Origin of the sequence: unidentified bacterial endosymbiont, assembly GCF_918320885.1 — a bacterium.
Classification (GTDB): Bacteria; Pseudomonadota; Gammaproteobacteria; order Enterobacterales.
The window spans coordinates 633,508-691,178 of sequence record NZ_OU907312.1 but is presented as its reverse complement, the minus strand read 5'-3'; the positions used below and the strand labels follow the sequence as shown (position 1 = coordinate 691,178).

Sequence of the window (57,671 nt, the reverse complement as noted above, 5' to 3'; positions counted from 1 at the left end):
GTGGTGTGTTGGCGGGCTATCCCATTGTGGATCTCCAGGTGACTGTTTATGATGGCTCCTACCATGATGTGGACTCCTCAGAAATTGCCTTTAAAGTGGCGGCTTCCATGGCCTTTAAAGAGGGTTTTCTGAAAGCTAAGCCAGTACTGTTAGAGCCGATCATGCGTGTTGAGGTGGAAACCCCTGAAGATTATATGGGTGATGTCATTGGTGATCTCAATCGGCGGCGTGGCATCATCGAAGGGATGGAAGATACTGCGATGGCTAAAACCATTCGGGCGCAAGTGCCCCTATCTGAAATGTTTGGTTATGCCACAGATTTACGCTCACAAACCCAAGGAAGAGCCAGTTATTCTATGGAATTTTGCAAATATCATGAAGCGCCAACCCATGTGGCACAAGCGGTTATTGAATCGCGCAAGAGCAAATAATTTTTCTTAATTAAGGAAGCGAAACAGTGTCTAAAGAGAAATTTACACGGAGCAAGCCACACATTAACGTGGGCACCATCGGCCATGTGGACCATGGAAAAACCACATTGACGGCGGCGATTACGTCAGTATTGGCGAAGCATTACGGTGGGCAGGCGCGGGCCTTTGACCAAATCGATAACGCGCCGGAAGAGAAAGCGCGCGGGATCACCATCAATACCTCTCACGTCGAGTATGACACGCCAATCCGCCACTATGCGCATGTCGACTGCCCAGGTCACGCGGACTACATTAAAAACATGATCACCGGTGCCGCCCAGATGGATGGTGCTATTTTAGTGGTTGCTGCGACTGATGGCCCGATGCCACAGACTCGAGAGCATATCCTATTAGCGCGTCAGGTGGGTGTCCCTTACATTACCGTCTTCCTGAACAAGTGCGACATGGTGGATGACGAAGAGCTGCTGGAGTTGGTGGAACTAGAGATCCGCGAACTGCTCACGCAATATGATTTCCCCGGGGATGATACCCCAGTGATTCGCGGTTCAGCGCTGAAAGCGCTGGAAGGGGATCCCGAGTGGGAGAAGAAAATTGTTGAGTTAGCGGAGATCTTAGACAGCTATATTCCAGAGCCTAAGCGGGCGATTGATAAGCCCTTTTTATTGCCGATTGAAGATGTCTTCTCAATCTCTGGCCGTGGAACCGTGGTGACTGGCCGGGTTGAGCAAGGGATTGTCAAGGTGGGTGATGAAGTAGAGATCGTCGGGATCCGTGACACCACCAAGACGGTGGTGACCGGCGTTGAGATGTTCCGCAAGCTCTTAGATGAGGGGCGTGCGGGTGAAAACGTCGGCGTGCTGCTGCGAGGCACTAAGCGAGATGACATTGAGCGCGGTCAGGTTTTGGCCAAGCCTAAGAGCATCACCCCCCACACCAAGTTTGTCGCGGAAGTGTATGTATTGACGAAAGAAGAGGGCGGCCGCCATACCCCGTTTTTGAAGGGGTATCGTCCGCAGTTCTACTTCCGTACGACTGACGTGACGGGCATCGTTGAGCTGCCGGCTGAGGTGGAGATGGTGATGCCAGGAGACAAGTTGCAACTGACCGTCACCTTAATTGCTCCCATCGCCATGACGGAAGGGTTGAACTTCGCTATCCGTGAAGGTGGCCATACCGTCGGCGCCGGGATAGTCTCTAAAATCATTGAATAGATGCTATTAGTGTGCTTGACTGGTCATGCCTAATTGATTGTTAATGATTCAGCGCTACTGAATTGAATAAAGAGTGCTATGGAGATAATACAACCCAATAGTTTCAATAGACTGAAATGGGCCCTGGTTTTTTGTTTATTGGGTGCTGTGATTGTCGGCAACTATTACTATCGTGAAATGGCTTTAACGGTACGATCAGTGGCTGCGGTGGCGGTGGTGTCGCTGGCACTTTTGCTGGCACGGACCACCCAACAGGGTGGTGCTGCAACCGTTTTTATACGAGAAGCGCTGAATGAAGCCCGTCGGGTTATTTGGCCTACTCGACCTGTCACGCTGCAGATCACCCTAGTGGTGGCTATCATGACCCTGGTGGCAGCGCTGGTTTTATGGGGGATAGATACCCTATTGGTGATGTTTATCACCTTTATCACTGGCTTGAGGGTTTGAGATGGTAGAGACTCCTAAAAAACGTTGGTATGTCGTTCAAGCCTTTTCCGGTTTTGAAAACCGGGTCACCAAATCGCTGCAGGAGTATATCAAACTCAATGATGTGGCTAATTATTTTGGTGACATATTGGTTCCGACAGAAGAAGTAGTTGAAATACGTGCTGGGCAGCGTCGTAAAACCGATCGAAAATTTTTTCCCGGGTATATTTTGGTGCAGATGGTGATGAACGATACGACCTGGCACTTGGTACGGAGCGTTCCACGGGTAATGGGTTTTATCGGCGGCACCCCCGATCGTCCAGCCCCGATTAAAGATAAAGAGGCGGATGCTATTTTGAATCGCCTGCGGCAGATCAGTGACCATCCCCAGCCGAAAACGCTGTTTGAGCCTGGCGAGTTAGTGCGGGTCAATGATGGGCCTTTCGCCGATTTCAGCGGGGTTGTTGAGGAAGTGGACTACGAAAAAAATCGCTTAAAGGTGTCAGTCTCTATCTTTGGTCGTGCTACCCCGGTAGAGCTTGATTTCAGTCAAGTAGAGAAGAGTTGAATTCAGGGCGAGGATAGCTTCTTCGGCTGAGCCTACTTGTAAAGCCATCGCGATCGCCTTATAATTCTCTGCTTTTTTGTGACTTGGGGAGCCTTTAACGGCGTTTGCACCCACAACGAGGATATAACAGTCAATGGCCAGAAAAGTTCAGGCATACGTTAAATTGCAGGTAGCGGCGGGCGTGGCGACGCCAAGTCCCCCGGTAGGCCCAGCATTGGGTCAACAGGGGGTTAACATTATGGAATTTTGTAAAGCTTTTAATGCCCGCACCGAAAATTTAGAAAAGGGATTGCCTATCCCGGTAGTGATTACGGTTTATAGTGACCGCTCCTTCACTTTTATTACGAAAACACCACCAGCCTCCGTGTTGCTGAAAAAAGCCGCTAATATCAAATCAGGCTCCAGTAACCCTAATAAAGAGAAGGTTGGCACTGTAACGTCTGCTCAGGTCCGGGACATTGCTGAACTCAAGTCAGCGGATATGACGGGCGCTACTGTGGAAAAAATGATGAGCGCCATTGAGGGCACTGCCCGTTCAATGGGGTTAAGGGTAGAGGGATAGATCATGGCCAAACTCAGTAAGCGGTTACGGCTGATTCGCGACAAAGTAGACCCTCTAAAGCGGTATGACATTAAAGAAGGATTAACCCTGCTAAAATCGGTAGCCTTGGCTAAATTTGTTGAGAGCGTTGATGTGGCGGTTAATTTAGGAATTGATGCACGAAAATCCGATCAAAACGTCCGCGGGGCGGTCTTGCTGCCGAATGGTACAGGACGCACAGTCCGGGTGGCGGTGTTTACGCAAGGCGCCAATGCCGAGGCGGCAAAGCTTGCAGGTGCTGATCTGGTTGGCATGGAGGAGTTGGCAGAGCAGATCAAACAGGGCAAACTCGATTTCGATGTCGTGATTGCCTCTCCAGATGCCATGCGCATCGTCGGTCAGTTGGGTCAAATCCTTGGCCCGCGGGGTTTGATGCCTAATCCGAAGGTAGGCACCGTCACTTCTAACATCAGTGAAGCAGTCCAGCAGGCCAAAGCAGGACAAGTTCGTTACCGGAACGATAAAAGTGGTATCATCCACTCTACCATTGGTAAAGCTGACTTTACGGTAGAGCAGCTGCAAGAAAATCTCGAAGTACTACTGGCTGCGCTGAAAAAAATAAAGCCCACCACCTCAAACGGGGTTTACCTTAAAAAGGTAGCGATTTCAACCACTATGGGGGCTGGGATTACCATTGATCAAACCACGTTAAGTCATAGTGTGCGCTGATTGGCTCAGTGAAAGCTTTTTCTAGGTTTCATAAAGGCGTTGAAACCTAGGCGGGTTGAAGCTTGTTGAATAACAAGCTTTCGTCCAAGACCGTAGGGGCGTGTTAACGGTTGTTATCGTTAGTTCAGGCTTAATAATCCTACGTAGACGGTGACAGGGCTCTGTTGTCTGGATCTTGCGCTCCGTATAGTTGAGTATTGATTGAAAACAGATCATTTCATTAAGGGGTTTTACCCGTGCATCCAGGAGCAAATTGGCCATGGCACTAAACCTGCAAGGCAAACAGGACATTGTACGCAGAGTCAATGAGCTTGCCCACAGCGCGCGATCAGCTGTGATTGCTGATCCCAGCGGTATTGGGGTTGATAAGATGACGACGTTGCGACAAGAGAGTCGGCAAGCCAGTGTTTCGCTCTCTGTGGTACGCAATACGTTACTACAGCGTGCCCTTAAAGGCACCGCCTATGAGTGTTTGCAACCGACCTTGGTTGGTCCGACGTTGATAGCTTTTTCCAATGATCACCCTGGTGCGGCTGCGCGCTTGTTGAAGGTGTTTGCCAAAGAGAACACCCTTTTTAAGATTAAAGCAGCAGCCTTTGAAGGGAATTTTATTCCAGCAGAGCAGATTGATCGATTGGCGTTGTTACCAACTTATGAAGAAGCACTAGCACGTCTGATGGCGACAATGCGTGAGGCAGCGGCTGGTAAGTTGGTTCGCACCTTGGCAGCGCTGCGGAATCAGCTACAAGCAGCCGCTTGAGAGTCCGTAGACTGTTATCATTTGATAAGCTGATTGGTCACCATTATTTTTATTGTTAGGAATACAGTATTATGTCTATTACTAAAGAGCAGATCCTGGACACCGTAGCCACGATGTCCGTGATGGATGTGGTTGAGTTAATCACCTTGATGGAAGAGCGTTTTGGGGTTTCAGCCGCTGCAGCGGTGGTCTCTGGAGGTCTAGCTGAGGCGCAGGCAGTTGAGGAACAAACGGAGTTTGATGTCATTTTGACAGCGGTTGGTAATAACAAAGTGCCCGTGATCAAGGTAGTCCGCAGCGAGCTGGGTCTCGGGCTGAAGGAGGCCAAAGATGTCGTTGAATCGGCACCGGCTACTCTGAAAGAAGCACTCTCTAAAGAGCAAGCGGAAGCTTTGAAAAAAGCACTTGAAGAAGTGGGGGCAACGGTTGAAATTAAATAAGCTACTCCCTGCTTCCATCGCTTAATTTTACCCAATGCTGGGCTGGTAACGTTTAGTTGCCGGCCTTTTTGTGTTACCGATGGTTATCGATGGCAACTGGTCGGTCACCGATCGGCATTGCGTTAGCGGTAGCGTCAACCTACTAGTGAACGCACCCAGTCTCACAACGCGTGTGCGAGTCATTGATCAGTTCTGTTGAGGGGCCCTATGGTTTACTCTTATACCGAAAAAAAACGCATTCGTAAAAATTTTGGCAAGCGACCGCAAGTATTAGAGGTTCCTTACCTACTTTCAATACAGCTGAACTCTTTCAAGCAGTTTATTGAGCGCGATCTGCAGGGGCAACAGGGTTTAGAAGCCGCGTTCCGCTCTGTATTTCCTATCCGTAGTTATAGCGGTAGTGCTGAATTGCAATATGTGGGCTACCGTCTGGGTGAGCCGCTGTTTGATGTTAAAGAGTGTCAAATACGTGGGGTGACCTTTTCTGCTTCACTGCGTGTTAAGCTGCGACTAGTGCTTTTTGAAAAAGAGGCTCCTGAGGGAACAGTCAAAGATATCAAAGAGCAAGAAGTGTATATGGGTGAAATCCCGCTGATGACCGACAACGGGACTTTTATCATCAATGGGACAGAACGCGTGGTTGTCTCCCAATTACACCGAAGCCCAGGGGTCTTTTTTGACAGCGATAAAGGTAAAACCCACTCTTCAGGCAAGGTATTATACAACGCCAGAGTTATTCCCTATCGGGGATCGTGGCTAGATTTTGAATTTGATCCGAAAGATAATCTTTTTGTCAGGATCGATCGCCGCCGTAAACTGCCAGCAACGATTATTTTAAGGGCTTTATCCTATACGACTGAACAGATTTTGGATCAATTTTTTGACAAAATTCTGTTTGAGATCACGGGTGACCAGATAGAGATGCACTTGGTCCCAGAGCGCTTACGCAGTGAGATTGCCTCTTTTAATATCGAATACAACGATAAACTGTATGTCGAAAAGGGACGACGTATCACCGTTCGCCATATTCGCCAGTTAGAACAAGATGGTGTGTCGCGACTGACTGTGCCAGTGGAGTACCTATTGGGTAGAATTATGGCGAAAGACTATCTGGATAGTCGCCATGGGGAGCTGTTATGTAGCGCCAACAGTGAACTGACACTGGAGTTATTGGCGAAATTAACTCAGGCGGGGCATCAGCAGATTGAAACCCTGTTTACCAATGATCTTGATCAAGGCGCTTACCTTGCGGAGACGTTGCGCATTGATCCGACGACTGATCGGTTAAGTGCTTTGGTAGAAATCTATCGGATGATGCGTCCAGGAGAGCCTCCTACCCGAGATGCCGCAGAAAATCTATTTGAAAATCTATTTTTCTCAGCTGATCGTTATGATCTCTCGACTGTTGGTCGTATGAAGTTTAACCGCTCCTTAGGACGTGACACGATTGAAGGCCCTGGGGTGTTAAGCCATCAAGATATCATTGAGGTCATGAAGAAGTTGATTGAGATTCGTAATGGACGAGGGGAGATCGACGACATTGACCATCTGGGTAACCGACGGATCCGATCAGTGGGCGAGATGACGGAAAATCAGTTCCGTATTGGCCTGGTGCGGGTTGAGCGGGCGGTCAAAGAGCGGTTATCTCTGGGGGATTTAGAGACCCTCATGCCACAAGATATGATTAATGCAAAGCCCGTTTCAGCGGCGATAAAAGAATTTTTTGGCTCTAGTCAATTATCGCAATTTATGGATCAAAATAACCCCCTGTCCGAAATTACCCACAAGCGTCGTATCTCAGCCTTGGGTCCAGGCGGGTTAACTCGGGAACGTGCTGGCTTTGAGGTGCGAGATGTCCACACGACCCACTATGGTCGGGTCTGTCCTATTGAGACCCCTGAAGGACCCAATATTGGGCTCATCAACTCACTGTCGGTGTATGCTAAGACCAATGAGTATGGCTTTCTTGAGACCCCCTACCGTCGTGTATCCCAGGGTGTGGTCACCGATGAGATCCATTACTTATCGGCGATAGAGGAGGGCAACTATGTGATTGCCCAAGCAAATGCCAACTTAGATGACAGCAATCACTTTATTGATGAGTTAATCACCTGCCGTCACCGGAGTGAGTCCGGTCTATTTACCCACTCCCAGGTTGATTATATGGATGTCTCTACGCAACAAATTGTTTCTGTTGCAGCGGCCTTGATTCCCTTTCTCGAACATGATGATGCAAACCGTGCCTTAATGGGTGCCAACATGCAGCGGCAAGCAGTCCCCACTTTACGGACCGATAAACCATTGGTCGGGACGGGTATGGAACGTGTGGTCGCTGTGGATTCTGGGGTGACTGTTGTGGCCAAGCGTGGGGGCTGTGTACAGTATGCTGATGCCTCACGGATTGTGATTCGCGTTAATGAAGTGGAGATGGAGAGTGGTGAAGCGGGCATTGATATCTATAACTTAACCAAATATACCCGCTCGAACCACAATACTTGTATTAATCAAAAACCCTGTGTCATCCTAGGTGAATGGGTAGAGCGTGGCAATGTGTTGGCAGATGGCCCCTGTACTGATTTAGGAGAGTTGGCGTTAGGGCAAAATATGCGAGTCGCCTTCATGCCCTGGAATGGTTATAACTTTGAGGACTCCATTCTGATTTCTGAACGAGTGGTGCAACAAGATCGTTTCACCACCATTCATATTCAGGAGCTGGCCTGTATTGCGCGTGATACCAAATTAGGCTCAGAAGAGATCACCGCGGATATTCCTAATATTGGGGAGTCGGCGCTCTCTAAATTAGATGAGTCGGGTATTGTCTATATCGGTGCCGAAGTCACCGGTGGCGACATCTTGGTGGGTAAAGTCACACCGAAAAGTGAAACCCAACTCACCCCGGAAGAGAAGTTATTACGCGCTATCTTTGGTGAAAAAGCTTTTGATGTCAAAGACTCCTCTTTACGCGTGCCTAATGGGGTAACGGGTACCATCATCGATGTACAAATTTTCACCCGTGATGGTATTGAAAAAGATAAACGTGCCTTGGAAATTGAGGGCATGCAGCTACGTGAAGTGAAAAAGGATCTGACTGAGGCGCTCAATATTTTAGAAGCTGGACTATTTTCACGAATGCGTGATCTGCTGATCAGCGGCGGGATGGTTGCAGAAAAACTGGACAACTTGCAACCTAAGCAATGGCTCACCTTAGTCTTAGCGGATGAAGCGCAACAACGGCAACTAGAGCAGCTAGCGGCCCAATATGACGAACTGACCGCAGACTTTGAAAAAAAATTAGAGAGTAAACGCCGCAAGATCACCCAAAGTGATGATCTAGCCCCGGGCGTCTTAAAGGTCGTTAAAGTTTATTTGGCCGTTAAACGGCAAATTCAACCGGGTGATAAAATGGCAGGTCGCCATGGTAACAAGGGGGTTATCTCGAAAATTTGTCCAGTAGAAGATATGCCTTATGACCATCGAGGTGAGCCAGTCGATATTGTACTGAATCCCTTGGGGGTTCCTTCACGGATGAATCTTGGTCAAATTTTGGAAACCCATTTGGGGCTAGCGGCCAAGGGCCTGGGTAATAAAATTGATCAAATGCTCCGCGAACAACAAACTGCCGCCATTTTACGTGAATTTATGCAACGTATTTATGACTTAGGTGATGTGCAGGGTAAAGTGGATCTGAGCCGCTTCAGTGACACTGAAATCAGGCAGTTAGCAGAGAATTTGCGTCATGGGATGCCGTTAGCGACGCCGGTATTTGACGGTGCCAGTGAGCAGGAAATTAAGCAGCTATTGACACTAGCAGAGTTGCCCACCTCAGGCCAAATCACCTTGTATGATGGTTTGAGTGGAGAGCAATTTGAACGCCCGGTGACTGTGGGTTATATGTATATGTTGAAATTAAACCATTTAGTGGATGATAAAATGCATGCCCGTTCTACTGGCTCGTATAGCCTAGTCACCCAGCAGCCTCTAGGGGGTAAAGCACAGTTCGGCGGCCAACGTTTCGGTGAAATGGAGGTCTGGGCTCTGGAAGCTTATGGAGCCGCTTATACGCTGCAAGAGATGTTGACGGTAAAATCCGATGATGTGAATGGTCGTACCAAAATGTATAAAAGTATTGTCAATGGCAATCACCAAATGGATCCAGGCATGCCAGAGTCCTTTAATGTACTCCTAAAGGAGATTCGTTCACTAGGCATTAATATTGAGCTTGAAAGCGACTAAATTGTATTGAACAGTTAGCATAAAGTTATCTAGAGATCACCGATTACCTAGGGGAGCTCGTACTGCTTTAACGCCGACAGGGGCCAACACGTGAAAGACCTACTGAATTTTTTAAAAACTCATAATAAATTCGAAGAATTTGATGCCATTAAAATTGCGTTAGCTTCACCGGAGATGATCCGTTCTTGGTCGTATGGCGAAGTTAAAAAGCCAGAAACCATCAACTATCGTACCTTTAAACCGGAACGTGATGGCCTGTTTTGTGCTCGTATTTTTGGACCCATCAAGGATTATGAGTGTTTATGTGGTAAATATAAACGCTTAAAGCACCGTGGGGTGATTTGTGAAAAGTGTGGGGTTGAGGTCACCCAAACTAAGGTGCGGCGTGACCGTATGGGGCATATTGAGTTAGCCTCACCGGTGGCGCATATTTGGTTCCTCAAATCATTGCCGTCACGGATTGGTTTGCTTTTAGACATGCTGTTGCGCGACATTGAACGGGTGCTCTATTTTGAATCCTATGTCGTCGTCGAGAGTGGGATGACCAGCCTAGAGCGTGGTAAAATTCTTACTGAAGAGCAGTATTTAGACGCGCTTGAGGAATTTGGTGACGAATTTGAAGCCAAGATGGGAGCGGAAGCGATTCAAGCACTGCTCAAAACCCTCGACTTAAAAGCAGAGTGTGCCAAGTTACGTGAAGAGTTGAGTGAAACCAACTTTGAAACCAAGCGTAAAAAGATCACCAAGCGTTTAAAATTGCTCGAAGCTTTTATTCTGTCGGGTAATAAGCCAGAGTGGATGATTTTCAATGTCCTGCCGATCTTGCCCCCCGATCTACGCCCGCTGGTACCGCTCGATGGTGGTCGTTTTGCCACCTCTGATTTGAATGATCTCTATCGCCGGGTCATTAATCGGAATAACCGTTTGAAACGTCTGCTCGACTTAGCCGCACCCGACATCATCGTCCGTAATGAAAAACGGATGTTGCAAGAGGCGGTTGATGCCTTATTGGATAATGGTCGCCGTGGTCGCGTGATTACCGGCTCCAACAAGCGGCCACTCAAATCGCTGGCCGATATGATCAAAGGGAAACAGGGGCGTTTCCGCCAAAATCTGCTGGGGAAACGGGTCGACTACTCTGGGCGGTCGGTGATCACCGTTGGGCCTTATCTGCGGCTACATCAGTGTGGTTTACCTAAAAAAATGGCATTAGAGCTTTTCAAACCCTTTATTTACGGTAAATTGGAAGCCTGTGAACTGGCCACCACGATTAAAGCCGCTAAGAAAATGGTTGATCGAGAGGATGCTGTTGTCTGGGATATTTTAGATGAGGTGATCCGCGAACATCCGGTACTGTTAAATCGAGCGCCTACCTTGCATCGACTGGGTATTCAAGCGTTTGAGCCGGTTCTGATTGAAGGGAAAGCCATTCAGTTGCATCCGTTAGTCTGCGCCGCCTATAACGCCGACTTCGACGGTGATCAGATGGCTGTGCATGTTCCGTTAACGCTAGAAGCGCAGCTGGAAGCACGGGCCTTAATGATGTCAACCAACAATATTCTATCGCCGGCCAGTGGAGAGCCCATTATTGTGCCCTCACAAGATGTGGTCTTAGGTCTTTATTATATGACCCGGACTAAGATTAACGCCCTCGGTGAGGGAATGTGGCTAACGGGCCCTGAAGAGGCGGAGAAAGCCTATCGCACCGGTGCTGCTGAGTTGCATGCTCAAGTGAAGGTTCGTATCACCGAGTATCAGCCAAACAGCCAAGGAACCCTAGAGCCCAAGACCACCTTAGTCGACACGACCATAGGCCGCGCAATTTTATGGATGGTGGTTCCACACGGGTTACCTTTTTCTCTGATTAACCAACAGCAGGGGAAAAAGGCGATTTCAAAATTACTCAATACCTGTTACCGCACATTGGGAATGAAGCCAACCGTAATCTTGGCCGATCAGATCATGTATACCGGATTTACCTATGCGGCACGCTCGGGCTGTTCAGTCGGTATTGATGATATCGTGATTCCAGATAATAAGGCGAGCATTATCAGCGTAGCGGAAAGTGAAGTCGCAGAAATTCAGGAGCAGTTCCAATCAGGGTTAGTCACTGCCGGTGAGCGTTACAATAAGGTGATTGATATCTGGGCTGCGGCCAATGAGCGAGTCGCCAAAGCGATGATGGAAAACCTCTCTACGGAAATGGTGCTGAATCGTCATCAAGAACTAGAGCAACAGGCCTCGTTTAATAGTGTCTTTATGATGGCTGATTCAGGTGCTCGGGGATCGGCACCACAGATCCGCCAGCTGGCGGGGATGCGGGGACTGATGGCCAAGCCAGATGGCTCGATTATTGAGACACCAATCACCGCCAACTTCCGGGAAGGGTTAAACGTCTTACAATATTTCATCTCAACGCATGGTGCGCGTAAAGGGTTGGCAGATACCGCTCTGAAAACCGCCAATTCCGGTTATCTAACCCGCCGCTTGGTAGACGTTGCCCAGGACTTGGTGGTGATTGAAGAGGACTGTGGCACGCAAGAGGGGATGGTGATGGCCCCGCTGATTGAAGGGGGTGATGTTAAAGAGCCCTTACGCGAGCGGGTACTCGGCCGGGTCACTGCTGAAGATCTACTGCAACCGCACAGTGCTGATATCCTGGTGCCCCGTAATACTTTACTGGACGAGCACTGGTGTGATCAGTTAGAAGCGCATTCAGTTGATCACATTAAAGTCCGCTCTGTCGTGACTTGTGAGACCGATTTTGGGATCTGTACCAAATGTTATGGCCGTGATTTGGCACGAGGACATTTGATTAACCTAGGAGAAGCGATCGGCGTCATCGCAGCGCAGTCGATTGGGGAGCCCGGTACACAGTTAACCATGCGGACCTTTCACATCGGCGGTGCTGCCTCGCGGGCCGCCGCTGAATCGGCCATTCAAGTCAAAAATCGTGGGACCCTGAAGTTAGAGAAAGCAAAATTTGTTTTGAATAGTGAAAACAATTTAGTAATCACTTCACGCCATGCAGAGGTGGTACTACTCGATAGCCTGGGGCGTACTAAAGAGAAGCATAAAATTCCTTATGGTGCCGTCATGACCCATCAGGATGGTCACGAAGTAGAAGCTGGTGAGATTGTCGCCAATTGGGATCCGCACACCATGCCGGTGATCTCTGAAGTCCGGGGGTTTGTGAAATTTGTCGATATGGTTGAGGGACAGACCATCACCCGGCAAACGGATGAATTGACTGGACTCTCTTCCATTGTGGTCTTAGAAGGGAGTGAACGCACCAGCGCCGCTAGAGATCAACGCCAAGCGTTGAAACTGGTTGATGAGGCGGGCAATGATGTGCTGATCCCGGGAACTGATGTTCCAGCTCAATACTTCTTGCCGAGTAAGACTATTATTCAGTTAGAAGACGGGGCTGTGGTCAATGTTGGCGACACTTTAGCCCGGATCCCCCAAGAATCAGGCGGTACGCGTGACATTACCGGTGGGCTGCCACGAGTGGCTGATCTATTTGAAGCACGACGTCCGAAAGAGCCCGCTATTTTGGCAGAAATCAGTGGGGTCGTCTCTTTTGGTAAAGAGACGAAAGGGAAACGCCGGCTACAAATTTTGCCGGTAGAGGGTGGCGAACCTTATGAAGAGATGATCCCTAAGTGGCGTCACCTGAATGTCTTTGAGGGGGAGCAGGTTGAGCGAGGTGATGTGATATCGGATGGTCCGGAAGCGGCACAAGATATTTTGCGTTTGCGGGGTGTTCGTGCAGTGACCCGTTACATCGTGAATGAAGTACAGGAGGTGTATCGTCTACAGGGTGTGAAGATTAACGATAAGCACATTGAAGTGATTGTACGCCAAATGCTGCGTAAGGCGACGATTGCCACCTCGGGCGACTCCAATTTCTTAGAAGGAGAACAGATCGAAGTGGCGCGGGTTAAGATCGCTTGCCGTGCTTTAGAAGCAGAAGATAAAGTTCCGCCAACCTATACGCGTGAGCTACTGGGGATCACCAAGGCATCGTTAGCCACAGAGTCCCTGATCTCTGCAGCCTCTTTCCAAGAGACCACACGGGTGTTAACAGAGACTGCGGTGAGCGGCAAGCGTGATGAGCTGCGTGGCTTAAAAGAGAATGTGATTGTCGGTCGATTGATCCCAGCAGGAACGGGTTATGCACATCATCAGGCCAGAATACGCCGCAAGGGAGCCGCTCAGGAGGAGCAGAAACCGGTGGTTAGCCACGAGATGGCTTCAGCTAATCTTGCAGAGCTGTTAAGTAGTCGAGACCATGAGGCCTAGTTTACTGGGATAGTCCGTTCATCACTGCTTAGCGACGACCACCTGTCGGGTTTGTTCGCTGAGCAGTGATCTTTAGCGAAAATGGGGTCGTGTGGCCGTTTTAAGCAGCGGCTGTCAGATCACGGTTGCCGGCAGTGCTATTGTTGGAGCGGTAGGATAACCCGTATGGTCAGTCCGTTACGGCTATTCCGGCTAAGGTGCAAACGACCATGATGGTGATCGACAATCTTTTTGACAATAGCGAGACCTAAACCATGGCCTCCAGCAAGCTTGTTGCTAATCGCTCTCTCGACACCCCGAATCCAGGGCTGAAATAGCTGAGAGTGTTGATCAGGCTCAATCCCTGGCCCATCGTCGTCTATTTGGAACCAGGCACTCTCCAGTGATCTCCCACTGCTGATCCGCACCCAACCTTGGCCGTAGTGGCGTGCATTCACCAATAAATTGGTTAATACCCGTTTGATAGCGATCCGCTGCATGGCTACCCAGAGCGTTCCCGCACATAAATCTTGCTCAAGCACGGTCTGCTGATCACGATTCAGGAGGATGATCTCCTCTTGAATCAAGGCATTGAGATCGGTAGAGGTTAGCCTCTCTGTGGCGCAACCAGTGGGAGAAAACTGCTGGCAAATGAGGCTTTGACAGGTCGCAATATCTTGGTGAATGGCTCTCAGCAGCGCTTGATCTTGGGTCTGTAGTAGATCAGTGGCTAGGCGAATCCGGGCTAACAGGGTCTGTAGATCATGGAGGATCTCTACTGCCGAGAGATCCTCAGATTGGTCTGCTGGTTTCATCAGAAGCGTTTCCATGACGCTGGTTAAGGTAGGAGATGATCAACAGTGCTGACTGCTTTTAACGGAGTGACCATCAGGAACAAAGACATAACCCAATCCCCAGACCGTCTGAATATAACGTGGATTGGCTGGATCTTCTTCCAGTACGCGGCGTAGGCGAGAGATCTGCACATCAATTGAGCGCTCCGTTGCACTATACTCGCGACCGCGGGCTAAATTCATTAATTTATCACGTGAAAACGGTTGGCGAGGGTGACTACCTAGCACTTTAAGCACTGAAAATTCACCACTGGTCAAGGGGATTGGAAGATCATCTTTAAACATCTCTCGGGTTCCTAAATTGAGCTTGAAGCGACCAAAGGTGAGGAGTGCCTCCTCCTGTGCTGGTGCACCTGGCGCTTCATGGGATTGCCGTCGTAACACTGCACGGATGCGGGCTAACAGTTCACGGGAATTGAAGGGCTTCGCTAGATAGTCATCAGCACCCATTTCTAGTCCAATGATTCGATCGACCTCATTGCCTTTTGCAGTCAATATAATGATCGGTATGAGATTATTTTGATTACGTAGACGACGACAGATAGAGAGCCCATCCTCACTCGGCAATATTAAATCAAGGATGATTAATTGAAAAGATTCACGAGTCAGCAACCGATCCATCTGCTCCGCATTGGCCACACCACGTACCTGGAAGCCCTGTTCACTGAGATAACGCTCTATCAGGGCTCGTAGACACATATCATCATCGACAATTAAAACTTTGTGGTGCTCGTGCATGCTCCTTTGACTCCCAAACGCTCACTGCGTATGTTCATTGTGAAAACTTAGATACCTGGTCGCGATCATTCCTGAAAAACAACACCAGGACTTTACTATTTAGGGGGTTGGTAATCGATAGCTAGGATACGGTAGGTTATTTTGCCCTTTGGGGTAAAGAGGGTTATGAGATCGTTAACATATTTACCTAGGAGGGCTCGGGCTACAGGGGCATTGATAGAGATCCAGTTCTGGCTCAAATCAAATTCATCAGCGCCCACTAAGCGGTAGCACGGCTGGTCTCCTTGCTGATCCAGCAGCGTCACCCAGGCACCAAAAAATACCCGTCCAGCTTGTTGCGGGTGGGGATCAACAATTCGTAGCAACGTCAAGCGCTTGCGCAAAAAAGCGATGCGTCGATCCAGTTCGCGTAACGCTTTTTTACCATAGAGATATTCCGCATTTTCTGAGCGGTCGCCTAAGGCAGCCGCTTCGGCAACCAGCTGTGTAGCGTTTGGACGAGCCACCGTCCATAAATAGTCCAACTCCTCTTTTAATCGGAGCCAACCTGCCCGAGTGATATACTGTGTCCCTGCCATTCCACAACACCTGATATGTGATTCTAGTCCTGATTGTTTTAAAGCCGCCATAAAAGTCATCACAGTCCACAGCTACTTTATCAGGATTTTAATAAAGTCGTTCATCGCACTGTGGTTGCTTGAGAGATGAGGGTATCTAATAACATGAACCACTCATGAAGTCTATGGATGGTTGCCCTCGTGTGAGCGGCTTTCTTTAAGGTTTTATCCTTTATTAGGGATCTGCCCCAAGCACCCCGGCGGGAGATTTTTTAGCAATAATTAGTTACATAAGGCTGCAGCGGTTGATTGTATATGATAATGTTTCTCACTATCATTTGCCTTCTATAGGGCCAGCGATCGATAATAGGCGGGTATTATCTGATCGACTACCAGGGAGTAGCCTATGGAGAATGAACCGGTATGACTGTGAGTGAATTGGAACCACACAAGCATTATCGTATAGGGGCTTTTGCCGACACCATGAGCCCAGCCTATCGACATAGATTGCTCTCTATGGGGATACGTCCAGGTGCTTGGTTTCGGGTTGTGCGGATTGCTCCTTTGGGGGATCCGGTACAACTTGAAATCGGGCGACTGAATGTGATGTTACGCAAGAAGGATTTGGAACAACTGACGGTTGGCGTGCCAGTCGATGCCGTTGCCTAACGCTAGACGCCAGTTGACGGCTGCACTGCTGGGCAATCCCAACTGTGGGAAGAGCACTTTATTTAACCGGCTCACTGGTTTAAACCAGCGGGTGGGGAACTGGGCTGGGGTCACGGTAGAGCGTCAGGAGGGGCAGTTTTGTACAGCGCGGTATCAAATAACGCTGGTCGACCTGCCGGGGATCTATTCGTTAACCACCCCCTGCCCACAGGCAGCATTAGATGAGCAAATAGCCTGCCGTTATCTCTGTTCAGGGGAGGCTGATCTCATCATCAATGTGCTAGATGCGACTGATCTAGCGCGTAATCTGTACTTAACCGTGCAACTGTTAGAGCGAGGGGTTCCCTGCCTGGTCGTGCTGAATCGGTTTGATAGCGCTTTGGCTTGTGGGATGACACTGGAGGTTCAGCAGCTGTCAGAGCGGTTAGCACTCCCCGTCATTCCGATGGTGGCCACTCGCGGAGAGGGATTGCAACAACTCTATCAAGCGATTGATGATCACAGCGGGCACGTGACTACCTGGCCGGTCATTTACCCAGACGCCATTGAACAGCAACTGCCGTCTATTATCCAGCAGCTGCCGTCGCCGCTATCGACCCCTCAGGCACGTTGGTTAGCGTTACAACTGCTTGAAGGTGATCGATCCAGTGAACCCAGCGAGCAGCTGGCTTTACGACTGAATGACGCACAGCGAGCCGTACAGCAGGCGCTGGGCGAGGAGGCTGCCCTACTGATTGCCGATGCGCGGTACTGCGCGATCGCCACCCTCTGTGCTGGGATGGAGCCCTCCCCAGAGAGCGCTCATCAGCTCATGCACCGGCTAGACACTATCTTCTTGAACCGATGGTTAGGGATCCCACTATTTCTGGGGGTTCTGTACGCGATGTTTTTCTTATCGATTCGGCTTGGCGATGCCCTGCAACCGCTATTTGAACGGAGTGCAGCCCTCCTATTGAGTCAGGGCACTCAGTGGCTGGGAGGCTGTCTAGGATTACCCCAGGGTTTAATCCACCTGCTGGCGCAGGGTATCGGGGGCGGCATCAACACTTTGATGCCCTTGATTCCCCCCATCGGTTTGCTGTTTCTCTGTTTGGGGTTGTTGGAGGATTCTGGCTACCTCGCCCGGGCCGCATTTGTGATGGACCGCTTCATGCAGGCGCTGGGATTACCAGGAAAAGCTTTCGCACCGCTGATTATTGGCTTTGGTTGTAATGTGCCGTCGATTATGGGAACCCGCACCCTGAATGGAGAACGGGAGCGGCTACTCACCATTCTCATTGCCCCCTTTATGACCTGCAGTGCTCGCTTGGCGATTTTTGTCGTGTTTTCTGCCACTTTTTTTGGACGCTCTGGGGTCTTTCCACTGTTTGCTTTATACCTACTAGGGATTGGCGTTGCCGTGGGGACCGGATTGCTCTTGAAGCGGACGCTGCTGCAGGGCGCCAGTGCTCCTTTTGTGATGGAGCTGCCTCCCTACCAGCGTCCTTCACTCCGTGTGGTTGGCGTGCAAATTTGGCATCGCTTAACAGGGTTTATCTGGCGTGCAGGAAAACTCATTATTCTGGTGAATCTGCTGATTGGTGGCTTACAAACCCGCACGATAACCGGTGCGTTGGTGAGTCCTGAGCAGCCGGTTTCAGCGCTGGAGAGCGTGGGCCAACGGCTCACCCCATTATTGAAACCCCTTGGCCTTCAGGAGGAGAATTGGCCAGCGACTGTAGGGTTGCTCACTGGGGCGATTGCCAAAGAGGTGGTCTTGGGGACTTTAGACACGCTCTACGCGGCAGAAGAGCGGCTCTATGAACCGCTGGATGTGGCGCAGTTTAAGCCGCGCTTGGAACTTCAACAGGCACTGCGAGAGACGGGTCAGCGGTTACTCACCCTCTTTAAGCTTGACGGGTGGGTGAATTCTCGGGGAGCAACCGAGGAGACCAGCGGTGATCAGGGCATGAGCCCGCTATCCCGCACGATCCTCGCCCGCAAATTTGCAACGCCGGCCGCTGCCTATAGCTATTTGATCTTTGTCTTGCTGTATATTCCCTGTGTCTCTACCCTGGGCGCTATTGGGCGTGAAAGTGGGTGGCGGTGGATGTGGTTTTCATTTTTTTGGGGGGTGAATGTCGCCTATTCGTTGGCGACGCTCTACTATCAAAGCGTCACTTTTAGTCAACATCCGCTGCAGAGTAGTTATACGATGGCGGGTATCTTGGTATTTAATGCCTTACTGTTTGCGCTCTTAACGCGTTGGCCCCCTCGGCAGAGGGTTGGTTCGTTATTTCAGCGGCCTGCTGAGCTGCGGCTTACAGAGGAGGGGGGTCGGTGATCAGCTTATTACAGCTTCGTGACGCTGTGGCACTGGCTGGGGTGGTAGAGCTACAAGCGCTGAGTCGCCAGTTAAACGTCTCTGCTAATTTACTCACGGCGCTGTTAGAACGGTTGATTGCTTTGGGAAAAGTAGAAAAGGTACCCGAGCCGACTGTCAAGCGAGGCTGCTTCGGTTGTGTGGTCGGCTGTAGCTCAGCCAGGGTTTGTCAGCGTCGCTGCTACTACCGTTATGTTGCTTGAGTGGCGTGGTGTTTGCGGGGGTTATCAGTCGTAGCATTGGCCATGGATTCTGGATCTACTTCTAAAAGTTAGCTGGGCAGGGTGATAAAAGCGTGTTGTTTGCGGGAGCATCCGTTACGCTACCAAGATGCGCTGGCCTCTCTATCGATTCACGCCAACCGGCTGCTGTCGGTTATGTCAGCAATCAGTGTGGTCGGCAGCCCAAGGGATTTGTAGTGTTTGTTGGCCCACCGACTGGCTGCCGAATCTCCTAGCCCAGGCCTGCTGTCGTTGTTGTGGGCTGCCAACCGCCCTCCCTCAAGCGTTGTGTGGTCGTTGCCTACAAAAACCACCCCCTTGGGATACTTTACTCGCCGTGGCGCCGTATGGACCACCGGTGAGTCGCTTGATCAACCAGTTTAAATTTCAGCGGCGCTTTGAGCTAGCCCCCACCTTGGCGCGGTTGCTGCTATTACGGTGGTTAGCCCAACGGCGCTGGTTAGGGCTGGAAAAACCCGATCTCCTACTGCCGGTGCCGTTGCATTGGTGGCGCCACTGGCGACGAGGCTTTAACCAATCCGCACTGTTAGCGGCCAATCTCGCCCACTGGTTAGGGGTCGCGTGGGATGCCACGCTATTGCAGCGGGTGCAGGCGACGGTACCACAACAGCAACTGCCTGCCGTGGCACGGCGGCGCAACCTGCGCCGTGCCTTTGCGCTAGCGCCAGGTGCTGAGGTGCGGCTGGCGGGCACTCGGGTGGTCTTGATCGATGATGTGGTCACCACCGGCAGCACCGTGGCGGCCTTGAGCCAGCTGCTGCGTCGGGCGGGGGTGGCTGAAATCCACATTTGGACGCTAGGTCGAACCCAGAGCTTATAGTAGACTAGCGAAATCAGCGCAGCCTGGTTGCGTGTTTAGCTGAGAGAAGACTTATCATGATACAAATTACTGAAGCCGCCCAGGCCCATTTTCGACAACTGCTAGCGGAGCAGCCGCTGGGGACTCAGATCCGCGTCTATGTGAGCTATCCCGGCACCGTGCAAGCGGAGTGTGGGGTCTCCTACTGCCCACCGGAGGCGGTGACCGCAGAGGATCAATCGCTCCCCTTTGAGGGCTTTGTGGCTTATATTGAGTCACCGATGCTCCCCTTTTTGCAACAGGCGGTGATTGATTTTGTCACCGAATCTTTGGGATCACAGTTAACCATTAAAGCCCCGAATGCCAAACTGGCCAAGGTGGCCGCAGATGCGCCGCTGTTCGATCGAGTTGACTATTTTTTACAAGCGACAGTGAACCCACAATTAGCTGGCCATGGCGGGCGAGTGACGCTGGTGGAGATCACCGAAGCAGGCGGCGTGGTGCTGCAATTTGGCGGTGGCTGTAATGGCTGTGCCATGGTGGATGTCACCCTAAAAGAGGGAATTGAGAAGGAGCTGTTGGCGCATTTCCCCGAATTAACCGGCGTTCAAGATGTCACCGAGCATCAAGCCGGCGAGCACTCCTATTATTGAAGGTACAGATGAGTCAGCAACAGAGGGAGCCGTGATGGCAAAATTAATGAAAAAACCATTGGTAGCGATCTTCAGCATCAGTTTACTCCTGGTGAGCGGCGTAGTTTACTCTGCTCATCACCCAGTTAAACCATCGTCGGATAAGTTGAGTCAGGTTAATAAAATTCGAGAAGACGCTAAGCAAGGTGACCCAGGGGCTCAATATATTCTGGGTGCTATGTATAGGGATGGGAATGGAATAGCACGGGATAATTCAAGCGCTGTCAAGTGGTTCTATCAGGCGGCTGTGCAGGGTCACTCTTCTGCTCAAAATGATCTTGGATTGATGTACCAACGAGGCTTAGGAGTATCACAAAATTATAAGGTGGCTGTAGGGTGGTACTATAAAGCGGCTAAGCAAGGGAATGTAGCAGGACAAAATAACCTGGGAACCATGTATGTCAATGCTCACGGTGTACCACTAGATTATAAGATCGCCCTGGAGTGGTTTCATTCAGCGGCTAAGCAAGGCGCTGCTGAAGCCCAATATAATCTGGCTCTGATGCATCAAAACGGTTTAGGGGTAGCGCAGGATCATTCGGCTGCTGTCGAGTGGTACTATAAGTCCGCGGTGCAAGGACACTGTGGTGCCCAAAATAATCTGGGTTTGATGTATAAAAATGGCCAAGGAGCCTTACAAAATCACCAGGTAGCCCTGGAGTGGTTTCGTAAAGCAGCTCAGCAGGGTAATGCTTGTTCCGAATATAACCTTGGGATCATGTATGACAATGGCTTAGGGGTCTTACAGGATGGGTGGGTTGCTGTGGAGTGGTACCGACGAGCAGCCCAGCAAGGCAACTCTATGGCCAAACAGCGCCTGCAGCAGCTCGGGTACTACTAGCTACTGAGAACGTAGAGAGCGGGGATCGAACGTCAAGCGGTGCGGCTGCTCTATTAGGGCTAGCGCTAGAGGAATGTACATCCGGAAAGGTAGCCTGTATCGCCCCTGCCCGCCGCAAAAGCCACCCCCTCTCCAGGGATATTTCCCCACGTCACCAACGCTGGATTCACGCAATAAGTGCAACACGGCAGCCGGTATAAGCTTCCAAGGGAGTTAGACCCAAAAGCACTTTTCTGGGAGTCATATTAAGGCGTAATTCCATATCTCTAATCTCCTGTTTGCTCAGAGGCCCCATACACATTTTTTTAGGCCAGCATCGACGGATTAAACCATTAGTATTTTCATTGGTACCCCGCTGATAACTAGCATAAGGACGCGCTGGAGTGGTACAGCAAGGCTGCCAATCAAGGTTTTCCGATGGCACAAAATAACCTGGGTGATATGTACTATTATTGAGAGTGCCGATGAATCAGCAGCAGAGGGAGCCGTGATGGCGAAATTAATGAAAAAAACGTTGCTAGCGATCTTCAGCATCAGTTTACTCCTGGTGAGCGGCGTAGTTTACTTTGCTCATCACCCGGTTAAACCCTTGCCCAATGACTTGAGTCACCTGAAGCAAATTCGAGCAGCAGCTGAGCAAGGTGATCCTGAGGCACAATATAACCTGGGGGTGAGGTACGAAGTGGGGCAAGGAGTCTCACAGAATCATAAGGCCGCGCTGGAGTGGTACAGTAAGGCTGCCAATCAAGGATATCCAGCGGCACAAAATAACCTGGGCGTGATGTACTATCAGGGTCTAGGGGTACCACAAAATCATAAGGCCGCGCTGGAGTGGTACAGTAAGGCTGCCAATCAAGGTTATCCAAAGGCACAATATAACCTGGGCGTGATGTACCATCAGGGTCTAGGGGTATCACAAAATCATAAGGCCGCGCTGGAGTGGTACAGTAAGGCTGCCAATCAAGATTATCCGATGGCACAAAATAACCTGGGCCATATGTACCGTCTGGGTCTAGGGGTACCACAGGACGCTAAGATCGCCGAGGAGTGGTATCGACAAGCAGCTGAGCAAGGTGAGCCAGTGGCACAATGTAACCTGGGCGCGATGTACTATCAGGGTCTAGGAGTATCACAAAATCATAAGGCTGCGCTGGAGTGGTACAGTAAGGCTGCCAATCAAGGTTATCCGAAGGCACAATGTAGCTTGGGCTATATGTACGATCAGGGTCTAGGGGTATCACAAAATCATAAGGCCGCGCTGGAGTGGTTCATCAAGGCTGCCAATCAAGGTTATCCGATGGCACAATATAACCTGGGTGTGATGTACGAGCGGGGTCTAGGGGTAGAGGACGCTAAGACCGCCGTGAAGTGGTATCGACAAGCAGCTGAGCAAGGTCATCCAGTGGCACAAAATAACCTGGGCAATATGTACGAGCAGGGTCTAGGGGTATCAAAGGACGCTAAGACCGCCGTGAAGTGGTATCGACAAGCAGCTGAGCAAGGTTATCCAGGGGCACAATATAACCTGGGCATGATGTACGAGCAGGGTCTAGGGGTATCAGAGGACGCTAAGACCGCCGAGGAGTGGTATCGACAAGCAGCTGAGCAAGGTGATCCAGCGGCACAATGTAAACTGGGGGTGATGTACAAGCGGGGTCTAGGGGTACCACAGGACGCTAAGACCGCCGTGAAGTGGTATCGACAAGCAGCTGAGCAAGGTTGTCCAGAGGCACAAAATAACCTGGGCGTGATGTACAAGCGGGGTCTAGGGGTACCACAGGACGCTAAGACCGCCGTGGAGTGGTATCGACAAGCAGCTGAGCAAGGTTATCCGGCGGCACAATATAACCTGGGCTATATGTACGAGCGGGGTTTAGGGGTATCAGAGGACGCTAAGACCGCCGTGGAGTGGTATCGACAAGCAGCTGAGCAAGGTTGTCCAGAGGCACAAAATAACCTGGGCGTGATGTACAAGCGGGGTCTAGGGGTACCACAGGACGCTAAGATCGCCGTGGAGTGGTATCGACAAGCAGCTGAGCAAGGTTGTCCAGAGGCACAAAATAACCTGGGCCTGATGTACGAGCGGGGCCTAGGGGTACCACAGGACGCTAAGACCGCCGTGGAGTGGTATCGACAAGCAGCTGAGCAAGGTGATCCAGCGGCACAATGTAAACTGGGGGTGATGTACGAGCGGGGTCTAGGGGTACCACAGGACGCTAAGACCGCCGTGGAGTGGTATCGACAAGCAGCTGAGCAAGGTTGTCCAGAGGCACAAAATAACCTGGGCGTGATGTACAAGCGGGGTCTAGGGGTACCACAGGACGCTAAGACCGCCGTGGAGTGGTATCGACAAGCAGCTGAGCAAGGTTATCCAGCGGCACAATTTAACCTGGGCGTGGTGTACGAGCGGGGTCTAGGGGTATCAGAGGATGCTAAGACCGCCGTGTAGTGGTATCGACAAGCAGCGCAGCAAGGCGACTCTATGGCCAAACAGCGCCTTCAGCAGCTTGGGCACCACGAGCAGTGACACCGTAGAGAGCGAGCGTCGAATTCCCAAGCGGTGCGCCTGTTGCTCTATCAGTGCTAGCACTGTAGTGCCTGCCCGCCGCAAAAACTACCCTCTTATCCAGGGGAAACTCGTTACCAACCAACACTGAGGTAGAGATCATGATGTTGATTACCGAACTCCCACGACAGCAGCTCTGTGATTTTATTGTCGAGGCCAAACGGGCTACCTACGCAGCGACAGAGTCTGCCGCTCGTGTCGCCTCCAAAAGCCCGCAGTCAAACAATTATCTTTTCGAAAGGGATCCCTTTCGCTATGAGGATCAGTACTGTGGAGAGATTATCGATGTGGGCATGGAAACCGTCTGGTACCAAGCGATCCCCGTGTGGGGCATGGTCTATCGAGGGGGCGTTCATGAGGCGTATACTCACCTCAAGCAACCGCTGTTCTCATTCCTAAAAGAGGTGCTGAGGCGGCCGATCGCGCATTTCCCAACGCGCGGCCCAGAGGAGTACAAGCGAGGGAACCTGCTCTATAGCAATCGTCCCGAGGGTGATATTAGCACCTTCCAGGGTAGTGAAACCGTGCTGATGGATGGAGAGCCCGCCTGCTACCGTCGCTATGTCGGGGGGCTTATCCTCGGCCAGCACAATCCTGACATGCGTCTTCTGTGATCCTAGGAGGGCTGATAAATCATGAAGATGATTTATTAAAGACTATCAGGGTGATTAGCCCAGTCACTGACTCCTATTGCCAGAAACGGTAACCGCTAAATTTGTTCTACTATCAGGATAGAATTGGATGTTAAAAGGTTCTGTCCCAGATAGATAATTATCATTCATAGCGGTCATCTGCTGCGGCAATGTTTCTCCTTTTACCTGAGCCCGCTCATTTTTTTCTATTCTTTCCTTCCGATTTTGCAGAACCTGCCTCAGTTCACAACTCATCATCTCAGTTGCTGGAATCTTTGTATTTATTCCAGTTGTAATGCTTGATTTTTGTGATGCTGTCGTCTTGGCTGACGATGACTTCACGGGTAATCGATGTTTTAAAACTGAATGAATGTCTTGTGGTAACAGCAAGCGTTGACTAAACTCTTCACTCAATTGCTCCATTTCAGCTATTGCTTGATCGAGTGATTGTTGTAGTTGTAATCCAGTGCCTAGTGATTCCTGAGGCGAGGGAGCGTCCTTCAATTTAGAACACCATGAACAGCTATCACCAGAAGTAGTACATTTAGGTTGACCTTTCATAATGGTATAATCTTGATCGACTATAGAGTGTTCTCCCCGAGTGGTTATTGAGTCTTCCTTTGGTTTATCTGACCTAAAGACTAATGATTTCTGAGCTGACATATTAACGTAATCATGATCTTCTGATGATTGCTGAGGCGAGTGATTATCATTTGATTTAAAATGTAACAAATAGCCATTAGCGGGAGCTGGCACATTAACGTAGTCATGATCCTTTATAAACTGCTCAATCCAGGTTTTTTTGGGTACTGCTGCTGGTTCAGCTACTGTAAGGAATGATGATTCCTGAGGCGGTTGATGATTATTCTGGCTACCCCTCGACCATAACAGGCTTAAGTGGCGCATGTCGTCAATTTGGCTAGCCAGCAGTGACTCTGCTGCTGATCTGTTTGGTTGCTTTTGGGCTGACTTTTCATTTTTTTTCATTACTTTAAAGTTAAAACAGTTCAACATAATAATCTTTGTCTCATTTTTAGAATAAAAATTATCATAAAGATAACATTTTTTATCCTTTTATGAAATATAAAAACGATCCACTCAGGAGATTTTTTGGTAGTGGCTTACCATGATTGTTGGTGGAATGCACTTAGAAATATTCTAGCAGTGATTCAGCCTAGGTCTAACTGGCTTAGACAGCTTGCAAAAACGACTAAGCAATTCATTCACCAATGATTGAGAGTCACTACCCGCTCCCCCTGTGAGGGGCCGGGGCAATGCCCCCTAGCCCGCTGCCGTAGTCTCAAAAAACCAGGTCATCAAAAGCCAGGATCACGCCCGCTTGCTGAGCACAGGCTTCGCTCAGCACCGCCCCTAGCGAGCGGCCGGACCGAACACAGATCCACTGCTGCGCTTGATAACTAAAGTGGTAGCCGGTGCACCGTGTTGCCAGCCAGAGCTGCTGCAGGGCGCTCTGCCGATTGAGGATGATTTTACTCTGATCGTTCAATAGCAAGGTCAATACACTGCCGTCGTTTTCATAGTCTATGCTGTGTTGAGGGGCGGCGTGTTGACTGAAATCCTCTAGGATCTGTTCAATCTGCGCCATCACTTGGTCCGCTAGGTGATGGAATTTCGTCTCATTCATCGTTGAAAAACCCCTCTGAGTGTCTGGTTACCCTGCAGGGCAGTGCCCGATACAAGGACCGCATGGTCGATTAATGAGGCATCTTGACGAGAGAGTAGGGGTTATGCAAGCGAGTAGTGTACAATCTTAATAAGCGTCATCGTAAGGTTTTATAGCATGCCTGATAAGCCGATCTTTCCTAAACCTCACTGGATTTCAAACGCTGTGAGCCGATTAGCGCTTAAACATTACTTCAGGGTATTGCTGGTGTTACCGCTGTTTGGCTGCGGCGTCAAAGGTCCACTCATCCTCCCGCACTCGGCGTTAACGGCGCCTAGCCAGCAGCAGCTCACTATCAGCTGTCCAGTCACTAGCCCCGCTTGATCGCCTATGAGTATGCTGTTCAGTAGCCGCCCTGCTTTGAAGAAAAAAGGCCTCCACTTTTGCAAAATGCAGAGCCTGGGGAATGACTTTATGGTGCTGGATGCAGTGACCCAAAAAGTATTCTTCTCCGAAGAGCAGATACGCAAGCTGGCCGATCGCCACTATGGGGTAGGTTTTGATCAACTATTGCTGGTTGAACCCCCCTATGATCCCGATCTAGACTTTCATTATCGAATGTTCAATGCCAATGGCCAAGAGATCGCGCAGTGCGGCAATGGTGCTTGCGCACTAGCCTATTTTGTGCGACTCAAAGGGCTGACTAATCGCCGCACAATTCGGATCAGTACGCACAGCGGCCAGCTCTTGCTGACGGTGCTGGCAGATGATCGTATTCAACTAACGCTGGGCGAGCCCTGCTTTGAACCCGCACAAATCCCTTTTAAGGCGGCTCAGCGTGAAAAACAGTATTGTCTACAGCTGTCACAGAAAACAGTGTCCTGTGGGGTGGTTTCGATGGGGAACCCCCACTGTGTATTAGCCGTTCAGGATTGTCGTAGTGCACCGGTGCTGCTCTTGGGAGCACAAATCACCACCCATGAGCGCTTTGCACAGCAGACCAACGTTGGTTTTATGCAGATCGTGACCCCCCAGCAGATCTGCTTACGGGTTTATGAGCGTGGGGTCGGTGAAACGCAAGCCTGCGGCAGTGGTGCTTGTGCTGCAGTAGCCTGTGGGATTGATCAGGGGCTATTGTCCTCCCGAGTGCTGGTTGATCTCCCTGGAGGAACCCTGCAGGTTCAGTGGCTAGGTCCTGGGCATCCGCTGTCGATGATCAGCGTGGCGAGCCTCGTTTATGAGGGGTGGTTGCCGTGGTGAATCCAGTGCGTTATCTCCCTAAAGAGACCGCAAAGACTACGCTTGAGATCAGCACAGATTCAGCAGAGGGTCTTGAGCCATCGATAGCCCGGTTCCTGAATTATTTAAAGGTTGAGCGTCGTTTAAGTCCGCACACCCAACAGAGTTATAGCCGTCATTTGGCCGTGCTGGCTAGCCAGATGCCGATCTGCGGTTTGGTCACCTGGACACAGCTAGATGAGGCCTGGGTGCGGCAGTTGGCCGTCAAGGGCAAATTAGCTGGACTGAGTGCTGCCAGTTTACGGCAGCGATTTTCGGCGCTCCGCAGTTTTTTCAACTACCTGCTACAGCGTGAGGGGATGAAGGTTAACCCCGTTAAACGGTTGACCTTACCACGGAAGGCCCGGCTATTGCCTAAGGGTATAGAGGTCGATGAAGTGCAAAAACTGCTGAACCTGGAGGCCAGTGATCTGCTCTCGGTACGGGATCGGGCGTTGATGGAGCTACTCTATACGGCGGGATTACGCCTGGCAGAGGCCGTGGGGTTAACGATCCACTGCCTTAACCTGGAGAGCGGTGATGTCCGCGTGGTTGGCAAGGGCGGGAAAATGCGTCAATTGCCATTGGGCAGCGTGGCCATCGAGTGGTTACAGCGGTGGTTGCAGTGGCGTGCCACGCTGCCTCGACAAGGGGATGCCCTGTTTGTCACAGCGCAGGGGCGGCCTCTGTCAGCACGGGCCGTACAGAAGCGCTTAGCCCAGTGGGGACGATCGCAGCAGCTGAGCAGTCCATTGCACCCCCACCGATTGCGCCATGGCTTTGCTACCCATCTGCTAGGGGCCAGCGGTGATTTGCGAGCGGTACAAGAGTTATTAGGGCATGCCAGCCTGTCGAGCACGCAGATCTATACACATCTAAACTTCCAGCAGCTGGCTTCGGTCTACGACGCCAGCCATCCACGAGCCCAACGGCGCAAGCCTTCACTGGATCGTTCCTAGCACTATCAGGTTGCTTTAGCTCGCACCTTTAGGCTGCTATACTCCGTGGCAATGAAGATCACCGTAGGTGGGGCACCGTGATAGAGGGATCGGCGTTACTCGAAGGTTTGAATGAAAAGCAGCGGCTGGCGGTTTCAGCGCTCCGTGGCAATTTGCTAGTGCTGGCAGGTGCTGGCACCGGAAAAACCCGGGTATTAGTGCATCGCATCGCTTGGTTATTAGCGGTAGAGCGCTGTTTTCCTTCGACTATTTTAGCGGTGACTTTTTCTAATCAAGCTGCTGGACAGATCCGCCAACGGATCGACCAGCTCCTGCAGCGGTCACACCATGAGGTGTGGATCGGCACCTTTCATGGCATGGCGCACCGCTTGCTGCGGATCCACACGCTAGAGGCGGGATTACCGCTAGATTTTCAAATTATCGATGCAGACGATCAATTGCAGCTGCTGCGACGCTTGATTCGTTTACGGAATTTAGATGAGAAGCAGTGGCCAGCCCGCCAAGCTGCTGGATATATCAACGCCAAAAAAGAGGCAGGATTGCGACCACGGCACGTTGTGGTGTGTGATTCTAGTACAGAGAGCACCTGGCTCGCTATTTATCAGAGCTACCAAGAGGCCTGTGATCGAGCGGGTCTAGTCGATTTTGCTGAATTGTTATTGCGCGCACATGAGTTGTGGCTAGATAAGCCGCTAGTGTTGGAGCAGTACCGTAGACGCTTCACCAATATCCTGGTAGACGAGTTTCAAGACACCAATAGCCAGCAATATGCCTGGATCCGCTGTTTAGCGGGTGAGAGCGCTAAAGTGGTGATTGTTGGCGATGATGATCAATCTATCTATGGATGGCGCGGGGCGCAGGTGGAGAATCTCCAGCAGTTCTGTCAGGACTTCTCAGCAGTCACTACGGTACGCCTAGAGCAAAATTACCGCTCGAGCGGCCATATTTTGCAGGCTGCCAATGCCTTAATCACGCATAACAGCGGCCGGCTTGGCAAAAATCTGTGGACAGAGAGTCCGTTAGGGGCTCAAATTACTTTGCATAGTGCCACTGATGAGCTGGCTGAAGCACGCTTTGTGGTGGATCAGCTGCGGTGCTGGCAGAGACAGGGTCGTCCCTTCAGTGACTGTGCCATTCTGTATCGGAATAATGCACAATCTCGGGTATTGGAAGAGGCGCTGTTACGCGCCAATATCCCCTACCGTATTTACGGCGGCCTGCGCTTTTTCGAGCGCCAAGAGATCAAAGATGCTTTGGCCTATTTGCGGTTAATCGTGAACCGCCAGGATGATGTCGCTTTTGAACGGGTGATTAATACACCCACCCGCGGCATTGGCGAGCGTACACTACTGTTAATCCGCCAAGCAGCACGGGCGCACGCGACGCCTCTGTGGCCTGCCGCTTTACAGTTGTTACAACAACAGGGATTAACTGGACGAGCAGCCGCGGCAGTACAACGCTTTCTAGAGCTGATTGAAGCCCTGGCACGTGATAGTCTGGATTTACCCCTACACCAACAGACCGATCAGGTGATTCGCCACTCGGGGCTGTGGCAATTCTATGAACAGACTCAAGGGGAGCTGGGGCAGACACGTCTAGACAATTTGCGAGAGCTGGTGACCGCGACCCGCCAATTTAAACTGGATGAGCAGGATCCACAACAGAGCCCGCTGCAGGCCTTTCTCAGCCATGTGGTGTTAGAGGCTGGGGAGCGCGGTAGCGGCCCTGATCAACCGGCGGTGCAGTTAATGACCTTGCATAGCGCTAAGGGTCTGGAGTTTCCCCAGATCTTTATGGTCGGTCTGGAAGAGGGGCTCTTTCCGAGCAGTCAATCCTTAAGGCAGGGTGAACGTTTGGAGGAGGAGCGGCGCTTGGCTTATGTCGGGATCACCCGCGCCATGAATCAACTCTTCATCAGCTATGCCGCCGTTCGTCGTCTGTATGGCCTCTCTACGGAACAGCAGCCATCGCGCTTCCTGTCTGAACTGCCCCAGCACTGTTTGGAGAGGCTGCCAGCTGACAGGGTAGGATATGGCTGCTATACCACCCCACGGGGGCGGGTAGATCCGAGCGAACCACGCCTAGACCGCACGGCAGCCCAGCGGCCAGCGCCACCACCCAGCGCCGCCAGTGATTGGGCGTCAGCTAGGCCGGCTGCAGAGGGTGCGGGGATTTTCACCCTGGGGCAACGGGTCTCACATCCGAAGTTCGGCCTCGGCAAGGTGGTGGCACTCGAAGGGAGTGAACCGCATCGCCGTGTGCAGGTCTCGTTTGATACTCAGGGAACCAAGTGGTTGGTGATCGCTTATGCTAGATTGGATAGGCTTCCTTAAATATGACGACTGCTAGTGATAGCGTCAACCCCTAGAGGATAATAACATGCTCAGCGCCTTTACACTGGATAAGCGCCGTCTGGTGCGGCTGGAATTGGATGAGCAGGTCAATCTGAGCACCGCTGTATGGATCGATCTAGTAGAGCCGGAGGAGCATGATCGCGAGATTATTAAACAGCAGCTAGGTCAACTGCTGGCTACACAACCAGAGCTAGATGATATTGAAGCCAGTGCCCGCTGCTTTGAAGACAGCAATGGTCTGCATATTCACTCATTCTTCTACTACCAGGATGCGGTTGATCGCTCCGGCAATGCGACCGTAGCGTTTACCATTCATGATGAACGGCTCTACACGCTACGTGAGCGGGAGTTGCCGGCATTTCGCTTATACCGGATGCGGGCTCGTAGGCAGACGTTGGTGAACGGGAATGCCTATGAGCTATTACTGGATCTCTTTGAAACTAAAATTGAACAGCTAGCGGATGAAATTGAAACGGTCTATAGCGGACTGGAGTCCTTAAGTCGGGTTATTTTGGGGGGTAAACAGGGGGAACTCTTTGATACGGCCCTGTCTACTTTGGCAGAGCAGGAAGATATTGGCTGGAAAGTGCGGTTGTGTCTGATGGATACCCAGCGAGCACTGAATTTCTTGTTACGTAAAACCAGAATGCATGATAATCAATCCGTGCAAGCGCGAGAAATATTGCAAGATATTGACTCATTGCTCCCGCACAATGAAGCGCTATTCCAGAAAGTGAATTTCCTATTACAAGCCGCCATGGGTTTTATTAATATTGAACAGAACCGTATTATCAAGATTTTCTCGGTCGTGTCGGTGATTTTTCTACCACCCACCTTGGTCGCTTCCAGTTATGGTATGAATTTTATCCATATGCCGGAGTTGCAATTGGTGTGGGGCTACCCCATGTCTTTGGGAATGATGCTACTGGCCGGCGTAGTGCCCTATCTCTATTTCAAACGTAAAGGGTGGTTGTAAGTGAGCCCCTGAGCCCTGCCAAAAGTGAGTGTATGGCAGAGCAAGGGGTGTATAGAAATAGTGTGAGAATCAGTTACTCGTGAGCTGAAGGCCTACTGCCGCACTTTTTGAGGCGCTAGCGGATGTTTGGCGATATGGAGATCTTTAGTATAAAACCGATTCATGGTGTTACGGTCGCTCAAACCAACGACATAGGGTTTTACCAAACGCATCACGGCGGGATGGAGCAGTGGGATCAGCGGCACATCTTCTGCTAGTTGTGCTTCTGCCTTGTGATACAGGGCAGAACGCTCAGCAGCGTAGAGACTATCCAGAGCTTTATCAAGCAAGTTATCGAAAGTTGGGCTGTTATAACCTGTTTCATTCCGGCAACTATAGGAAAGATAGTCACCCAGTAACCCATAGGGCTCCCCAGAATCATCAGAAACACTACGGTATGCCGCCTGGTAATTGCCTGTACTTGTTGTATCTAAAAAAGTCTTCCATTCCTGATTGAGTAAAGTCACCTTAACACCTAAATGGGCATCCCATAGCGTACGGACTATAAGTCCCAGCTGTTTATTAAATTCAGTCGTGTTATAGAGTAAGGTAAAACACAACGGATGGTGGGGTCCAAACCCGGCGTCTTGCAGTAGTTTTTTAGCCATTTGCAGGCGCTGTTCAAAACTCCAGGAGATCCAATCCGGCTGGTAGGCTTTTAACCCACCTAACCCATCGGGAACCACATTATAAGCTAGATATTTTTCCGGCATTAACAACTGCTGCATAATGAATTTTCGATCTAAGGCCAGATTTAAGGCTTGACGTACCCGCACATCATTAAAGGGGGGATTTTTTGTATTAAATAGGTAACCCCTCACAGCAGGCGTCGGAAATAGTCGATACTCCTCAGGAAACTCAGGTTGTAACTTTTGGAGCTGTTTTGTGGGAATTTTAGCGTGGGTGATATCAATAGCACCGCTTCGATAACCAGCTAATTCAGCCTCTTCATTGCGTGGTAGATAGGTGACTTGATCGATGACGGTCTGGTTGTTGTCCCAGTAGTTGGGATTGCGGCTGAGCACCACTTTTTCATTCACCACCTGCTCTTTGGGACAGTAGGCGCCATTGCCTACCCAGTTTTTCACTTGGGTCCACTCATCCCCATGCCGCTCGATAGTCGATTGATGTACCGGTAGCAAGCTACTATCGACGAGCAGTTGCTTTAAAAATCCTAACGGTTGCGATAGCGTGATATGCAGTGTCAGCGGCCCAAGGGCTTTCACGCCCAAGGCCTCCGGCGGTAATTTTCCGGCCAAGATCTCGTCGATATTAGCCACTTTCATGCTCCGTAAGCTATCGGCACTGGGAGAGGCAGTTTTAGGATCGGCCAGCCGCCGCCAGCTATAAACAAAGTCACGAGCATCCAGGGGATCACCGTTGGACCACTTTACCCCGGGACGCATATGAAAGCTCCAGGTTTTTTTATTGGAGCTGTAAGCGTAGAGTGCCATCCCAGGAACTACTTCGCCATGGCGATCAAAAATAAATAGCCCCTCCAGGAGGTCATCTATGATATTCGCTTCGGGTACACTTGAGGTTTTATGGGGATCGAGCGATTTGGGATCAGCACCATTGTTGATCACCAAGTGCTGTACGGCGGCTAAGGGTGGTTTAGCTGGTTTAACGGGTAATCCGTAGGCTCGTAAAATCGCGTGAAACCAACCCATTCCTAACACTCCTATTAGTATAAAACGCAACCATTGCTGTCTGTTTTGACTCATGGAATCACCTGTCCAGGCGTTGTTAACTATTATCAACGTTCATCCTAATAATAACTCAACAAGCTATTTGATAGCTAATCCTGTTTAATTTTTTAGGGAGCAGTCATCACTGGCTTAAAAACTGAATACTGAGGATTTTTTGGTATTTTGTTAATTAAAAAATATTATCTTTATTAAAATTAACTAATCTGTTAATTTATTTTAATAAATTATCCAATTAGTCTTGGTTGTATTAGGGTATTCACCCTCACGGTCAGCTCTTCAAAGCTCCGCTGCTAGACAATACCCATCAGCGTTAATGTTATTTTTTAGTAGTTGATCATCGCATGAGCGTATTGTGCCCAGAGTGGCGAATAGCGTCCTAGGAGATAGGCTATCTGATAAAAAGTGACTTGATGGGCAACCTGCATGGGATAATGGTGGATCTGAGGTGGTTGAACCCAAGCCAACGACTGTTGCTCTTGAGCTTCTGGCTTCTGATAGCCATTACGACATCAATAGCACGGCACTAACAGCTGCTGCTGTTGGCAACGCTCGGTAGCAAAGGTTAATGGAATCAGGCTATCAGGCGAGACAGTGATCCCTAACGCTTCTGGTAGCTTACGGACTAAGGCGGTGGTTGGGGTTTCGCCGGCAGCCATTTTACCTCCGGGCAGCTCCCAGGCAGTAGTCTCGCGTTGTCCTGGCTGTGGTTGTGATAACACAATCGAAAATAGCCTCAGTACTATTTCAATCTTTCAATAACTTATCAATTGATTTTACTTTCATAGCCATAGATCAGCTTTTCTTAACAAGGGTTAGGTTACCTTGTTTTACATGATGCCCATTTACACAGACTAGTTTACAGCGCTTATAAGTTGGATGCACACTTGGGTTCACCCCATGCAATATTCCCAGAAAAGTTTTTCACTCTTGGTTGCTGGAGGAATGATAACTCTTTTTGAACAGTTCGATATTTTTTTTTAGCTCATTCAAATCACTCGATAAACCTCTCTCCATCTCCTCCTTTCCATGGCTCTTGGACTTAGCGATATTCTTCCACTTAATCCCGATTCTTCTTATTTCTGCGATTCTAAACATATCAAGTTCTTTAGTTATCTTCTTGGCTCTAGCGGGATCTTCAGTGTTACTAGCGGCCTCCTGAGTTCTACCAGCTATTGGTTCAGCTTTAGCAGTCTCCTCAGGGTTACTAGCTACTGGCTCGGTTCTAGCAGGCTCCTCAGTTCTACTAGCTACGGGTTCAGCTCTAGCAGGCATCTCAGTTCTACTAGCTACCTGTTTAGCTTTAGCCTTCTCTTCTGATCTAAGCACTTTATTATCGCTTAGAACGGCATACTTTAAAGCCATCAGCTGCTCACGCTGCACCCGTGCCAACCGTTGTCCCCTTGCTGAATGTAGCCTGGGGACCTGCTGCGGATCCAATTGTTGCGATAAGGGGAGGGAAAAGTGGTAACGCAATACCGCCCTGATCTGCTGTTTAGCCTGGCCGTCTGGATCGGTCTGCCGATAGTAGGCTAAGGTCAAGAGCGGGATCGGCGTGTAATCAATCCCCCAGCACCACTGCTGTGGATTCTGGTATCGTTGTCGCGCGCTACCCCACAACACTGCATCACCGAAATAGTGGGCATAGCGTACGGAAGCGCCAATAGCGGGTAAGGCGGGGAGATAGCTCCGTAAGATCACATCATAACCGTTGGCCGCACGCTGCTGATACTCTTGCAAATCACGCACTGTTCGCCAGCCATTAGCTGAGAGATAGCCATTGATGGCTAGTGTTAACGACTGCCACTGTGTCTCAGCCCCCAAGCCTAAACGACGTTGCTGTCGTGAGGTCTCTTGATCATAAAATAGATTACACCCCACCCCCCAATGGGTCTTTGGAAAATAGCGCCATCCCACGCCTAGACTCAATAGATTGCGCTGTTGCTGACGCTGCCAGGCCCCTTGTAGCAATAGTAGCTGCTTAGGCTTTTGCACTAAGGGCCAGACTCCTTCAATGAGTACCGCCTCATTAGGCGCCCCGACTGCTAAATAAAAGTCAGGAGAGGCCTGAACAGTCGCTGAAGACTCATCATGGCTTGTCAAGCCATGATCCACCGCCCCAGCCGCGATGATGATCGGAGCAGTGATGAGCAACCAACCGGAGAGGGCAATGTGTAATAAATAGGTCATAGGGCTATTGATTTAATAAACAGAAAAGGTTGATCGTTTGAAATTTAATCAATAAAAAAGACCAGCGTGATCTGTAAAATGATTACTTTTTTAATATTATTATCAATAAAATCAATCCTGTCTACTATTAATGAATAATGTTAGATTGATTGTTATTTATAAAAAAACTAATATTAAATTTAAAAAACAATAAGATCATAATCAATATAAAAGTGTTTATTTAAATCGGCCCGGATCAAATAAGGGAACAACAGAGTGTTTTTTCCAACGGTTAACAAAATAGAAGATAGTCCAAAATTTTTTTATTAACCTGTTTGCTATCACTTTTTATATCGTTTTAGACCTATTGAGGATCAGGATATCCTGGGATGATCGGCCTTCTTTTAAGGAAACAAGCCCACGAAGGATATCCGCTACAGAATTTATTTTCCGAATATTGACGGCGTTGCAATCGCTACCCTAGGATGGCTGGAGGGGTTAAAAAACGGCAGGTGATGGGATGGCCAGGCATTTATGCAGTAGAGGCTTGATGAGTCTGTGGTTATTGGGGGGATCACTGGGAGGAGGGCCGCCGGCAGCGGCGCAGACCGCTACGCTCAGCAGTGAGCAGGCCCCTATGCGGTCGTTCAGACTACTGCCCTACGACGCCAACTATTTTTTAGTGACCCAGACCCACCCTATCAACAGAGCAGTGCTACATTATGCACGGTGCTATGCCAATGATTTGAAGCCAGCAGAAGCTAAATTTCAACTCAGTGTAGCCTTCTCGATGTGGGATAACATCCTGGGGAATCAGAGCTGGTTAGGGTTCTCTTACACCCAGCGTGTTTGGTGGCAGTTGTTGAGTCCTGTGATCTCCTCGCCATTCCGTGAAACCAATTATGAGCCGCAACTGTTTATCGCTTGGCGAACACCGCTGTCCCGGTGGGGCTAGCAGTTCAATCAGCTTGAGCTGGGATTTAACCATCAATCTAATGGCTGCGCCTACCGCACCTCCCGTAGTTGGAATCGTCTTTATGCCCGTTTTTTGGCACAACAAGGCCAATGGCACCTTGATCTAAAGTCCTGGATCCGTTTAAAAGAGGGGGAAGGGGATGATAATCCCGATATTACACGCTACTTAAGTTACTACCAGCTGCAAATGGCTTATCATTTTAATAACCGAAGTCGGATCTATCTAAAGCATTATTACCATTGGTCTACCGGCTATGGAGGCTATGAGTTAGGGGGGCACTATCCACTCACTCCAGGGCTACATCTGTACTTACAGTGGTTTAATGGTTACGGTGAAAGTTTAATTGATTATAATTTCCGCCAATCGCGCCTAGGCATCGGTTTGATCTTAGATTTGATTCCACCCTCCGGTTAGTGATGAGCAGGCGGGAGGGGACAGGTCCCATTAGCCAAAAAATCTAGAGAGAGGTTGGTGTGTCCGCAGCATCCGCAAACAGAGATTCAGTCGATCACGCCAGCAAGAGTTTGCGAATTTTACGCCAAGTGTTTGGCTATCAGCAGTTTCGTAGTGGGCAATTGGAAATTATCGAAGCGGTGCTCAGTGGGCGAGACAGCTTGGTGGTACTGCCCACCGGTGGGGGTAAGTCACTCTGCTACCAAATCCCAGCGTTGGCGCTTGAGGGGTGCACCTTAGTGATCTCACCACTGATCGCCCTGATGAAGGATCAAGTTGATCAGCTGCTGCTGAATGGCGTCAGTGCTGCTTATTTGCACGCCGCTCAGCCAGTAGCTGTACAACGCAGCCACTGGCGCGAACTACAGGCTGGCCATCTCAAACTGCTGTATATCTCGCCAGAACGGCTACTATCGGACCATTTTTTCGAACGCTTACCAGAGTCACTGAGCTTCATGGCCATCGATGAAGCCCACTGCGTTTCGCAGTGGGGCCATGATTTTCGTCCAGAGTACCAAGCGATTGGACGTGTCAAGCAGCGGTTTCCAAACCTTCCTTTGATGGCCCTCACCGCCACGGCGGATGAATCCACCAGACGGGATATCACCCATCATCTCTGTTTACAGCGCCCAGTGTGCTATATCGGCAGCTTTGACCGTCCTAATATTGATTACACGGTCCAGGAGAAGTTTAGGCCTTTGGAACAGCTGTGGCGCTTTATCCAGCAGCAACAGGGCAATAGTGGCATCATCTATTGTCGGAGTCGTGCCAAGGTAGAGGAGCTGACAGTGCGCTTACAGCAGCGCGGTGCCAGCGTTGCTGCCTACCATGCTGGGTTGGAGAGTCTCCAACGGCAACAAACACAGGAGGCCTATCAACGGGATGATCTACAAATCATCGTGGCCACTATCGCCTTTGGAATGGGGATTAACAAACCCAATATCCGTTTCGTTGTACACCATGATCTCCCCTGGACTATTGAAGCCTACTATCAGGAGACTGGCCGGGCCGGCCGTGATGGCCTGCCAGCACAAGCACTACTGCTCTATGATCCAGCCGATAGGGCCTGGTTAAAGAGTGTACTGGCCGATAAGCCAGCCTCTCCCGCCACCAGGGTGGAGTCCCATAAATTGAATGCCATGGGGGCCTTTGCCGAAGCTCAAACCTGTCGCCGTTTAGTCTTATTGAATTATTTTGGGGAACCCCGGCAGACGCCCTGTGGCCATTGTGATATCTGCCGTGATCCGCCGCAGCGTTATGATGGGCTATTGGATGCGCAAAAAGCGCTCTCTTGTGTCTATCGAGTGGGCCAGCGTTTTGGGATTGGCTATGTGGTAGAGATCTTACGAGGGGTTAACCAAGCACGGATCCGCGATCAGGGGCATCATCAGCTGACGGTTTATGGGTTAGGTCGAGAGCAGAGCGCCGCTTACTGGACCAGCATCTTGCGCCAATTAATTCATTTAGGATTGTTAGTACAGAACGTCGCACACTATTCGGCACTCCAACTGACTGAAGCCGCTAGGCCGGTATTACAGGGCAAAACTGTGTTGATGTTAGCGGTGCCACGGACCGATCTACTCCACTCTGGGAGTGCTGGAGGTCGTCAGCGTGCGGGCAGCCAGACAGTCGATCCGCTATTCCTACAACTCCGTCAGTTACGCAAAAGCATTGCCACAGAGGAGAACCTTCCGCCTTATGCGGTCTTTAATGACGCCACCTTGCAAGAGATGGCCCTGCAGCGTCCGAGTAGTGAGCAAGCCTTACTGGCTATTAGCGGCATTGGTCAGCGCAAATTGGCCCGTTTTGGCCAACGTTTTCTACACCTCATAGCCACGCAATCACCAGGATGATCTCCCGGCTAGGCCATTATCCCAGGCGTCATAGCGCTCGGCGGAGTATTCATTGTGGAAATTGTTGCGCTAACCAGCGCATCAACCAGCTGAGTAACAGGGTGATGAAGAGATAAATGGCTCCTGTCAGGGTTAAAATGGTTAGCGTATCGTACGTTTGATAATTTAATTGTTGTGCTTGACCCATCAAATCCATCAAGGTGATGGTACTGGCCAGTGAGCTGCTTTTAAAAATCAGTATCACCTCATTGCTGTAGGAGGGCAGCGCCCGTTTGAGGGCTAGCGGCAGTAGGGTGACTAGTGTCTGGGAGCGATTCATCCCGAGTGCCCGACAGGCTTGACGGTAACCCTTCGGCAGCGACTGCCAAGTGTGATAGAGCAACTGGGTAGAGTAGGCGGCACTGTTGAGTGCTAAGGCGCTCATCGCACAAAACCAGGGGGAGAGCAGCAGCCCACTCAGCGCGCCACCCCACAGTGCTGCCAAGGCTCCTGAGCCATAGTAGATCAGAAAAATTTGTATTAACAGTGGCGTACCGGTCAACAGCAGAAGATACAGTTGGATAAAACGGTGTAGCAGCGGCAGGCGCAGCACCAGTAGCGTGGTCAACAGCAGGGTTAAGGCTAAACCGCTGATCAAAGCCACTGCAGTTAATAGTAAGCTCAGCGAGGCCCCCTGTAGCAGGGCTGGTAAATACCCCAGCATTAGCCTGGACTCCGTTCAAAGTGGCTGGCCATTTGCCTTAACCTTGATAACATCAGCTGGCTGATCCCCGTCATGACTAAATAGATCAGGGCAGCTAGCAGGAAATAGGTTAATTTTTTACCGGTCGCCAGGGCAGCAATGTGCGTTTGCCGCATTAAATCATTGATCTCAATGAACGAGACTAAAGCAGTGTCTTTGATAAGGACTAGCCACTGATTTCCCAATCCCGGCAAGGCGTAGCGCCAGGCTTGTGGTAACACGATGCGCCAAAAAACAGCCCACGGTGTCAAGCCCAGGGCAGTAGCCGCTTCAGTTTGGCCTTTAGCGACTGCTTCCAAGGCCCCGTGTAGGGTCTCTGTAGCAGTGGCCGCAAAAATCAAGGCTAAGGCGACGACACCACAGCCAAAACTACTCAAATTAATATAGCGCTGGGTCAATAGGTGCAGCAGCTGGGTGGGCACAAAATAGATCAACAGCAGCACGAGTAATTCTGGTAGACCTTGTAGTAGCAGGGTAAAACCATGCGCTACTCTCCGTAGTAGGGCACAGCGCCCGCGGCGTAGGGCAGTTAATCCCAACGCCAGTAGCAGGCCCAGTAGTAGCGCGCTACCGGCTAGTTGCAGCGTGATTTTGCTGGCTATCAGCAGGGGCACTAAAAAGCCGGTCGTGGGGAGCATTATTCAAACCACTGGCGATGAATCGTCTGCAGCTGACCCTGTTGTTCCAGGGTTGTCAAAGCCTGGTTCAACTGTGCTAACAGAGCGGTATCCTCTTGGCGTACGGCAATCGCGATGCCCTGGCCAAAGTAACGGGGATCACGCACCAAAGGTCCTAACTGGGCTAACTGCGGTTGCTGTTTTAGCCAGCAGTGAGCGACGGCGCTATCGGCAAAGACCGCCTGGATCCGCCCATTGTGCAGATCGAGTAGTGCGTTTTGATAACTATCATAAGTCACCACTGATAGAGAGGGGTACGTTGCCAGCAGATAGTTTTGATGGGTTGAACCCCGTTGAACACCCACCCGCTGCTGTTGGAGCTCGGTCAGCGTCTTGAACCGACCGGTGAGCGTAATAAAGGTGGCGCTGTTGTAATAATAGGGTTGCGTAAAGGCTACCTGTTGGGCACGTACGGGTGTCCGGTCCATTGCCGAAATAATAGCGTCGCTACGGTGGAACTTTAGATTCAGGATCAAACTCTCAAACGCTTGGTGGTGAAAGCTACAGGGTCGATTCAGGAGCCTACAGATGGCGTTGGCCACGTCGATTTCAAAACCGCTGATCTGATTGTTGCCGTTAAAGAAGCTGAAAGGGGGATAGGTCGCTTCGGTAGCGAAGTGCAGACCAGCTGGCTCAGTGGCAGCCAGCGCTAGGCAGAGCCAGAAACCGCTGACCGCAGTGATCAGCCCCCGCCAGATTTTTTTTTTCATCAACATCATCCACTACTCATTGAAGGGGCAGGGGGAACACCCTGCTGATTTAATGGGAGAGGTAGTGGGAAAACGCTGGTGTCTTGGGGTGCGTAAAGCACCGGGCATCACCTTGTTCTACTATCTCCCCCTGCTCCATATAAATCACGTGCGTCGCCACTTTACGGGCCACCTCGGGATCATGGGTGACTATCACCTGGGTCATGCCGGACTGGGAGAGCTCTTGCATAATGGTCGTCATTTGCCCAGTAATTTCAGGATCTAAAGCGGCAGTGGGTTCGTCAAATAACAGGAGTTTAGGTTGCATCATTAAGGCTCGTGCAATGGCTACACGCTGTTGCTGGCCACCTGACAACTGCAGGGGATAGCGGCCTGCATAGGGGGTTAAACCAAGCCGATCCAGTAAGGTGGTTGCCTGTTGTTGAGCCATCGGCTTGCTCAGTTTAAGCACTCGCCGCGGGGCCTCTATTAAATTACCCATCACCGTTTTATGTGGCCAGAGGTGGTACGCTTGAAAGACCATACCCACCCGTTTTCTTAACCCATTAGCCGCTGTTTCGCTAATGGGAAGCGCACAGTCGACGGAGCACCCCATGACCGTTAAGGTGCCAGTGCTTGGAATGGTTAATAGGTTAAAAACCCGCAAGAGGGTGCTTTTACCAGCGCCACTCGGGCCCAGTAGCGCCACCGTGGATCCCGGAACAATCGTCAGGGTAATCTGATGGAGTACCTGGTGTGTTCCGTAAAAACAGTTAATGGCTGTGAGTTCAATACTCATACTAGGCTGCTGTTCCCCGCTCTTTAGAGGGGGAAGATCATAATGATAAAAGGACCATGACGCAATGAACGGCTGCTAGAAAAAGCTTGACTGTAGCTGGTTACCCGTGGAATAAGGTGGTTGCGGCGCTGCCGCCGCTAAGAATTTACGGGCTGATTTTATTGGTTTTGGGCTCTCTTTTTAAGTCAAAGGGCTACTACTCTTAAGCTTAAACCAGTCGCCCCTCTTCTAGGGGCGACTATCCATACCTAAGGTGTCGCTTCTGCTTTCTTCGCAGTGCCACTCTGGCAACAGAGCAGAGCTTTAATTCAAGGCAGACCAGTCACCCGTTTCCTCGTTGAGGTGGTCGCTATCGCTAAAGGCCAGTCTCCGTTTCTTGATCTCCGACTCAGTTTCACCGAGCAGGTCAGGTTTCTTTAATAACCTTTTAAACGGGTTATTCTGTGACAATGACTTTGGAGTCCCTATTTTTTTCCGTTTATTAGGGGTGATTTTATTCTTGAACTTGAAGCCCCCACTTTTCTTGAGCTTTTCTAACAGTTCATTATGTAACGATGACCTCGGAGTCACTGGTTTTTTAGAAAGAGGTCCAGTTTTCTTGAGGTGTCTGCCCATTTTTATCTGTCTTGACAGGTCATCCGGTGGCAGTGGTGGTGGTGGGGGCGGCATCGGTGGTGGTGGGGGCTGTGTCTTTGCCGTTGTGCTTGGGTGGTTATGTTGCTGCGATTCTGTCTGTGTTGCTATCACTCTGTTATCGTTGTCGTTGTGGCGCTGTGGCGCTGTCGGAACGGCTCGCTTTGTATACTCTAAGACCATCACGTAGTCACGACGCACCCTTGCCAACCGTCGTCTCCCCGCTGAATACAGCAGGTTGACCTGCTGCGGATCCAACTGTTTCAATAGTGGGCGCCCGAAGCGGTAATTCAACACCATGCTGAACCGCTGTTTAGCGTGGCCGCTTAAACCGGCCTGCCGGCGGTAAGCTAAGGTCAAGAGCGGTATCGGGGTATAATCAATCCCCCAACGCCACTGCTGTTGATTCCGGTAGGGTGGCGCAGCGCCCAAAGCCACTTTATCACCCAAATAGTGAGCATAACGTACGGAAGCCCCTAGATGGGGCAGGGTGGGGAGAATCCCCCGTAACGTCACCTCATAGCCGTTAGCGGGACGCTGATGATACCCGGTCAAATCGCCCCCTACTCGCCAGCCATTGGCTGGAAGATAGCTATTGACGGCTAGCGTTAATGACTGCCACCAGGCCTCAGCACCCAATCCTATGCGACGTTGTCGTCGCGTGATCTCTTGGTCATAAAATAGGTGATACCCCATACCCCAGTGGCTTTCTGGAAAATAGCGCCATCCCAGCCCAAGACTCAATAGGTTGTGCTGTTGCTGCCGCTGCCAGGCTCCTTGTAGGAATAGCAGCTGCTGTTCTCGCTGCATCAACGACCCTACTCCTTCAAGTGATACACACTGATTAGCCTCCTCCACAGGCGCATCGAGCGTTAAATGAAAGGAGGGTGGCTCCAGGCGAGCTGCTGATGGTTTACCCCTGGTTGCCAAGGGATCTTCAGAAATCCCGGCAGCGATAATGACAGTCGCGGTGATTATCAACCAACCGGGGAGAAGGGTGTGTAACAAACAATTCATAGGATAATAGAGTTCTTCAATAAGTTTATTTAGTTATTAAGAGGGGTGCTTCACTTTAATCATATTTAAAGTGATTCATTTTTTCAATTTCTATTAACAATAATCCAATAGATTACTCAGTAATATAATTAATATTTTTTATATACTAAATAATAAGTTTTTAATAAAAACCAATATGTTAAATGAAACTTGATTGACTCTAGTCGGAAAGAATTTTGAAATTGAAAATTGTATTGATGATAAGGGTCATTTTAAAATTAGCTCGAAATTTTTCCAGGGGATTAAAGTTTAGAGAATAAGTCAAAGGAAGCTTAGAGGGCCTCGTCTAGGGTGAAACCGGACCCTCCTGAGGGAGTTCAGATATCTCAATGAGCCGCTGCTTAACTTAAAGCGAGCTTGCGCCAAAGCGCTGTTCAAACCCTTCACAGGGCCTAGTGTCGAAGGAACTGGCGACTGAGTGTGCTAAGAGCACGGTGTGATCCTGACAACCCCCGCCAGAAGCCTAGCGTTGATGAACATAATCTAGCAGGGCCTGTAGCAGAGCCAGCATAGTGGGTTGATCGGCATGGATTTGCATTAACTGTTGTAACTGCTGCAGATAGGGGGCTTTTTTTTGCTCCAGCTGCTGTTGGCAGTGTGCCGCCCAGCGCTGCTGCTCGGATTGATCCAGCGTATGAGGGAAGTTGCGTGCTCGATAATGGAACAGTAGAGGGGCTAAGCGTTTATCTTGGAAGCTATCAGCTAAGGCCGCCAGCAGCTCTGGCGCTAGGTGTGGCACCTGCGCTATCTTCGATCGATCGGGAGCACTGAAAAAGCCTTCATAGAGACGGGTCTCTACCTCAGAGCTCGTCACCCGCTTCGGTTTTGTGGCCAATATCGCTGCTGCTTTTTCACGGATCTGGGGCGCCATTTGCAGGCTTTTTAAGTTCTTCAGGCAGTGATGGCGATCAAGACCCAATCGCTCAGCATCGGCTGGTCGCAGGAGCGGGGCCGGGGCCAACACCGGACATTTATTCAGATGAATTAATTTTAAGGGAACAGGGGCGTCGGCAGGCGCTAACGCTTCCCGCTTGGTGTAGAGGCGTTGTTGCAGCCACTCACTGGTTTGCGTCAACAGGGGTTCAATATCACCGGCTAGATCACAAGCGATAACGGTATTTTGCTGATCAGGGTGCCAGGCGAGCGGCACCACCCAACTGGCGCAGCCCCGAGAGGCTTTAAACATCCCGGAGATATGGACTAAGGGTGTTAAGCGGCTGGTATCAATCAGCGTTGCTAGTGCCTGTTTACTACGGTGTTGCAGCAGATAGTCAAACAACCTAGGTTGTGCTTGTTGAATCCGTTTGGCAAGCGCAATGGTGGCATAGACATCAGACAAGGCATCATGGGCCTGTTGGTGGGCAATGTCGTTGGCTTGAGTCAGCTGTTGCAGCTTAAAACAGGGGACGCCCTCTGCAGTCACCGGCCACTCAATGCCATCAGGACGCAGCGCATAGCAGGCCCGTACCACATCCAGCAGATCCCAACGGGAGTTGCCTTGCTGCCAACTATACCCATAGGGATCATAAAAATTACGGTAAAACAGGTAGCGGGTGATCTCATCGTCAAAGCGGATGCTATTGTAGCCCAGAATACAGCTATTGGGTTGACTAAACTCCTGGTGAATGCTGCGCGCAAATTCCGCCTCAAGGACGCCCTGCCTCAGCGCCTGTTGTGGCGTAATGCCGGTGATCAGCACAGCATTTGGATCGGGGAGATAGTCTGGTGGTGGCTGGCAATAGAGTACCTTCGGGCTGCCTAGTGGATTAAACTCGGCATCGGTACGGACTCCGGCAAACTGTGCTGGTCGATCTGATGCTGGGTGTTGACCAAAGGTCTCATAGTCATAAAAATAGAAATGGTTCGATCCACGGTGGTTCATCAGCAAGCTCCTACAAGCTAAGAGGCTCTATTTTACTGGGAAGCTAACGCTAGACAGCAACGCCATTGTACCAGTGTGCTTGAGCCACACCAGGATAACTGAAATCCTGGGCACCGGTAGAATCCCCGGTAGGCTCCGCATAGAGGCGCCACTAAGACTTCCAGGATCAAACGAGGACGTCAACAGCAGGGTATTTCTTGATAGTCATGAGCATAGGGGTAGGTATCACAGTGATAGATAACGATCAGCAACCAGGCCTGCTAACGACACAACAGCAGCAGACTAAACAGGTGGCCGCTTTACGGGTAGATGAAGTGCGTTCTAAGGCCTCGCAGGTCCGAAAAAATTTTTCAGAAATTGAAGCGTTAGCCAACTCTATGCTCCAAGAGGGGCAAATTCAGCCCATTGTCGTCTCTCCTAAAAATAGTGAGGGGTACTACCTCATCCAACAGGGAGAGCGTCGTTGGCGGGCCTGCCAGCAGGCAGGGTTGGAGACGATTGAAGCCATCATCAACGATCCCAAGGCAAGCCCGTTGGATGAGATTGCGGGGGAGTTAATAGAAAATATTCAACGTGAGGCGCTCTCACCCTTGGAGATAGCCAATGCCTTACACTGCTTTGTGCAACAAGGTTGGCAGCAGAAAGCGATTGCTGAGCGTCTGGGGAAAACCAGTAGTTTCGTCTCTACTCACCTGTCACTCCTAAAAATGGGCGAGGGCATAACAGCACTCTATCAGGCGAATATCACTCGGGATACCGAGACCTTAAATAATTTGCGGCAGCTCTCTGATCTAGCACCGCAAACAGGAGAGCGTGTTTGTCAGGCAGCTTTGAAAGCGGGAATCACTCGCCGGCAGTCACGTGAGTTATTGAATGAGGCCAAAAGAGGGGTCGGCAGCACGCAGAGCGGAGCTCAGCATCCTACCACTCCCCGCGAGATCAAGGATGATCAGGAGCAGGTGGTGCTTTCTGTAATGCCTACTAGCCCTTCTGGGCCTCTGGAACCGCTAGTCAAACGAGCACCAGTCATTGAACCAGAGTCTGTGGAAGCAGTGGTGGTCGATGCTGCTTCAGCACTGCTCGCTGAGATAGCCCCTGTGGAGGTCGACGCTCCTGAAACGACGGGGGTTGAGATCTCCTCCGCTGAAGCGACCGCTACTGAGCCTCTATCCGCTGAGACTCGCTGGCGGGTAGTGCCTGCTGCCGCATTGCGCATTATTGTCAATATCCTGAGCGACGCTGATTTCCAACAAGGCGTTTTAATGATTGACCGGGTTGATCATCAGTCAGACCATCTCTGGGCTAAGATCTGGCAGGGCGGGCAAGAGAAACTGGTCCGGGTGCCAGTAGCGGATATCGAATTGGTACGGCTAGAAGCTTTAGCGGAGGAGTAGTGCTGAGCCTCTCTTGACAGGCTGTGAGGCTATCGTTATGATGCGTGCGGTTGATAGCTACTCCCCTGTAGTTCAGTCGGTAGAACGGCGGACTGTTAATCCGTATGTCACTGGTTCGAGTCCAGTCGGGGGAGCCAACACCACCCGCCAGAGATCACCCAGATACCTCCCATGACTGCCCCCTTTTATGGCCATACTCCCCTGGGAATACCCCTGGCGCGTGATGTTCACGCCATCAACCACTCAGCAGTGACCAGCGGCCAGTTTCACATGTGAAATTAGCCCCTATCGATGGTCTGCTCCCAGAACATCGACCGTCGCGGATTCCCTGTCCGTAGCAGAGTATGGCTGTTTAATCTCAGTTTTTAAGGGTCTCATCTCTTTAGGCACTTCACGGATCAAGTTAATCCCCAGCAAACCATCACTGAATTGAGCACTATCTGTTCGCCTATGATCAGCGAGCGTCAAGCGCCGCTGAAAAGATTTTTTCATGAGCCCGTGATGGATAGAGTGTTTGCTCTCTCCTTTTCCGGTGTGAGTTCCACACACTGTGAGATGCGATCCCTGCTGTTCAATCTCCAGCTTATCCCGTTGAAAGCCCGCTAGCGCCACGATGATTTGGTAGTGGTTATCCTCTAATTTTTCTAGGTTATAAGGCGGGAAAACCTGATAGCGATCCTCTTTTTCTAGTGCTGGCCTACAGTGGGTTGTTTATCTCAAGCGTACGGTTTGCAAACGACTACCTCAGCCAGTAGCTCACATCCCATTATTGTGTAAATCTGCCAGCCCCATTTTAGGGGGCGGTTAGCCGCCTGATAAACGCCGAAGCAGTCGGTCCATAGCACGATAGCTCAACGCTTCAGTGAGGTGGTCACGACTGATCCTGGGGGCTGCTTCCAAATCCGCAATGGTTCTAGCCACTTTGAGGATTTTATGCCAGGCACGGATTGACAATCCTAGCTTGGATAAAGCAGTTTCCAAGAAGTGGGCATCAGCCTTCGTCAACGGGCAATCCTGCTCTACTTCTCGGCTGCTGAGCCACACATTGCTTTTGTTTCGTCGGTTCATCTGCAGGGCACGAGCAGCGATAACCCGTGCTTGAATCACCGGGCTGCTTTCGCCGCGATCACGCCCCTGACTCAGCGCTCCATAGGGGAGTAGTGGCACCTCTAATGAGAGATCAAAACGGTCTAGCAGGGGCGCCGAGAGTCGGTTAAGATAGCGTAACAGCGGCCGTGGATCGGCCAGTAAATCAGCTCCTGATACTGTTTTGTTGAGGCTAGGATTCATCGCGGCAATCAACTGAAAACGGGCTGGAAAATTTATTTTATAATTAGCCCGCGCAATGGCAATTTCACCTGATTCCAAAGATTGCCTGAGCGCATCTAGGGAGCGCCGATCAAATTCGGGTAACTCATCGAGGAATAGCACGCCGTTATGCGCTAAGGCAATTTCCCCCGGGGTAGGGCGTGAGCCGCCGCCGACTAAAGCTGCCATGGAGGCGGTATGATGCGGGGCCCGGAAGGGCGGAGGGTGCCACGGTTGAAGGGGTTGCTGGCCGTTAGCCAAACTGGCAATCGCAGCACTCTCTAAGGCTTCATCAGGAGTGAGCGGTGGTAGCAGACTGGTTAGACGATTAGCTAGCAAAGTTTTTCCCGTGCCGGGCGGTCCTAACAGGAGTAGATGATGGCCTCCAGCAGCGGCAATTTCTAAGGCACGTTTAGCATGTTGCTGACCAATCACCTCTTGCAGATCTAATGGGGTGTGTAGCACCGGCCTCTCGATGAGTATTGCCGAGGGTAGTGGTTGTTTGCCATGCAAATAGGCACAGAGGGTGAGGAGATCAGGCGCTATTAAGGTCTCCTGTCGCCTGACAAGGGCCACCTCATGCTGATTACGCTCGGCTATAATCAGTTGGCGTTGAGCAGCGTGAGCGGCTAAGACAGCAGGAATTGCTCCAATCACGGGGCTTAGTGATCCGGATAACCCGAGTTCACCCAGAAACTCATAGCGAGATAAGTTGTCTGTTGGGATCTGTGCCGAAGCGGCCAGGATCCCCAAAGCGATAGGTAAATCAAATCGCCCACCCTCTTTAGGGAGATCAGCCGGTGCGAGATTAACCGTAATGCGCTTTGCCGGAAAAGTAAAGCCGCTATTCAACAAGGCACTCCGTACGCGGTCTCGCGCCTCTTTAACAGCAGTCTCTGCTAAGCCCACCAAGGTGAAACAGGGTAAGCCGGTGCTAATATGAACCTCTACCAGGACTGCGGGCGCTTGTATCCCGATCGAAGCACGGGTATAAATGATGGCTAGGGTCATAAGGCAACCAGCGTGCAAAGCTCATGAACCCTTTGTAGCTGATCACAGGGATTTATCACCTGTTGTGTTCTAATGCTCGAGGCGATTCACAGAAATGGCGGTCCATTAGGGTAGGTTGTGTTTGTTTGGGAGCTATTTTATAATGCTGCTTTGTTATTGCACACTGTCGGTAGTTTTTAGAATTTTTTAAACAGTTAGTTATTGTTACAAAGCAATCTTTAATGATTAGTTAAACTATGATAGGGTTAAATAATCAATCAGATATCAGGCAACTTTTAAATCAGTATTTTTATAAAAAATACAGCTTATACTTATAAAAGTAACATCCATAATCGGTTATTGAAGGGTGGAAACAGATTTTATGTTGTCAACGATTGAACGATCTAATTTTGGGCGTTTATGGCCGATACGATAAAGAGTGCGATCGCCTGCGGGCGGTTGCTACTACAATTAATGGGGATTCATCCCTCGAGTGAGGTGGTCTCGACGCCTCATCAAAGCATAGACAGCGGTTTAAAGCTGCTCAATCAAAACCAGGGTGTTCGGTTACGTCGAAGACGTATTCCTTTCCACAAGATCACCACTAAGCATCTGCCTATTGCCTTTCGTGGCAACGATGGTGATTATCGACTGCTGGCAAAAATGGATAGTGTGCGGGGGTTAGTGCAACACCCTTTCCATCCCAATACGGAGTTGTGGACCGAGGAGCAGTTGCGAAATGCTTGGAGTGGCGAGGTCATTAGACTCTATGCCCCTTCATTAAAATTTAGTTTAACCTGGTTCCTGCCGGCTTTTTGGACCCACCGACGTCTGTTGGCAGAGGTATTAATTTTTTCATTTATATTGCAAATACTAGCATTAATGTTGCCACTGTTCTTTCAGGTGGTCATGGATAAAGTGTTGTTCCACCATAGTGAAAAAACTTTAGATGTGCTCATCATTGCGCTAGTGGCCACGAGTCTATTCGAAGTCATTTTGCGTGGCTTACGGGAATACCAGTATTCGCATACGGCTAATCGTATTGATGTGTTGCTGGGTGTCAAACTGGTTAAACATCTGCTAGGGTTACCACTGCTTTACTTCAAGAATCGTCAAGTAGGCGCGCTAGTGGCGCGGGTTCGTGAATTAGATAGCATTCGTGAATTCTTAGGAGGCTCACTATTTACGCTGGTCATCGATCTCATTTTTATGAGCGTATTTTTGGTGGTCATGTGGACATTGTCTCCAGCCCTCACAGGGATTGTGCTGGCCTCTATCCCGATTTACCTCCTGATTGCTTGGAAAATTACCCGACCATTACAGGAGAGGCTAGAGACCCAATTCCGCTATAATGCCGTTAATACCGCTTTTTTAACGGAGAGTATTGCCGGTGCAGAAACAGTCAAGAGCCTGGCTGTTGAGCCCCGTTTAGCCCGTCGCTGGGAGACACAGACTCGAGATCTAGTCTCAGCAAGTTATCGAACGCAGATGCTATCCTCCCTATCAAACCACGTGGTACAAGGTCTTGGAAAATTAACCTCGGTGCTGATTTTATGGCTGGGGGCACAATACGTTATCGAACAAAAAATCACCTTAGGTCAATTGATCGCCTTCAATATGATGACCAACCACCTGACCCAACCCTTAAGTCGGTTAGTCGAGCTGTGGAGCCAGTTTGTACAAGCGCAAGTCGCCGTTGATAAGTTGGGTGATATTCTTAACATGCCTAGAGAACAGGAGAGTGATGCCGAGCCTATCAAACTCATTGGTGAAATCCGTTTGCAGGATGTGACTTTCCGTTACCAACCGGGAGCGCCGTTGATTCTCCATGGCATCTCTTTGGATATTGCGGCTGGAGAGCATATTGGTATTGTAGGTGAATCGGGTTCGGGCAAAAGTACCTTAGCACGCCTGCTCCTACGACTCTACTTGCCGGAGCAAGGCCGTATCTGGTTTGACAATCAACCCTTAGACTCACTGAATGTGCGGAGTTTACGCCAGCAAGTTGCCGTGGTATTACAAGAGAACTTTTTGTTTAATCGCAGTGTGCGTGACAACATCGCACAGGCAGTTCCAGACGCGTCGTTAGAACAGGTTATCAGAGCAGCGGAGTTAGCAGGCGCGCATGAATTTATACTACGCTTACCGATGGGCTACGATACAGTGCTGGCTGAAGGGGGTTGCTCGCTCTCCGGTGGTCAACGACAGCGTGTTGCCATCGCCCGTGCTCTGCTGCCTGAGCCCACTATTTTGATTTTTGATGAAGCGACCAGTGCTTTAGATGATGAATCGCAGGCCGTCATTCAGCGTAATATGGAGCAGATCTCGGCTGGCCGTACGGTGATTACTATTGCGCACCGGCTATCAACTGTTCGCCAATGCCATCGTATCGTGGTACTGCAACAGGGGCAAATCATTGAACAGGGGCAACATGACATGTTATTAGGGTTACAGGGTAAATATGCCCGTTTATGGCATCTACAACAAGATTTGCAACAGGAAGCGGGTTAATGCGCGCACGATTACAACGCTGGTATCACGCTTGGCGCGATAAAGTTCGCCCACAAGATCACTACGAATTTCTTCCTGCTTATTTAGAGCTAATGGAGCGCCCACCCTCGCCGTCAGCACGGATGACTGCTGCAGTCGTGGTCTGCTCGGTGCTCATCACGATTGTTTGGGCTTGGTTTGGTCAGTTAGATATGCATGTCGTCGCTGCAGGAGAACTGGTATTACCGAGCCGATCACAAGAGATCCAATCCTATTCAACCAGCGAGGTCGTGGCTATTCATGTGCGTAACGGCCAGTCTGTTAAAGCTGGTGATCCTTTATTGACGCTGAATAATGTTGGCACGGAACAAGACTTACAGCTCTATCAAGAGAAGCTGGTGCATCAGCAGCTAGATATGGCTTGTTACCAAGCTTTATTAAATGATGATCCGCAGTGGAAATTGGTTAAGCCTATTGCCGCGCCTGAATCTTTAGTGGTCAAGAACCGCGCTTACTGTTTGAGTGTATGGCAGCACTACCGATCAGAGATTACAGAGGCAGAGGCCGCTCTGGCTAAAAATGACTCTGATCAGGCAGCACGCCGGGCAGATATCCAGGTACTGAAAAAACTGCAAGAGAATCACCAGCAACGGTTAGCAGCCTATCGTCAATTAGCCGCCTCACAGGCGCAGTCGCGGGACACCCTATTAAGACAGGAATCTGAATTGCTCTCTACCGAACGAGAGTTAACTCAGCAGGTATCGGCACTGGCAACACTCAAAGCGGAGCGGCTCTCTTTACAAGAAAGGCGTTCTAACTTTATTGCTAAAAATCGCCGGGAGTGGCATGAGCAGTTAAAAAGACTCGCCAACAGTCTACCTGAAGTTGAGCAGGGTTTGGAGAAGGCCCTGGAACATAAGCGTCTGCAAGTGCTGCGAGCGCCCCTGGATGGCATGGTCCAAAAATTAGTAGTCTACACGATAGGCGGTATCGTGAAACCAGCTGAGACCCTGCTATTGATTACCCCACTGGATGCTGCTCAACGAGCAGAAGTCCGGATTGATAATAAGGATATCGGCTTTATTCGCCCTGGAGAAGAGGTCACTATCAAGGTGGATGCCTTCCCCTATAGCCGTTATGGCACGCTGCAAGGGACTGTATTAAGTCTCTCACGGGATGCTATTCCCCGCGAACGCAATGACGGTATGGGGAGTCAATCCTTCTTTCCAGCGCAGATTGAATTAAAACAAAACCACATTACAGTGGATAATCAGGAGGTCTTGTTAACTGCTGGGATGTCGATTCAAGCCAATATTAAAGTTGGTAAAAGAAGGGTTATTGATTACGTCTTTAGTCCTATCCGTGAATATCAAGCAGAAGCGTGGCGCGAGCCATGATGACTGCGGCTTATGGGTTACCAGCGATTGTTAGAGCCGCCCAGACTTTTCAGCTGGTGGTTACAGAATCAGCACTGAGTCATGTTTTGGGAGTTGAGTGTCAACAACTGGATGCCTTAGACGTCTGCCGCGCTGCCGGCTATGCGGGGTTAAGGGCAAAGTGGATCCCAGCTGCTGGTAAGATTGATACGATACCGGTTCCAGCACTGGTGTGTTTCGAGGGCGTCTGGAATGTTATTGAGCACATTGAAGCAACCCGCTGGTCGCGTTACGATCCGGCCACACAGCAGCTTTACGAGGAGCCGCTCCCCTCGGAGGAGCGGCGGTCAAAGATGCTCGTCATCCTATTGGCTGAAAAAATGCTCAAGGTCTCGGATGTAAAATTTAGTTTACATTGGTTTCTGCCCTCTATTTTACGTCATAAAAAGCAGTTACGGGATGTCCTAGCCATATCTTTTATGTTGCAAATGGTAGCGTTAGTGACGCCCATGGTCTTTCAAAATATTATTGACATGGTGTTGGTTCACCGAGGACTCTCTAGTCTGCAGGTATTGTCCTTAGCCATGTTAGGATTAGCCATTGCTGAGCCTGTCTACAGCTACTTGCGGGGAAAGACGTTCGCCCACTTCTCGAGTAAGGTGAACGCCGAGCTCTCTAGCCGCTTATATCGTCACTTGATTACCCTTCCCTTAGATTATTTTGGTCAGCGGCAAACGGGTCAGGTCGTAGCTCGTATTCGAGAAATGACGCATATTCGTCAATTTTTAACGGGTTCAGCACTGATGTTGGTGTTGGATAGCGTTTTTATTGTTATGTTCTTGGGCGTGATGTTTTATTACGCCAAGCCATTAGCCTGGATAGTGATTGCCTCTTTAGTGCTGTATGCGCTCTTTTGGTTAGTGATGGGTCCGATACTGCGGTTTCGAGTGACGAAAGAGTACGACGCCAGTGCAATAGCCACCGCTTATTTAACGGAGACCATGACCGGTATTGAGACCCTGAAAACTACGGGGACTGAGCCTGATTTTTTGCGGCGTTGGCAGTCGATCCTGGCTTGCCAGTTACGAGCCACTTTTGTTGCCAGTAAAATTGGGATTGGTGCTGGGCAAGGAATCAATCTGATACAGAAATTGACCTCAGCCATTATCCTGTGGGTTGGGGTCAAGCTAGTATTAGTGGGTCAGGTCAATCCAGGTGTGGACTCTCTCACGCCCGGTGGGTTGGTGGCTTTTAACATGTTAGCTGGCCATGTCACGCAACCTATTTTACGTTTAGCCCAGATGTGGCAGGACTTTCAACATACGTTAATTGCCTTGCGGCGTATTGGCGATATTTTAGACTCCCCCTCAGAGGTTGGTCGTAAAGGGGTGGCCACGGTGCCGATGTTAAAAGGAAAGATAGAGTTTAGCCATGTTCGGTTTCGTTATAGCCCAGATGCTGCTGAAGTACTGCAAGATCTAACATTTTTGGTAGAAGCTGGAGAATTTATTGGCATTACTGGCCCGTCAGGATCAGGAAAAAGTACCTTAACTCGGTTATTACAGCGTCTCTATATTCCCCAAACTGGACAGGTCTTGGTAGACGGCATGGACTTGGCCATTGCTGATCCGAGTTCGTTGCGGCGCAATATGAGTGTGGTATTGCAAGAGAATGTCCTGTTTGCTGGTAGCATTATTGACAATATCAGATTGTGTTCTCCGGAAGCTTCAGAAGAGGAGGTTATTGCTGCGGCCCGGTTGGCTGGGGCTGATGAATTTATTACGGATTTCCCTCATGGCTATCATACGATGATGGGTGAAAGGGGCAATGGTTTATCCGGTGGCCAGCGTCAGCGGGTCGCTTTAGCTCGCGCTTTGTTAGCGAATCCACGGGTTCTCATTTTGGATGAAGCGACTTCGGCATTGGATTATGAATCTGAGTCAGCCATCATGGCTAATATGGATCAAATTTGCCATGACCGCACGGTGATCAGCATTGCCCACCGTTTAAATACGATCCGCCGAGCCAACCGTATTTTCGTGGTCGATCAAGGGCGGGTTGTTGAACAGGGAACACATGAAGCCCTACTGCAGCAGCAAGGGTTGTATGCTCATCTATGGGAGCAGCAAGTTGGTTAAAGCAGGTCTAGCGGCTAGTGATGACCTTGTTAATGGGTCATGGTGGGTAAACAACCTGTACGAATAGCGAGTTGTAGTAAGATAATCACAATCCCGCAGAGTAGCACCAGGAAGAGCGCCCACCGCCCACCGACTACTCGATAGGGTGCTGGTTCTGCCTGTTGGCGAATCTTCCAGACTAAAGCTGCTGGCAGTAGTAGCGCGAGGATCGCTAGCGCTATGGCCGCATACCCTAAGGCCAGCATGAATCCCTGCGGGTAAACTAATGCAAAGGCCAGTGGTGGCAAAAAAGTACATAATCCAGCTTGCAGGCGGCTATAGCGACTGGTTGAGGATTGGAATTGTTCTAACCAGTGATCAAATAGCCCTAGCGTGACCCCGAGCAGTGAGGTAGACAACGCTAGGGCAGCAAATAGCCTAACCGTACTGCCAATGTGTGAGGGCACCCCGCTGTTTTGTAGTGCTTGCATCAATCCTGGTAAATCAGGGAGATCGGCCAGAACTGCCAGAAAGTATTGCTGATCCAATAAACCTTGAATAGCCCACTGCCAAGCGAGATAGGCTAGCAAAGGAATAGCGCTGCCTGCCAGAACGACATAACGCCATTGCCGGACCGTGCCTTCTAGGTAGTGCAGTACACTGGGCAGGGTGGCATGAAAACCGAAGGCAGTCAATAATACTGGGATAGCCGCTAAGAGCGCCTGGGGATGTTGTGGTGTTGCCAGCAAGTGGCTGCTTTGTACGCACGGTGCAATCAGTAGCAGCATCAATAACAGAACAACCATTTTTAAGCTAAAGAGCAGCCGGTTGCTGGTATCCACTAATCGCGCGCCACCACTGACCAAGCAGGCCGTCACTAGGGTTAGCAGTAAGGTTCCCTGCTGAGGGGCAAGCCGCCAAGATAACGCTTGGCTGAGTTGTGCTGCTAGCTGCTTGCCGCCGGCGGTGAGGTAGGCAGCCGTTAAGCTATAAAGCAGCCATAATAGCGCTGTTTGTGTGATCCAATAGCCCCTGCGACCAAGATAGCGGGCTGCGAGGGTGGTGAGTCCCGTGTCGGGCTCAGCGTACTGCTGAACTTCAACCAGCAATAGCGCACTGTAGGTGGTTAAACACCACAGGGCCACTAACAGCACAACAGTCGTGGTGAACCCCAGCGCAGCACAGACCAGCGGCATCGCCAGCATTCCCGCCCCGATGCTCGTCCCAGCAATTAACAACACCCCACCTAATGAACGATTTTCCATAAAGAATGACTTTATCTTGTTTTGTGACTGGGCAGACTAATTGAAGCAAGATGATTCGTCAATGTGGTGACAGAAACAGGCATTGATAAAAAAAATTATTACTATTAGTTTACATTTAATTAACTTTTAAGATAGACTTATCTTTTGAGGATGGTAAAAAGAAAAAGTAACATTGGGGATTTTCGCTATGGATCCGAATAGAAACAGTTTAGCTGACGCAATATCACGTTGTTTTAAAACAGAAGGTAAAAAAGATTTTTATGAAATAGTACGTAAAATTATAGCTAAGGAATTAACAAACGGTTGTGTTAAGTTAGATAGTAAAGTTCCACTCGATGAGGTTCCACTCCTTGAAATAATTACCATGGTTCCAGGTTTAAGCATCCTTCTCGATAACTATAGAAATTTTAAAGATTTTTCTCCGCTAGCTAAAGCGGATCTAAAACAGAAAATGTGTATTTTAAGAAATATTTTTGAAAAAGAACAAGAAAATCATCCTGGTAGAGACTTAAGTTTTTTAGTCTATTTAGGTTCAGCTTGTCTTAAAAATTTTTCAGGAACTTTTTTATCTGTTAGATCTTATGATCACTTAGCATTGCTTACTTTATTTCAAAATTTTGAAAGTTTGATTATTCGATCGTCGTCAGATGAATTAGAATCATATTTAAAATCTTTAGACGGTTTCCCTGTTCTTCCTAATATAAAAGAAATTATCCTAGATGATGCAAGTTTAGAAGATCTGCGGGGTATAGATAGCTTTCCCAATTTGGAAATATTGAAAATTAAAGATTGTGATGAAATCGATATGTTAGAGGGTATGCAAAGTATCCCTACATTAAAAGAATTATCACTTGAGAACCTTCCAGAACTAATCGAATTATTAGATCCAACATTTGATTGTATTCTTCCGGCGCTCACTAAGCTGACTATCGAGAATTGCAGTTCCTTATCGGAACTGTGTATAAATCATTTTCCTAATCTAGTTGAGCTATGCGTTGAAAATTGCAGTGATTTGAAATATTTAGATTTTTCGGGAACCAGTGATAAACTGACTAAACTAGAAATTAATGATTGCAATCAATTAACTAATATTTCGCTGTCGTCGTTGTTAGAAAAATTTCCTAATTTAGAAGTAGAAAATTCTCAAGGACTAGTTCAGAGCCTATCCGCCCTTAATGACCCTCAAGGAAGTGATAATATTAGTAGTATTCATTCTAGTTCATCTAAAAGATGTGATATTTTGGTTAATTCCTCAGACGACAAAAATTTGTAAATTAATCTATATCAATAA

At 49.9% G+C, this 57,671-nt stretch carries 46 protein-coding genes, 1 tRNA gene and 3 pseudogenes (1 of these 50 running past the window's edge); 30 read left to right on the top strand and 20 right to left on the bottom strand.

The window, feature by feature from the left end; translation table 11 throughout:
• The 10 genes from fusA to rpoC all read left to right on the top strand — a co-directional run.
• Positions 1 to 431, top strand: partial view of an elongation factor G gene (gene fusA, locus NL324_RS03485; protein WP_253306361.1) — the 3' portion only. The gene continues 1,672 nt to the left of window position 1, outside the view; only the last 431 of its 2,103 coding nucleotides appear in the window; its start codon lies beyond the left edge, outside the window; its stop codon occupies positions 429 to 431.
• Positions 432 to 457: 26 nt separating this feature from the next.
• On the top strand, positions 458 to 1,642 hold the full coding sequence (gene tuf, locus NL324_RS03480; RefSeq protein ID WP_253306360.1) for an elongation factor Tu: 1,185 nt from the start codon (positions 458 to 460) through the stop codon (positions 1,640 to 1,642).
• 78 nt (positions 1,643 to 1,720) lie between these two features.
• Positions 1,721 to 2,089, top strand: a complete 369-nt coding sequence (gene secE / locus NL324_RS03475) for a preprotein translocase subunit SecE (protein WP_253306359.1) — start codon at positions 1,721 to 1,723, stop codon at positions 2,087 to 2,089.
• Between the two features lies 1 nt (position 2,090).
• Positions 2,091 to 2,636, top strand: coding sequence for a transcription termination/antitermination protein NusG (gene nusG, locus NL324_RS03470; protein ID WP_253306358.1), 546 nt, complete (start codon positions 2,091 to 2,093; stop codon positions 2,634 to 2,636).
• A gap of 133 nt (positions 2,637 to 2,769) precedes the next feature.
• A complete protein-coding gene (gene rplK / locus NL324_RS03465) occupies positions 2,770 to 3,198 on the top strand; it encodes a 50S ribosomal protein L11 (RefSeq protein ID WP_253306357.1) in 429 nt (142 codons plus the stop codon).
• 3 nt (positions 3,199 to 3,201) lie between these two features.
• On the top strand, positions 3,202 to 3,906 hold the full coding sequence (gene rplA / locus NL324_RS03460; RefSeq protein ID WP_253306356.1) for a 50S ribosomal protein L1: 705 nt from the start codon (positions 3,202 to 3,204) through the stop codon (positions 3,904 to 3,906).
• A gap of 259 nt (positions 3,907 to 4,165) precedes the next feature.
• On the top strand, positions 4,166 to 4,666 hold the full coding sequence (gene rplJ / locus NL324_RS03455; RefSeq protein ID WP_253306355.1) for a 50S ribosomal protein L10: 501 nt from the start codon (positions 4,166 to 4,168) through the stop codon (positions 4,664 to 4,666).
• A 71-nt stretch (positions 4,667 to 4,737) separates the two neighbouring features.
• Positions 4,738 to 5,106: a 50S ribosomal protein L7/L12 gene (rplL, locus tag NL324_RS03450; RefSeq protein ID WP_253306354.1), complete on the top strand. Its 369-nt coding sequence runs from the start codon at positions 4,738 to 4,740 to the stop codon at positions 5,104 to 5,106.
• Between the two features lie 207 nt (positions 5,107 to 5,313).
• Entirely contained in the window at positions 5,314 to 9,339 is a 4,026-nt protein-coding gene (rpoB, locus tag NL324_RS03445) for a DNA-directed RNA polymerase subunit beta (protein ID WP_253306353.1), read from the top strand.
• Between the two features lie 90 nt (positions 9,340 to 9,429).
• Complete coding sequence (gene rpoC, locus NL324_RS03440; protein WP_253306352.1) at positions 9,430 to 13,644, top strand: DNA-directed RNA polymerase subunit beta'; 4,215 nt, start codon at positions 9,430 to 9,432, stop codon at positions 13,642 to 13,644.
• Positions 13,645 to 13,781: 137 nt separating this feature from the next.
• On the opposite strand, the gene NL324_RS03435 is transcribed toward rpoC, so the two are convergent.
• From NL324_RS03435 to greB, 3 genes are all read right to left on the bottom strand, one after another.
• Positions 13,782 to 14,438, bottom strand: coding sequence for an ATP-binding protein (locus NL324_RS03435; RefSeq protein ID WP_253306351.1), 657 nt, complete (start codon positions 14,436 to 14,438; stop codon positions 13,782 to 13,784).
• Positions 14,439 to 14,477: 39 nt separating this feature from the next.
• Positions 14,478 to 15,215: an osmolarity response regulator transcription factor OmpR gene (gene ompR / locus NL324_RS03430; protein ID WP_253306350.1), complete on the bottom strand. Its 738-nt coding sequence runs from the start codon at positions 15,213 to 15,215 to the stop codon at positions 14,478 to 14,480.
• A 95-nt stretch (positions 15,216 to 15,310) separates the two neighbouring features.
• Positions 15,311 to 15,793 carry a transcription elongation factor GreB gene (gene greB, locus NL324_RS03425; protein WP_253306349.1) on the bottom strand — a complete coding sequence of 161 codons (483 nt, stop codon included), beginning with the start codon at positions 15,791 to 15,793 and terminating at the stop codon, positions 15,311 to 15,313.
• A 402-nt stretch (positions 15,794 to 16,195) separates the two neighbouring features.
• Between greB and NL324_RS03420 the strand changes: the two genes are divergently transcribed.
• The 6 genes from NL324_RS03420 (at position 16,196) to NL324_RS03395 (ending at position 21,377) form a co-directional block, all read left to right on the top strand.
• Positions 16,196 to 16,441, top strand: a complete 246-nt coding sequence (locus tag NL324_RS03420; protein WP_253306348.1) for a FeoA domain-containing protein — start codon at positions 16,196 to 16,198, stop codon at positions 16,439 to 16,441.
• On the top strand, positions 16,428 to 18,764 hold the full coding sequence (gene feoB / locus NL324_RS03415) for a Fe(2+) transporter permease subunit FeoB (RefSeq protein ID WP_253306347.1): 2,337 nt from the start codon (positions 16,428 to 16,430) through the stop codon (positions 18,762 to 18,764). The genes NL324_RS03420 and feoB overlap by 14 nt, the downstream gene beginning before the upstream one ends.
• Entirely contained in the window at positions 18,761 to 19,006 is a 246-nt protein-coding gene (locus tag NL324_RS03410; protein ID WP_253306346.1) for a FeoC-like transcriptional regulator, read from the top strand. The genes feoB and NL324_RS03410 overlap by 4 nt, the downstream gene beginning before the upstream one ends.
• Before the next feature lie 127 nt (positions 19,007 to 19,133).
• Complete coding sequence (locus NL324_RS03405; protein WP_253306345.1) at positions 19,134 to 19,865, top strand: phosphoribosyltransferase family protein; 732 nt, start codon at positions 19,134 to 19,136, stop codon at positions 19,863 to 19,865.
• Between the two features lie 56 nt (positions 19,866 to 19,921).
• Positions 19,922 to 20,497 (top strand): Fe-S biogenesis protein NfuA, encoded by a 576-nt coding sequence (gene nfuA, locus NL324_RS03400; protein ID WP_253306344.1) that lies wholly within the window; start codon positions 19,922 to 19,924, stop codon positions 20,495 to 20,497.
• A gap of 34 nt (positions 20,498 to 20,531) precedes the next feature.
• Positions 20,532 to 21,377 (top strand): tetratricopeptide repeat protein, encoded by an 846-nt coding sequence (locus tag NL324_RS03395; RefSeq protein WP_253306343.1) that lies wholly within the window; start codon positions 20,532 to 20,534, stop codon positions 21,375 to 21,377.
• A gap of 166 nt (positions 21,378 to 21,543) precedes the next feature.
• Here the strand turns inward: NL324_RS03395 and NL324_RS03390 are convergent.
• Positions 21,544 to 21,756: pseudogene (locus NL324_RS03390) on the bottom strand (IS30 family transposase); the annotation flags it as partial.
• Between the two features lie 57 nt (positions 21,757 to 21,813).
• Here NL324_RS03390 and NL324_RS08260 point away from each other — a divergent pair.
• On the top strand, positions 21,814 to 23,826 hold the full coding sequence (locus tag NL324_RS08260) for a tetratricopeptide repeat protein (RefSeq protein ID WP_301282749.1): 2,013 nt from the start codon (positions 21,814 to 21,816) through the stop codon (positions 23,824 to 23,826).
• On the opposite strand, the gene NL324_RS03370 is transcribed toward NL324_RS08260, so the two are convergent.
• On the bottom strand, positions 23,800 to 23,967 hold the full coding sequence (locus tag NL324_RS03370; protein WP_253306341.1) for a hypothetical protein: 168 nt from the start codon (positions 23,965 to 23,967) through the stop codon (positions 23,800 to 23,802). The two genes, NL324_RS08260 and NL324_RS03370, sit on opposite strands and share 27 nt — an antisense overlap.
• Positions 23,968 to 24,044: 77 nt before the next feature.
• On the opposite strand from NL324_RS03370, the gene NL324_RS03365 reads away from it, so the two are divergent.
• Positions 24,045 to 24,557 (top strand): DUF5680 domain-containing protein, encoded by a 513-nt coding sequence (locus tag NL324_RS03365; protein WP_253306340.1) that lies wholly within the window; start codon positions 24,045 to 24,047, stop codon positions 24,555 to 24,557.
• 63 nt (positions 24,558 to 24,620) lie between these two features.
• Here the strand turns inward: NL324_RS03365 and NL324_RS03360 are convergent, their stop codons facing one another.
• Both NL324_RS03360 and cyaY read right to left on the bottom strand, forming a co-directional pair.
• The gene (locus tag NL324_RS03360) at positions 24,621 to 25,589 is read right to left on the bottom strand and encodes a hypothetical protein (protein WP_253306339.1); all 969 of its coding nucleotides are present in this window, start codon (positions 25,587 to 25,589) and stop codon (positions 24,621 to 24,623) included.
• A gap of 286 nt (positions 25,590 to 25,875) precedes the next feature.
• Complete coding sequence (gene cyaY, locus NL324_RS03355) at positions 25,876 to 26,220, bottom strand: iron donor protein CyaY (protein ID WP_253306338.1); 345 nt, start codon at positions 26,218 to 26,220, stop codon at positions 25,876 to 25,878.
• Positions 26,221 to 26,595: 375 nt separating this feature from the next.
• Here cyaY and dapF point away from each other — a divergent pair, with 375 nt between their 5' ends.
• The 4 genes from dapF (at position 26,596) to corA (ending at position 31,766) form a co-directional block, all read left to right on the top strand.
• Entirely contained in the window at positions 26,596 to 27,459 is an 864-nt protein-coding gene (dapF, locus tag NL324_RS03350) for a diaminopimelate epimerase (protein ID WP_253307117.1), read from the top strand.
• A 5-nt stretch (positions 27,460 to 27,464) separates the two neighbouring features.
• Positions 27,465 to 28,436 (top strand): tyrosine recombinase XerC, encoded by a 972-nt coding sequence (locus NL324_RS03345; protein ID WP_436298254.1) that lies wholly within the window; start codon positions 27,465 to 27,467, stop codon positions 28,434 to 28,436.
• Between the two features lie 80 nt (positions 28,437 to 28,516).
• A complete protein-coding gene (uvrD, locus tag NL324_RS03340) occupies positions 28,517 to 30,769 on the top strand; it encodes a DNA helicase II (protein ID WP_253307115.1) in 2,253 nt (750 codons plus the stop codon).
• Positions 30,770 to 30,815: 46 nt separating this feature from the next.
• On the top strand, positions 30,816 to 31,766 hold the full coding sequence (corA, locus tag NL324_RS03335; protein WP_253306337.1) for a magnesium/cobalt transporter CorA: 951 nt from the start codon (positions 30,816 to 30,818) through the stop codon (positions 31,764 to 31,766).
• A 92-nt stretch (positions 31,767 to 31,858) separates the two neighbouring features.
• On the opposite strand, the gene NL324_RS03330 is transcribed toward corA, so the two are convergent.
• The 4 genes from NL324_RS03330 to NL324_RS03315 form a co-directional block, all read right to left on the bottom strand.
• The gene (locus NL324_RS03330) at positions 31,859 to 33,475 is read right to left on the bottom strand and encodes an ABC transporter substrate-binding protein (RefSeq protein WP_253306336.1); all 1,617 of its coding nucleotides are present in this window, start codon (positions 33,473 to 33,475) and stop codon (positions 31,859 to 31,861) included.
• A gap of 362 nt (positions 33,476 to 33,837) precedes the next feature.
• Positions 33,838 to 33,978: a hypothetical protein gene (locus NL324_RS03325; protein ID WP_253306335.1), complete on the bottom strand. Its 141-nt coding sequence runs from the start codon at positions 33,976 to 33,978 to the stop codon at positions 33,838 to 33,840.
• 45 nt (positions 33,979 to 34,023) lie between these two features.
• A complete protein-coding gene (locus tag NL324_RS03320; protein ID WP_253306334.1) occupies positions 34,024 to 34,233 on the bottom strand; it encodes an NUDIX domain-containing protein in 210 nt (69 codons plus the stop codon).
• Positions 34,234 to 34,435: 202 nt separating this feature from the next.
• Positions 34,436 to 35,701, bottom strand: a complete 1,266-nt coding sequence (locus NL324_RS03315; RefSeq protein ID WP_253306333.1) for an inverse autotransporter beta domain-containing protein — start codon at positions 35,699 to 35,701, stop codon at positions 34,436 to 34,438.
• Positions 35,702 to 36,200: 499 nt separating this feature from the next.
• Between NL324_RS03315 and NL324_RS03310 the strand changes: the two are divergent.
• A pseudogene (locus NL324_RS03310) lies at positions 36,201 to 37,070 on the top strand (phospholipase A).
• Between the two features lie 59 nt (positions 37,071 to 37,129).
• Positions 37,130 to 38,962, top strand: coding sequence for a DNA helicase RecQ (gene recQ / locus NL324_RS03305; protein WP_253306332.1), 1,833 nt, complete (start codon positions 37,130 to 37,132; stop codon positions 38,960 to 38,962).
• A 49-nt stretch (positions 38,963 to 39,011) separates the two neighbouring features.
• Here recQ and artM read toward each other — a convergent pair whose 3' ends face one another.
• The 6 genes from artM to sbcB form a co-directional block, all read right to left on the bottom strand.
• On the bottom strand, positions 39,012 to 39,665 hold the full coding sequence (artM, locus tag NL324_RS03300; RefSeq protein WP_253306331.1) for an arginine ABC transporter permease ArtM: 654 nt from the start codon (positions 39,663 to 39,665) through the stop codon (positions 39,012 to 39,014).
• Positions 39,665 to 40,342 (bottom strand): ABC transporter permease subunit, encoded by a 678-nt coding sequence (locus NL324_RS03295; protein WP_253306330.1) that lies wholly within the window; start codon positions 40,340 to 40,342, stop codon positions 39,665 to 39,667. The genes artM and NL324_RS03295 overlap by 1 nt, the downstream gene beginning before the upstream one ends.
• Entirely contained in the window at positions 40,342 to 41,091 is a 750-nt protein-coding gene (locus tag NL324_RS03290) for a transporter substrate-binding domain-containing protein (RefSeq protein ID WP_253306329.1), read from the bottom strand. The genes NL324_RS03295 and NL324_RS03290 overlap by 1 nt, the downstream gene beginning before the upstream one ends.
• Positions 41,092 to 41,140: 49 nt before the next feature.
• Positions 41,141 to 41,869, bottom strand: a complete 729-nt coding sequence (gene artP / locus NL324_RS03285; RefSeq protein WP_253306328.1) for an arginine ABC transporter ATP-binding protein ArtP — start codon at positions 41,867 to 41,869, stop codon at positions 41,141 to 41,143.
• Positions 41,870 to 42,172: 303 nt separating this feature from the next.
• Positions 42,173 to 43,519: an inverse autotransporter beta domain-containing protein gene (locus NL324_RS03280; RefSeq protein ID WP_253306327.1), complete on the bottom strand. Its 1,347-nt coding sequence runs from the start codon at positions 43,517 to 43,519 to the stop codon at positions 42,173 to 42,175.
• 502 nt (positions 43,520 to 44,021) lie between these two features.
• Entirely contained in the window at positions 44,022 to 45,440 is a 1,419-nt protein-coding gene (sbcB, locus tag NL324_RS03275) for an exodeoxyribonuclease I (RefSeq protein WP_253306326.1), read from the bottom strand.
• A 206-nt stretch (positions 45,441 to 45,646) separates the two neighbouring features.
• On the opposite strand from sbcB, the gene NL324_RS03270 reads away from it, so the two are divergent.
• A complete protein-coding gene (locus tag NL324_RS03270; RefSeq protein WP_253306325.1) occupies positions 45,647 to 46,834 on the top strand; it encodes a ParB/RepB/Spo0J family partition protein in 1,188 nt (395 codons plus the stop codon).
• A gap of 61 nt (positions 46,835 to 46,895) precedes the next feature.
• Positions 46,896 to 46,971, top strand: a tRNA-Asn gene (locus NL324_RS03265).
• 148 nt (positions 46,972 to 47,119) lie between these two features.
• Here NL324_RS03265 and NL324_RS03260 read toward each other — a convergent pair.
• Positions 47,120 to 47,464: pseudogene (locus tag NL324_RS03260) on the bottom strand (Hsp20 family protein); the annotation flags it as partial.
• 174 nt (positions 47,465 to 47,638) lie between these two features.
• Complete coding sequence (locus NL324_RS03255; protein ID WP_253306323.1) at positions 47,639 to 49,153, bottom strand: YifB family Mg chelatase-like AAA ATPase; 1,515 nt, start codon at positions 49,151 to 49,153, stop codon at positions 47,639 to 47,641.
• A gap of 399 nt (positions 49,154 to 49,552) precedes the next feature.
• Here NL324_RS03255 and NL324_RS03250 point away from each other — a divergent pair, with 399 nt between their 5' ends.
• From NL324_RS03250 to NL324_RS03240, 3 genes are read left to right on the top strand one after another with little or no spacing between them, the layout of a single operon-like run.
• Positions 49,553 to 51,643 carry a peptidase domain-containing ABC transporter gene (locus NL324_RS03250; protein WP_253306322.1) on the top strand — a complete coding sequence of 697 codons (2,091 nt, stop codon included), beginning with the start codon at positions 49,553 to 49,555 and terminating at the stop codon, positions 51,641 to 51,643.
• Positions 51,643 to 53,019, top strand: coding sequence for an HlyD family type I secretion periplasmic adaptor subunit (locus NL324_RS03245; protein WP_253306321.1), 1,377 nt, complete (start codon positions 51,643 to 51,645; stop codon positions 53,017 to 53,019). The genes NL324_RS03250 and NL324_RS03245 overlap by 1 nt, the downstream gene beginning before the upstream one ends.
• A complete protein-coding gene (locus tag NL324_RS03240) occupies positions 53,016 to 55,136 on the top strand; it encodes a type I secretion system permease/ATPase (protein WP_253306320.1) in 2,121 nt (706 codons plus the stop codon). Before NL324_RS03245 ends, NL324_RS03240 begins: the two co-directional genes overlap by 4 nt.
• A gap of 29 nt (positions 55,137 to 55,165) precedes the next feature.
• On the opposite strand, the gene NL324_RS03235 is transcribed toward NL324_RS03240, so the two are convergent.
• The gene (locus tag NL324_RS03235; RefSeq protein ID WP_253306319.1) at positions 55,166 to 56,380 is read right to left on the bottom strand and encodes an aromatic amino acid transport family protein; all 1,215 of its coding nucleotides are present in this window, start codon (positions 56,378 to 56,380) and stop codon (positions 55,166 to 55,168) included.
• Between the two features lie 187 nt (positions 56,381 to 56,567).
• On the opposite strand from NL324_RS03235, the gene NL324_RS03230 reads away from it, so the two are divergent.
• The gene (locus NL324_RS03230) at positions 56,568 to 57,653 is read left to right on the top strand and encodes a hypothetical protein (RefSeq protein ID WP_253306318.1); all 1,086 of its coding nucleotides are present in this window, start codon (positions 56,568 to 56,570) and stop codon (positions 57,651 to 57,653) included.
• The last annotated feature ends 18 nt before the right edge of the window (positions 57,654 to 57,671 follow it).

Coding starts and splice junctions, on each gene's coding strand:
- secE (WP_253306359.1), top strand. CDS start 1,721: ATGGAGATAATACAACCCAATAGTTTCAATAGACTGAAATGGGCCCTG.
- nusG (WP_253306358.1), top strand. CDS start 2,091: ATGGTAGAGACTCCTAAAAAACGTTGGTATGTCGTTCAAGCCTTTTCC.
- rplK (WP_253306357.1), top strand. CDS start 2,770: ATGGCCAGAAAAGTTCAGGCATACGTTAAATTGCAGGTAGCGGCGGGC.
- rplA (WP_253306356.1), top strand. CDS start 3,202: ATGGCCAAACTCAGTAAGCGGTTACGGCTGATTCGCGACAAAGTAGAC.
- rplJ (WP_253306355.1), top strand. CDS start 4,166: ATGGCACTAAACCTGCAAGGCAAACAGGACATTGTACGCAGAGTCAAT.
- rplL (WP_253306354.1), top strand. CDS start 4,738: ATGTCTATTACTAAAGAGCAGATCCTGGACACCGTAGCCACGATGTCC.
- rpoB (WP_253306353.1), top strand. CDS start 5,314: ATGGTTTACTCTTATACCGAAAAAAAACGCATTCGTAAAAATTTTGGC.
- NL324_RS03435 (WP_253306351.1), bottom strand. CDS start 14,438: ATGAAACCAGCAGACCAATCTGAGGATCTCTCGGCAGTAGAGATCCTC.
- ompR (WP_253306350.1), bottom strand. CDS start 15,215: ATGCACGAGCACCACAAAGTTTTAATTGTCGATGATGATATGTGTCTA.
- greB (WP_253306349.1), bottom strand. CDS start 15,793: ATGGCAGGGACACAGTATATCACTCGGGCAGGTTGGCTCCGATTAAAA.
- NL324_RS03420 (WP_253306348.1), top strand. CDS start 16,196: ATGACTGTGAGTGAATTGGAACCACACAAGCATTATCGTATAGGGGCT.
- feoB (WP_253306347.1), top strand. CDS start 16,428: ATGCCGTTGCCTAACGCTAGACGCCAGTTGACGGCTGCACTGCTGGGC.
- NL324_RS03405 (WP_253306345.1), top strand. CDS start 19,134: ATGCGCTGGCCTCTCTATCGATTCACGCCAACCGGCTGCTGTCGGTTA.
- nfuA (WP_253306344.1), top strand. CDS start 19,922: ATGATACAAATTACTGAAGCCGCCCAGGCCCATTTTCGACAACTGCTA.
- NL324_RS03395 (WP_253306343.1), top strand. CDS start 20,532: ATGGCAAAATTAATGAAAAAACCATTGGTAGCGATCTTCAGCATCAGT.
- NL324_RS03365 (WP_253306340.1), top strand. CDS start 24,045: ATGATGTTGATTACCGAACTCCCACGACAGCAGCTCTGTGATTTTATT.
- NL324_RS03360 (WP_253306339.1), bottom strand. CDS start 25,589: ATGTTGAACTGTTTTAACTTTAAAGTAATGAAAAAAAATGAAAAGTCA.
- cyaY (WP_253306338.1), bottom strand. CDS start 26,220: ATGAATGAGACGAAATTCCATCACCTAGCGGACCAAGTGATGGCGCAG.
- dapF (WP_253307117.1), top strand. CDS start 26,596: ATGCTGTTCAGTAGCCGCCCTGCTTTGAAGAAAAAAGGCCTCCACTTT.
- corA (WP_253306337.1), top strand. CDS start 30,816: ATGCTCAGCGCCTTTACACTGGATAAGCGCCGTCTGGTGCGGCTGGAA.
- NL324_RS03330 (WP_253306336.1), bottom strand. CDS start 33,475: ATGGGTTGGTTTCACGCGATTTTACGAGCCTACGGATTACCCGTTAAA.
- NL324_RS03315 (WP_253306333.1), bottom strand. CDS start 35,701: ATGACCTATTTATTACACATTGCCCTCTCCGGTTGGTTGCTCATCACT.
- artM (WP_253306331.1), bottom strand. CDS start 39,665: ATGCTGGGGTATTTACCAGCCCTGCTACAGGGGGCCTCGCTGAGCTTA.
- NL324_RS03295 (WP_253306330.1), bottom strand. CDS start 40,342: ATGCTCCCCACGACCGGCTTTTTAGTGCCCCTGCTGATAGCCAGCAAA.
- NL324_RS03290 (WP_253306329.1), bottom strand. CDS start 41,091: ATGAAAAAAAAAATCTGGCGGGGGCTGATCACTGCGGTCAGCGGTTTC.
- artP (WP_253306328.1), bottom strand. CDS start 41,869: ATGAGTATTGAACTCACAGCCATTAACTGTTTTTACGGAACACACCAG.
- NL324_RS03280 (WP_253306327.1), bottom strand. CDS start 43,519: ATGAATTGTTTGTTACACACCCTTCTCCCCGGTTGGTTGATAATCACC.
- sbcB (WP_253306326.1), bottom strand. CDS start 45,440: ATGAACCACCGTGGATCGAACCATTTCTATTTTTATGACTATGAGACC.
- NL324_RS03270 (WP_253306325.1), top strand. CDS start 45,647: ATGAGCATAGGGGTAGGTATCACAGTGATAGATAACGATCAGCAACCA.
- NL324_RS03255 (WP_253306323.1), bottom strand. CDS start 49,153: ATGACCCTAGCCATCATTTATACCCGTGCTTCGATCGGGATACAAGCG.
- NL324_RS03250 (WP_253306322.1), top strand. CDS start 49,553: ATGGCCGATACGATAAAGAGTGCGATCGCCTGCGGGCGGTTGCTACTA.
- NL324_RS03245 (WP_253306321.1), top strand. CDS start 51,643: ATGCGCGCACGATTACAACGCTGGTATCACGCTTGGCGCGATAAAGTT.
- NL324_RS03240 (WP_253306320.1), top strand. CDS start 53,016: ATGATGACTGCGGCTTATGGGTTACCAGCGATTGTTAGAGCCGCCCAG.
- NL324_RS03235 (WP_253306319.1), bottom strand. CDS start 56,380: ATGGAAAATCGTTCATTAGGTGGGGTGTTGTTAATTGCTGGGACGAGC.
- NL324_RS03230 (WP_253306318.1), top strand. CDS start 56,568: ATGGATCCGAATAGAAACAGTTTAGCTGACGCAATATCACGTTGTTTT.